We start from the raw sequence: 57,553 nt of genomic DNA on the forward strand, positions 1-57,553 counted from the left end.
AGCCTCTTTCACAAAGCGTTTGGTGATGATGGCGGAGGGGTTCCACACGTACCCATCCCGAACACGACCGTTAAGCCCTCCAGCGCCAATGGTACTTGGACCGCAGGGTCCTGGGAGAGTAGGACGTCGCCAAGCGCAACCCGCTACGGGTTACAATTTAAGAATAAGGGCCTTTAGCTCAGCTGGTTAGAGCGCACCCCTGATAAGGGTGAGGTCGGTGGTTCGAGTCCACTAAGGCCCACCATTCAAATTTAATATCCCTATATGGGGCCATAGCTCAGCTGGGAGAGCGCCTGCCTTGCAAGCAGGAGGTCAGCGGTTCGATCCCGCTTGGCTCCACCATAATTACATCTATTAGTTATGTTTGATCCTTGAAAACTAGATAACGAAACGAATTTGCGTAAATTAGAATTCCTTTAAGCCAATCTTGTGTAAGCAAGATTGAAATCAAAGGTAGCGCGAAGGGGTTTCGTTTTTGGGATCCTTTGCGATCTGTGCAACAGAACTCAAAAACGAAACCCCGGAGCATTTGGTTAAGCTACTAAGAGCACACGGAGGATGCCTAGGCGCTAGGAGCCGAAGAAGGACGTGGCGAACAACGAAACGGCCTCGGGGAGCTGTAAGCAAGCTTTGATCCGGGGATGTCCGAATGGGGAAACCCGACTGTGGTAATTCGCAGTCACTCGTAACTGAATACATAGGTTGCGAAGAGGCAGACCAGGGGAACTGAAACATCTAAGTACCCTGAGGAAGAGAAAACAAGAGTGATTCCGTCAGTAGCGGCGAGCGAACGCGGAACAGCCTAAACCAAGGGGCTTGCCCCTTGGGGTTGTGGGACGTCTCACATGGAGTTACAAAGGATTAGGGTAGGCGAAGAGGTCTGGAAAGGCCCGCTAGAAGAGGTAAAAGCCCTGTAACCGAAATTCTGATCCCTCCGAGACGGATCCCGAGTAGTGCGGGGCACGTGAAACCCCGTATGAATCCAGCAGGACCATCTGCTAAGGCTAAATACTCCCTAGCGACCGATAGTGAAGCAGTACCGTGAGGGAAAGGTGAAAAGCACCCCGGAAGGGGAGTGAAAGAGATCCTGAAACCGTGTGCTTACAAGAAGTCAGAGCCCTCTATATGGGTGATGGCGTGCCTTTTGTAGAATGAACCGGCGAGTTACGTTCCCGTGCAAGGTTAAGGTGAAGAGCCGTAGCCGCAGCGAAAGCGAGTCTGAATAGGGCGACTTATAGTACGTGGACGTAGACCCGAAACCGTGTGATCTACCCCTGTCCAGGGTGAAGGTGCGGTAACACGCACTGGAGGCCCGAACCCACGTATGTTGAAAAATGCGGGGATGAGGTGGGGGTAGCGGAGAAATTCCAATCGAACTCGGAGATAGCTGGTTCTCCCCGAAATAGCTTTAGGGCTAGCCTCGGAATAACGAGTTGTGGAGGTAGAGCACTGATTGGGTGCGGGGCCCGCCAAGGGTTACCAAGCTCAGTCAAACTCCGAATGCCATAAACTTAGATCCGGGAGTCAGACAGTGAGTGCTAAGATCCATTGTCAAAAGGGAAACAGCCCAGACCATCAGCTAAGGTCCCCAAGTGTGTGTTAAGTGGGAAAGGATGTGGAGTTGCACAGACAACCAGGATGTTGGCTTAGAAGCAGCCACCATTTAAAGAGTGCGTAATAGCTCACTGGTCGAGTGACTCTGCGCCGAAAATGTAACGGGGCTAAACACACCACCGAAGCTATGGCTTGGATCGACTTCACTGCTTCTTTGAGGCGGTGTTTAATAAGTGACATTTTTGCCGAAGGCAAACCTCCTAGAGGTTTCGGCCAAATGGTTCACAGGGGTTAAACACATGGCTTCGAAGCTGGAGTGAAGTCGATCCAGGGGTAGGGGAGCGTTGTGTATACATTGAAGGTGTACCGTAAGGAGCGCTGGAGCGTACACAAGTGAGAATGCCGGTATGAGTAACGAAAAGATCAGTGAGAATCTGATCCGCCGAAAGCCTAAGGGTTCCTGAGGAAGGTTCGTCCGCTCAGGGTAAGTCGGGACCTAAGGCGAGGCCGAAAGGCGTAGTCGAAGGACAACAGGCCCTAATTCCTGTACCACCGTAATCCGTTATGAGCGATGGGGTGACGCAGCAGGGTAGTGACGCAGACTGATGGATGTCTGTCCAAGCAGTGAGGCTGGTGTGTAGGCAAATCCGCACACCGTTAAGGCTGGGCTGTGATGGGGAGTGAAAATTACAGTAGCGAAGGTCATGATCTCACACTGCCAAGAAAAGCCTCTAGTCAGGAGAAGGTGCCCGTACCGCAAACCGACACAGGTAGGCGAGAAGAGAATTCTAAGGCGCGCGGAAGAACTCTCGTTAAGGAACTCGGCAAAATGACCCCGTAACTTCGGGAGAAGGGGTGCCCCGGTAGTGTGAATAGCACGAGGGGGCCGCAGTGAAAAGGCCCAAGCGACTGTTTAGCAAAAACACAGGTCTGTGCGAAGCCGCAAGGCGAAGTATACGGGCTGACGCCTGCCCGGTGCTGGAAGGTTAAGGGGAGTGGTTAGGGGTAACCCGAAGCTATGAACCGAAGCCCCAGTAAACGGCGGCCGTAACTATAACGGTCCTAAGGTAGCGAAATTCCTTGTCAGGTAAATTCTGACCCGCACGAATGGCGTAACGACTTGGGCGCTGTCTCAACGAGAGATCCGGTGAAATTTTAATACCTGTGAAGATGCAGGTTACCCGCGACAAGACGGAAAGACCCCATGGAGCTTTACTGCAGCTTGATATTGGACTTTGATACGATTTGTACAGGATAGGTGGGAGCCTAAGAAGCAGGAGCGCCAGCTTCTGTGGAGGCAACGTTGGGATACCACCCTGATCGTATCGGAGTTCTAACCTGGTACCGTAATCCGGTATGGGGACAGTGTCAGGTGGGCAGTTTGACTGGGGCGGTCGCCTCCTAAAGAGTAACGGAGGCGCCCCAAGGTTCCCTCAGAATGGTTGGAAATCATTCGAAGAGTGCAAAGGCATAAGGGAGCTTGACTGCGAGACTGACAAGTCGAGCAGGGACGAAAGTCGGGCTTAGTGATCCGGTGGTACCGCATGGAAGGGCCATCGCTCAACGGATAAAAGCTACCCTGGGGATAACAGGCTTATCTCCCCCAAGAGTCCACATCGACGGGGAGGTTTGGCACCTCGATGTCGGCTCATCGCATCCTGGGGCTGAAGTAGGTCCCAAGGGTTGGGCTGTTCGCCCATTAAAGCGGTACGCGAGCTGGGTTCAGAACGTCGTGAGACAGTTCGGTCCCTATCTGTCGTGGGCGTAGGAAATTTGAGAGGAGCTGTCCTTAGTACGAGAGGACCGGGATGGACGCACCGCTGGTGCACCAGTTGTTCCGCCAGGAGCACAGCTGGGTAGCTAAGTGCGGAAGGGATAAGCGCTGAAAGCATCTAAGCGTGAAGCCCCCCTCAAGATGAGATTTCCCAATTAGTAAGACCCCTTGAAGACGACGAGGTAGATAGGCTGGGGGTGGAAGTGCAGCAATGCATGGAGCTGACCAGTACTAATCGGTCGAGGGCTTATCCAACACAGCTCGGAAGGACGTAGTCCAAGAAGAGCAATCGCAAATTCGTTTCGTATCTAGTTTTCAAGGATTAACACCTTGATAATGCTTTTGGAGAGATACCCAAGTGGCTATAAGGGGACCCTCTGCTAAGGGGTTAGACTGCGTAAGTGGTGCGAGGGTTCGAATCCCTCTCTCTCCGCCATTCTCATTCTTTGGAACTGCATTTTCCAAAAGAGAACTGGACAAGCATTAAGGAACATTTATTATGGCGGCGTAGCTCAGCTGGCTAGAGCGTACGGTTCATACCCGTGAGGTCGGGGGTTCGATCCCCTCCGCCGCTATTATACTTACATATGGAGGCTTAGCTCAGCTGGGAGAGCATCTGCCTTACAAGCAGAGGGTCGGGGGTTCGATCCCCTCAGCCTCCACCATATGTGCCGGTGTAGCTCAACTGGTAGAGCAACTGACTTGTAATCAGTAGGTTGGGGGTTCAAGTCCTCTCGCCGGCACCATTTTTATGAATATTGCGGAACTGTGGTGTAGAGGCCTAACATGCCTGCCTGTCACGCAGGAGACCGCGGGTTCGAATCCCGTCAGTTCCGCCATTTATTTAAAATGGATATTTCCACAGTAAAGTGGGAAGGAATAATGACCACTTTATTTTTTATGAACAAATTGTATGGCTCGGTAGCTCAGTCGGTAGAGCAGAGGACTGAAAATCCTCGTGTCGGCGGTTCGATTCCGTCCCGAGCCACTTTACTTTTTTTAAAAGTTAATTTGGAGGCTTAGTGAAGTGGCTAAACACGGCAGACTGTAAATCTGCTCTCTACGAGTTCGGTGGTTCGAATCCATCAGCCTCCACCAGTTAAGAGCCATTAGCTCAGTTGGTAGAGCACCTGACTTTTAATCAGGGTGTCGAAGGTTCGAGTCCTTCATGGCTCATCATACAAAACCGTCAATCTTAGGATTGGCGGTTTTTTGTGTATACAAACTGGTATATGCGAATATATACGTAGTGGCATATGCGAGCTGGTTTACTTATAACGTTATTCTGTGACTGATTCTTGAGGAAATTTAGAAGAACCTATATTTAATGTAAGAAGTATCAGGAGGTAATGGCTAGACTTCGCACAGTGAGGATAGTTTCTTGAAGGCTTGAAATGAAGTAGGAGCAGTCCTGCGGGAGTGTAGATGAATCAGGTAGTTTGATTATGCTACAATGGAACTAATAATTAGAGTTTTTATTCTCATAATGACATAGCTTAGAAAGGCGCCTTAATCATGGATATACAAGTAGTGAGAGAGAAGCTGGAGAGAGTTGTCGGAGAACCTTTAAAGCAGAAGGAACTATCTTTAGATGAATGGAACACGATACAGAAGTCCAGTCAGGTGACTGCTCAGAGTGGGCCACATAGCCCTATATTGATGGGCAACGAATTGTTGTTTCCCTGGAATCAGACGGAATCTAAGGTCATTTGTCTTGTCGTGAATGCTGCTGATGTCTCTGAGTCAGAGGGGAGACTCATTGAGCTGGTCATTGAGGCCGCACAAGAGGCTGAGGACAATCATGCCCTGCCATCCAAAGGGGATGAGGAGGAGCTGAATGTCCAGCTTGGCATTTGGCTTCAATCCCAACTGGAGCAGGGAATCTTAAATGAAGAGCTCCCGGATCAAATTATACTGAAAACACGTTTGGCCGGGACTATGGTACCTTTTCTGCTCAGTTACGAGAATCGATCCCATGATGAAATATCCTACCTCCAGTTAAATAAGCTGCTTCGCAGTTATTTTGACGGAGATATTACTTTGATTCCTTTGCAGAATAAAGAGTGGTTGATCTTGGTCGGAGAATCTCTCTTAAGTGGATTCCGTGAGGAAAGTGATGAGGGGCAGAATGCAGAGCGCACTATGCTGTATGATCTGTGCCAGGGGATATACGAGCTAGTCTCTAATGAGTGGGGAGGAACCTTACATTTATCTGTATTGGAGCCCATAGTACCTGCTCAGGCATTGGCATTCTCGTTGTCTCTCTTAAGGGAGACTTTGCAGCTTGGGCGGTTGTTCCATTTTACAGAGCATATCCATCTTCCTTGGTCCTTATATCTGGAGCGTCTAGTCTACAGTATCCCGGATGAACAGAGACGGCAGTTTCTTGAACAGACTGTGCCGCATAGCAGTACAACTGTATTTGCAGATAATGAGACATTATCAACGTTGGAGACCTTTTTCCAGCTGGATTGCAATGTAAGTGAGACTGCCAAGCGGCTCTACATTCACCGTAATACCCTGCTCTATCGTATGGACAAGATCAAACAAGAGACGGGTCTTGATGTAAGGAGCTTCCGCGACGCCGTTCTGGTGAAGCTTACTCTATTATTGTGTAAAGTGACGAAAAGAAAATAGGTTTTTTGTGCAGTTTGTGTATAGCGGTCTATAGCCCTATAGTTTAATATAAGAATATAAATGTATCCGATTACATTACTACTAATTATAAATTTTGCTTAGGGGGCAATTACTCATGGCTGGTGTACGCTTAGAACATATTTATAAGAAATATCCTGGATCTGACAAGGCAACTGTTGTTGACGTTAATTTGGATATCAAGGACAAGGAATTCCTTGTACTGGTTGGTCCTTCCGGTTGCGGTAAATCCACAACACTACGTATGATTGCAGGCCTTGAAGAAATCTCTGAAGGTAAATTGTACATTGGCGACCGCGTTGTGAACGATGTAGCACCTAAAGACCGTGACATCGCGATGGTATTCCAATCCTACGCATTGTATCCACATATGAACGTGTATCAAAATATGGCGTTCGGTTTGAAACTTCGCAAAGTGAAGAAAGAAGAAATCGACCAACGTGTGCGTGAAGCAGCAAAAATTCTTGATATTACACACCTTCTTGAGCGCAAACCAAAAGCGTTGTCCGGTGGTCAGCGTCAACGTGTGGCCTTGGGTCGTGCGATTGTCCGTGATCCACAAGTCTTCCTTATGGATGAGCCTCTCTCCAACTTGGATGCTAAACTTCGTGGTCAAATGCGCGCGGAGATCACTAAGCTCGTTAAACGTCTTGAAACCACTTGTATCTACGTAACGCATGACCAGATCGAAGCGATGACGATGGGTGACCGTATCGTAGTTATGCAAGATGGTATCATTCAACAAGCTGCTTCTCCTGAAGAATTGTATAACCAACCGCGCAACATCTTTGTTGCAGGTTTCATTGGTTCACCAACCATGAACTTTGTTACAGGTACTCTTGCTGAATCCAACGGATCCGTTCGTTTCAAGGCTCCTGGTCTTGACGTTGAATTCCCGCAAGGCAAAGCAGCGATCCTTAAAGAAAAAGGATATTTCGGCAAAGAAGTTATCATGGGTATTCGTCCAGAAGACATTCATGAAGAGCCTGTATTCCTTGAAGCTTCACCAAACACAATCTTCAATGCAAGTGTGTTCCTGACTGAGAACATCGGTCACGAAATGCAATTGCACTTGAACGGTATTGGTAACGACTCCGTAATCGCACGTGTTGATGGACGTTCCAGAACACGCGAGGGAGACCAAGTTAAGCTGGCTATCGATATGAACAAAATTCATATCTTTGATAAAGAATCGGAATTGAACGTATTCTTCTCCTAAGAAGTATGATCAAGCCGAAACCGCCCTTCGGGGCGGTTTTTTTAGTATCTCGCTGAGTATTAGGTACATCGTTCAGAGTATTAAGTAAACTGGGCTGAGTATTAGGTATATCGTGCAGAGTATTAAGTAAACTGGGCTGAGTATGAGATATATTGAGCAGAGTATTAAGTAAATCAGGGCTGGGTAATAAGTATATCGAGCGGAGTATTAGGCACATCGGGTTTATAGGTAGGTGTATCAAGCTTTTGGAAGTACGAATATGAGTTTATAAGTTGGGGCATGTTGAATTTCTGGCAATAGCTCATTTTTATAGACAAGGAGAGTTATACCAGTACGGGCAGGCATTTATCTCTCGTTAGGATTAAGGAGATAAAGTGTGCTGTAAAGGACTTGCTCCGTATCTTCAGATAGGGAGTGCAGGAATTATTGGAGGATTAGGTACCGGGCGTTAAGTCTCCTGACAGAGTTTCCACAGATGTCTTGAGAATCAAGCTGAAGCCTTCTTCAAGGAAGGGGGCGGTGATTGATTTACCGGGCGATATCCATTACGATAAATACAATGTATAAGTATTTGTATGTGTAAGATTAAGAGGTATGAGCAAGAGTATGAGTGGGGAATTAAAGATCTGCAGTGAATGGCCGACAGGTAGAAAGGGAGAGCACGTATGGCTAAAAAAGTAAAAGTATCGGAGCTCGTGAACCAATTTGGGTTGGAAGTTCTTTCCGGGGAACAAGGCTTAAAACGCACGATCACTGTGGATGATTTATACCGTCCCGGCCTGGAGCTGGCTGGATACTTCGAATATCATCCTTCAGAGCGGGTACAGATTCTGGGTAAGACGGAGCTGGCCTTTTATAACATGCTTCCAGAAAAGGAACGCAGGGACCGGATGGAGAAGTTGTGCCTGAGTCCGATAACGCCTTGCATTATTATCACCCGGGGACTTGATGTGCCGGAGGAGATGGTGAAGATTGGCGAAGAAAAGGAGATTCCAGTTCTTCGCAGCAATATGGCAACAACAATCCTTTCCAGCCGGATCACAGGGTTTCTTGAGCGTAAGCTTGCCCCTACAGCGACGATTCATGGCGTATTGGTTGATGTATATGGGGTGGGAATGCTCATCACGGGTTCTAGCGGAATTGGTAAGAGTGAGACAGCGCTTGAGCTTGTTAAACGCGGACACCGCCTGATTGCTGATGATGCTGTTGAGATCCGTCAGACTTCAGATAACCAGCTTCATGGAACAGCTCCTGAGTTGATCCGTCATTTGCTTGAAATCCGCGGAGTCGGGATTATCAATGTGATGACCTTGTTCGGTGCGGGCGCAATCCGGAACAATAAGAGAATCACGCTCGTGGTGCGTTTGGAGGCTTGGCAGCAGGAGAAGCAGTATGACCGCCTTGGACTGGATGAAGAGACTACCCGGATTATTGATACGGATGTGCCTCTTGCGACGATTCCGGTTAGACCGGGCCGAAATTTGGCCGTTATTATTGAGGTTGCGGCCATGAACTTCAGATTGAAGCGGATGGGTTATAATGCAGCATTGCAGTTCACCACGAAGCTCACCGAGACCATCGCTGAAGATGTAGATGATTTGGACTAGGAGCGTGTAAGGATGGAGACGTTGTTATTAAATCCGGTCGCTTTTTCCATTTTGGGGCTTCCTATCCACTGGTACGGCCTGATACTGGGCACGGCGGCCCTAATTGGCATGCTGCTGGCGATTCGGGAAGGAAAGCGGTTTGGCATTTCGCCCGATTTCTTCATGGATCTCGTGTTGTTCGGGGTTCCTTCCGCAATTATCGGAGCACGGATTTATTTTGTGGCCTTCAAATGGGAAGATTACAAGAATAACCTGCTGGATGTGTTCAAAATCTGGGAAGGCGGTATAGCCATATATGGGGCCTTGATCGGTGCCATTATATGTGCTGTCATCTACGTCCGGCGTAAAGGGTACAATTTCTGGCGGATTGCGGATATCTGTGCGCCAGGTCTGATCGTAGGCCAGTTGATTGGCCGCTGGGGGAACTACGTGAACCAGGAAGCCTATGGCGGACCTACAACGGAGACGTTCCTGCGGGATCACCTGCACCTTCCTTCTTTTATCGTGGATCAAATGAATGTTCAAGGTGTCTACCATCATCCTACATTCTTATACGAGTCGCTATGGAATCTGGTGGGCCTTGTTCTATTGCTTGTGCTGCGTCGTCAGAAGTTCCTTCGTGCAGGTGAGCTGTTCATGTCCTATTTCATTTGGTATTCGATCGGCCGTTTCTTCATAGAACGGGTAAGGACGGACAGCTTGGCCTTCAAGGGTCCAGATTGGTTAGCTTCGTTCATGGATGCGCTATGGGCACCGATGAGGGCCATGGGATTCGAACCCGGCGCGCTTGATCCAGAGTATGGGAACATACGGATTTCGCAGCTGCTGGCTATTCTTATTATTGTGGCTGCCATCATTTTGATCATTTACCGTCGCAGAACTGGCTTAGCCGCAGCACACTATAGTGATCCTATTACTTCTACAAAGGCTACGGCTGAAGATCACCTTCCGGAGGCGCCGCCTGTGGCAGATTCTGGGGCGCGTAGTGAATCATTTACGCCGGATACGCCTGATAGAAGGGCAGACTCAAGTCTAGACAGAGATACAGAGGATAGAATCAAGACGGAGAAGGAGTAGCGAGCAAATGATTGAAACTGTACTGTTCGATTTGGATGGAACGATCGTGAATACGAATGAGTTGATCATCACTTCATTCCTTCACGTTATGGATAAGCATTACCCTGAACCTCCCTTCACCCGGGAGCAAATTATTCCCCATATGGGGCTGACGCTGGAGCAGCAGCTTCGGCAGTTCACGGGTAGAGAAGATGTGACTGAGCTTGTAACTGACTATAGAGCCTATAATATGCTTCACCATGATGCGCTGGTCAGAGAGTTCCCTAATGTGCACAAGGTCATCTCGAGGCTCCATGAGAAGGGGATTACACTCGGGGTAGTGACTACCAAGATGAGACCGTCAACGATTCTGGCCCTGGAGACTTTCGATCTAATGAGATTTATGAAAGAGATCGTAACTCTGAATGATGTGGAGAATCCGAAGCCGCATCCTGAACCCGTGCTAACGGCCATTCAGCGTCTTGGTGCTGATCCGAAGACGACTCTCATGGTCGGGGACAGCCCCGCTGACTTGCAATCTGCACGCGCTGCCGGAGTTCGGTCCGCGGCGGTTGCTTGGTCGCTCAAGGGTGCCGAAGTGCTGAAGAAGTATGATCCTGACTATATACTTAATGACATGACCGACTTATACGGTGTGCTCGGAATGGAGTCTGAAGGATAGTGAGAAAGGTAACCCGTTATCCGGTAGAGGGGCCGAATGCGCTTTGGCAGCTGTACCGTACGGTAAGTCCTTGGAAAGGCGTCTGGAATTTCATTGTGATTCAGCTGGCCCGCTATTGCCCGATCCTGCCGATGAAGAATTGGATGTATCGCCGGCTGCTGCGGATGCGGGTGGGTGAGCATACGGCCTTTGGGCTGATGGTCATGGTGGATGTTTTTTTTCCGGAGAAAATTACGATCGGCCGTAATTCAGTAATTGGTTATAATACAACCATTCTGGCCCACGAGTATTTAATAAAGGAGTACCGCCTGGGTGAGGTCATCATCGGGGATGAGGTACTGATTGGAGCCAACTCCACAATTCTGCCTGGTGTTACGATAGGCGATGGAGCGGTGGTGGCCGCCGGATCGGTCGTACATAAGGATGTTGCAGCAGGCACCTTCGTGGGCGGGAATCCGCTGCGGGTGCTGAAGCGTAACAATCCGGAGGGTGACTGAGGTTGAAGAGATGAGGGTACTGTCCTGAAGCGGACAGTACCCTCTTTTGGCATGTATGAACTCGTGTGGTGTAATGAAGATTATTGGATTGGAATCGTGATGGGCTGGCGAATCTCATTTCCCGGATAACTGGTGATAGGAATGGTGAGCGGCTGCGGATAGGATTTCGTATCGATAAAGTAATGATACACATCGAAAGCGTCATTACTGGAATGAGAGGCATAGGGACCGGTTAGCCGGCTCTCCGAACTTGTATTCATAAGATTATGGGTTTTGCCGCTGCCATCGGTAAACTTAGTATCTAGTCCAAGGCTGCTAAGAGAGTCGAGAGTCGAAGGATCGCGTCTAACTTGAAGCTGGATCTCTGTAGAACCCGAATTCATAATGACATCATGCAGCGTAACTCTGTTATCTGGGGCATCAATCACCTCTTTCTTACCTGTATCGACTACGATACTTAAATGATCACCGATAGATTCCTCAATGCCATCAGAACGGAACTGCAGATTTGTGAAATCTGTATAATACAAGCTGTTAAAGTACATATGCTCAGGCCCTATTCTATTCTCCTTAGAAATTGAGCCTTGGAAACCGTACTCGTGTACCCTGCCATTTACTTTCAGGCTTAACCTGGGCTTTAGAAACTGCTGGATCTTACGACGATTCTTAGTGTCATAGCTGAAACCAAGCTCGGTAGACAATGGATAAAGTGTGGCATAATCCACGGCTGCTTTCAGACCATGGATGGTCATATCCTGATGAACCGGAATGCTCTTCTCCAAGCTTATGAATTTGCTTCGGTTCAGCTCTACCGGGATCTCTATCTGTTGTCTCTTGGCATCTGACGCTTGCACAGGTCCCCAATTTCCAGAAAAGGTGAACTTTTCTGGTGTAGTATCATTGCCGTAGAAGTCAAGGACGAAATGATCTTGGATCATATTCATAATTCCGGTATGACTGAAAGATCCATACTCAATCGATGCGGACAGACTCTTTCCGTCCTTACCTAGAAACATAGGACTATTCACTGTTGGAGTGGAGCTTCCATTCATATTCTCCGCGGTATAGAAGAAAATCATGGTCCGCTTGTCGGCGAGCACCCCATCGACCGTAACTCTATAACCGCCTTGCTCTCGTGTCTGATTAATAGGCTGGTACAGTCCGTGATTGGCAGCCACCAGCCAGGCTGGATTGTCTTTGATCTGGTACTTGACATATTCAGGAGCGGTGAAGTCAACCTTGTCCGCAGCAGGCGAAGGGCCCTCATAGATATGGGGCCATAATAAGATAAACAGACCGATACACAAGGCAAGCGTTCCTGCCATAATTCCAGCGCGGTATCTGAACATGAAGCTGCGGCGTTTACGGCTGCCAAGTTGAATGCCTTGTACAACCGCCTTGTCCAGAAGAGTCTCTTCCACGGATTGCTCAGCTATGTGACTGGATTGGAAGTAGTCGATTAATCGTTGCTCTTCGCGTTTATTCATGGTCCCATCCCCCTCCTTGTTCGATCTGACCCCGTAGCTGCTTCAAGCCTTGGTGAATCCAAGTCTTGATGGTGCCTTCAGGCTTCTCCAGTATTCTTGCTATTTCCGGTACGGTCATGTCTTGGTAATATTTCAGCATCAAGACATGGCGATATTTTGGCTTCATCCGGTTCATTGCCCTCTCTATATCCAGCTTGTGTACATCGACCATTTCCATGGTGCCTTGCTGAGGTTCCTGGGAGATTACCTCTACCCTTCTTCGTCGTCTCAGCTCATCGATACAACAGTTCATGAGAATTCGATACAGCCAAGGGATGAAGGTATCTGGATCTTTTAACTTACTGCATTTCACCCAAGCACGGCATACCGTCTCTTGTATCATTTCAAGGGCATCTGCTTCATTACGCAGGTAGCTGTAGGCTATGCCGTATAACTTTCTTTTCTGACTGTCGATGAGTTCGTGAAATGCGATCTCGTCCCCCTTGCATGCATCAGCGGCCCACTGTCTCTCCTGCACTTTAAGGCCCCCTTCCCCGATATCTTCATATATAAAGACGTGCAAGCAGTCGAATTCGTTTTTATCGAAAAATAATAGCAAATAGCAACACGGCCAATTGCTAAGCAAAGCGCTTTGTCGGTATACTCAAAAGGGAACTTCTGGGACGGCTACTACGTTGACGCTCTATGTTAAAGTATGATAAACTATCCCATATTCTTTAATTTGGTAGCATGGTAGCACTGTACCATGATAAAGTATACATTAAGAAAGCTGATATGAGGTGAACGGGTTGTCCAAACCGAAGGGATTTGAAAAACCAGCCGGTGTTCGGGACTATCTGCCATACGCGGTAGAGCGTCTTCGTGCCATAGAACGCAGTGTACTGGACTGCATGACGGGCTGGGGATATCGTCAGATTATGACTCCTACTATGGAATATTACGATACGGTGGGTGTGGCCAGCTCCACATCGGATCAGAAGCTGTTCAAGCTGCTAAATAACCGGGGAACCACAATGGTGCTCCGGTCCGATATGACGGCGCCGATTGCGCGAGTGGTGTCCTCCTTATTAAAGGAAGAGCCGCTGCCGATTCGCCTGTCCTATCATGCGAATGTGTACCGGGCGATTGAAGAAGAAGCTGGACGGGAGTCGGAATTCTTCCAGACTGGTGTAGAGCTTGTGGGTGATGACTCGCCTGAGGCGGATGCTGAGGTAGTCGCTCTTGCGGTAGCTTCCTTGCAGGCAGCTGGCGTATCTACCTTCAAGATTGCCCTTGGGCATGTAGGCTTCCTAAATGGGCTGCTGGAAGAAGCGGTGCCTGGGGATGAAGAAGCCCGCGAGGGCCTGAAGCAGGGGCTTCTCCGGCGAGATTATGTCGGCTATCGTGAGGCTTTAACGAAGCTTGCGGTCTCTGATGCGCAGAAGGAAGAACTGAAAGGCATACTGCGTCTTCGCGGAGGCAAAGAGGTGTGCAGTGAGGCACGCGGGCTCAGCCAAAGTCAGCTGGCACAAGACTCGATCGACCATCTGTGCAAGGTATGGGAAGCACTGGAGGATTACGGTGTAGCCGAGCATGTTCTAATTGATCTTACGATGATCGGGGACTTTTCTTACTACACAGGATTAATCTTTGAAGGATATGCGGCTGAGCTTGGATTCCCGGTATGCAGCGGCGGACGTTATAACAATCTGCTTCAGCAGTTTGGGCGTCCTGTTCCGGCAACGGGCTTTGCGCTTAAGACGAACCGGATTCTCGATGGTGTGGACGGCATCAAGGCTGTACAGAAGCTGCCTGTTCTGGTGCAGTATACCGCGCAAGGACGGAAGTCGGCGCTTCAGGAAGCGGCACGGCTGCGCAGTGAAGGCAAGGTTGTGGTGACGCAGCATGTCGATACGGAAGGCGAATTGCGCATGGTAGAGGACACTGCCGGGAAGTACGCGGATGTCGTAAGTTTTGTGAAATAACAAAAGGTTAGGATTGTTGGAGAGAGGCGGGCTGATCTCAATTGGCTGAAATTATAAAAGTAGCGATGCCGAAAGGCCGTATTTATAAAAAAGCATCTGCATTATTCCGGGAAGCGGGCCTGAACATCCCGCTGGACGTGGATGACACGCGCAAGCTGGTTATCCCCCTGCCGGAGGTAGGTATGGAGTTCATCCTGGCCAAGCCAGTCGATGTACCGACTTATGTAGAGTATGGCGTAGCCGACATCGGAATCGTCGGCAAGGACGTGCTTATGGAAGAGAAGCGGGATGTGTATGAGCTGCTGGATCTCGGGATTGCCCGCTGCCGGATGTCGGTCATTGCCCTTCCGGATTGGAAGCCAGGCATTCAGCAGCGCGTAGCAACCAAGTATCCGAATGTGGCATCCCAATATTTCAGGGAGCAGGGTCAGCAGGTGGAAGTCATCAAGCTGAACGGTTCCATCGAGCTGGCGCCTTTGATCGGACTAGCGGATCGGATTGTGGATATGGTGGAGACCGGACAGACGCTGCGGGAGAACGGACTTGTGGAGATGGAGAGTATCTTCGAAATCACCAGCCGCCTTGTTGCGAACCGGGTTAGCTACCGGATGAAGAATGCTGAAATTCAGCAGGTGTGTGATGCCCTGCAAAAGGTTATTGGTGTGTAGGTTCCAAGGCGAGGAGTAACGAGGAGGAGTAGCTGATGAGAATATTACCGGCACAGGAATTTGATCTGCGGCGTGAAGTGGAGTACGGTTCACCTGAGCAGAATGAAGCCGTGAAGCAAATTGTATCTGATATCAAAAAAGAGGGCGATAACGCGCTCCTGCGTTATACCGAGCGGTTTGACGGCATGAAGCTTAACCCTGCGGATCTCAGAGTCACGCAGGACGAGCTGAAGGCGGCTTACGAGAAGGTAGAGCCTTCTTTCGTTGAGGCAATAGCCGCTGCTGCGGCCAACATCCGCGCCTTCCATCAGAAGGAGAAACGGAATTCCTGGATGGATCTGCAGCCGGACGGAAGCATCCTGGGTCAAATTATCCGCCCGCTGAAGCGTGTGGGTGTGTATGTCCCTGGCGGTAAGGCAGCATACCCTTCCTCGGTACTTATGAATGTCATCCCTGCCCAGGTTGCGGGCGTGCCGGAGATCGTGATGGTCACGCCACCGGCTACTGGCGGTAAGGCAGGTATTGACCCGTATATTCTCGTCGCCGCTGCGGAAGCCGGCGTAAGCGAGATCTACCGGGTCGGCGGAGCCCAGGCGATCGCAGCCTTGGCCTATGGCACCGATACGATCGAGCCGGTAGACAAGATCTGCGGCCCGGGCAACATCTTCGTCGCGCTGGCGAAGCGCGAGGTGTACGGCGCTGTCGATATCGACAGCATCGCCGGGCCGAGCGAGATCGCCGTGCTGGCGGATGACAGCGCGAATGCGGCCTATGTGGCTGCCGACCTGCTGTCCCAAGCCGAGCATGACGAGATGGCCTCGGCCATTCTCGTGACGACTTCGGCGGACTTCGCAGAGGCGTGCGCAGCTGAAGTGCAGCGCCAGCTTGCGGAGCTGCCGCGGCGGGAGATTGCAGCGGCTTCCATTGAGCGCTATGGCGTGATCCTGGTGGTGGATTCCATTCAGGAAGGAATCCAGGTCATTAACCGGCTCGCTCCAGAGCATTTGGAGCTGATGATCGAGGAGCCGATGGCTTACCTGGGACTAGTGGAGAATGCCGGGGCGATCTTCCTCGGTCCGTACAGCTCGGAGCCGGTAGGGGATTATTTTGCGGGACCAAATCATATTATTCCGACCAACGGCACAGCGAGATTCTCCTCGCCGGTGGATGTGGATGACTTCATTAAGAAATCCAGCATGATTTACTATAGCAAGCAGGCGCTCTTAGAGAATGGTGAGACCATTATGGAGCTTGCGAGACGGGAAGGGCTCGAAGGCCATGCCCGGGCAATTGAAATCCGGCTTCAGCAGGAAGCCAAGGCAGATAGAAAGGCAGGCGAATAGACGATGACAACAGCTAACGGGGCTAACGGTGCACGCCAGGCGAGCATCAGCCGGAAGACGAATGAGACCGATATTAAACTTAATTTTAATGTGGATGGAACCGGGGATTCCCGCTTGGAGACAGATGTGCCGTTCCTTAACCACATGCTTGATTTGTTCACGAAGCACGGACAATTCGATCTGGCGGTCGATGCGAAGGGCGATATCGAAATTGACGATCACCATACGGTGGAGGATATCGGGATCTGTCTGGGTCATACGATTCGTGAAGCCTTGGGCGACAAAAAAGGAATCAAGCGCTATGCCAGCGTGTTCGTTCCGATGGACGAAGCGCTCGCACAGGTTGTTATCGATATCAGCAACCGTCCGCATTTCGAGTACCGTGCGCAGTATCCTTCGGCACAGGTAGGAAGCTTCAGCGTGGAGCTGGTACAGGAATTCCTATGGAAGCTTGCGCTTGAGGCGCGGATTACGCTGCATGTCATTGTCCACTACGGACAGAACACACACCATATGATTGAAGCGGTGTTCAAGGCGCTCGGACGCGCCCTAGATGAAGCGACCAGTCTGGATCCACGTGTGACGGGCGTGCCGTCAACGAAAGGGGTGCTGTAACCTGTGACCATCGCTATTGTCGATTACGGAATGGGCAATCTGCACAGTGTGAGCAAAGCCTGTGAACGCCTAGGCTTTGATACGGTGGTTACCGGGGATCCTTCGGTCATCCTGAATGCCAGCGGCGTGCTATTGCCGGGCGTTGGCGCCTTCGGCGATGCGATGGACAATCTTCGCGAGAGCGGGCTGGATGCTGTGGTGCGCGAGGTGGCTGCCGGCGGCAAGCCGCTGCTCGGCATCTGCCTCGGCATGCAGCTCCTCTTCGACACGAGCGAGGAGCACGGCGATCACCAAGGCCTTGGCATTCTGCCGGGCCGGGTAGTCCGGTTCGAAGGCGGCACCTATAAAGTGCCGCATATGGGCTGGAACAAGCTCGAGTATGTGAATGCCTCGAGCCCAATTTTTGAGGGGCTGGAAGAGGGGCACGTCTATTTCGTGCACTCTTATCATGTTCTCCCGGCACGCAAGGAGGATCTGCTTGCGGTGACGGACTATGGGCAGCCGGTGACCGCGATCGTGGGTCGCGGGAATGTATACGGCATGCAGTTCCACCCGGAGAAGAGCGGGGAGATGGGCATGTCGCTGCTCCGCAATTTCATGGAGCTGGCCGAGGGAGCGAAGCGGGTCTAAACTGCAAATGGAGCTCTGTAGTCCAGCATGAAGCGGCGGTGAGCAACAAAGGGCCGCAGAGAGCAGCATGAAACAGCATGGTTTGGTATGAAGCAGCAAGACGCAATATGGAGCAGCATGAGGCGGCTTGGCCGATTTAGACCTGAGAGGAACCGACAGCTTAGGTGCTTCCAGGAATGGAAGTGAAGCAGGCTCAGCCGCCTGAGAGCGGCTTGCTGCTAAGGCCCAGAGATTACGGACTGACAGGCTGTAATCCATGTGGGCGTACAGCCTTCTAACAATCTGAGGTAGAGTCTGAGATCGAGTAGGAGCCCAAAGTCCTTTGGAGAACCTTGAGGGGCTTTAAGGGACTTGAAGTGCTCAAAGTGCTCAAAGTGCTCAAAGTGCTCAAAGTGCTCAAAGTGCTCAAAGTACCTCAAAGTACGGAAGGACTTCTGTAAGCGCACCGCAAGGTGCTTTTCTTTTACTGAATTAAGGCCGATGGTTAACTATATAGAGCAGGGGGAGAAAGGATGTCTTCTTTTATCATTTATCCGGCGATTGATATCCGGGATGGCAAGTGTGTACGTCTGGTGCAGGGGGATTATGCCCGCGAAACGATCTATAACGACAATCCGGTGGAGGTTGCTAAGTCTTGGGAGGCTCAAGGCGGCGAGTTCATCCATCTGGTGGACCTTGACGGGGCAAAGGCTGGACACCCGGTTAATGATGCGCTGATTGGCGAGATTGCGCGCAGTGTGCAGGTGCCCGTTCAGGTAGGCGGCGGTATTCGGACGGTCAATGATGTGGAGCGTCTGCTCGGTCTTGGCGTAAGCCGCCTGATTATTGGAACTGCGGCGATTGAAGACCGCGAGTTCACGGAAAGCGTCCTCGGACAATATGGCGATAAGGTTGCCATCGGCATTGACGCACGTAATGGCTTGGTCGCTACCCGCGGCTGGCTTGAGACCTCCGAAGTCCAGGCCGAAGTACTTGCGAAGGAACTGGCTGCGAAGGGCGCGGAGACGTTCATTTTCACAGATATCTCGCGTGATGGCATGATGCAGGGGCCGAATGTTGAAGCAATTCGTGCGCTTGCCGAGGCTTCCGGCAAGACGGTCATTGCATCGGGCGGAGTCACCGTTCAGGAAGACCTGATTAAGCTGGCTGCGCATGCTGGCCAGGGAGTGGGCGGAGCGATTGTAGGCAAGGCCTTGTACACGGGCAGCGTGGATCTGGCTAAGGCTATTCAGGCACTGAAGGCTTAATTATAAATATGATGATACCTAAGGAGCCTGCCCTATAAGGCTCCAGAGGAAAGGAAGAGAAGTAATGCTTACAAAGCGGATTATTCCTTGTCTGGATGTGAAGGACGGGCGGGTAGTGAAGGGCGTTAATTTTGTAAATCTCCGGGATGCTGGAGATCCGGTAGAACTCGCGGCGCTATATGACCGTGAGGGAGCCGATGAGCTTGTGTTTCTGGACATCTCCGCCTCTAATGAAGGCCGTGCCACGATGATTGAAGTCGTTCGGCAGACCGCTGGCGAGATTTCCATTCCTTTTACCGTAGGCGGAGGAATCTCCCACGTGGATGACATGAAGCGTCTCCTTCGTGCTGGCGCGGACAAGATTGGCATTAATACGGCAGCGATTGTGAATCCGGATCTGATATCGGAAGGAGCGCGCCGTTTCGGCTCCCAGTGTATTGTTGTGGCTGTAGATGCCAAATTCAACGAGGCCTGGGGAGAATGGGAAGTGTATACGCATGGCGGACGTAAGCCAACGGGTATCCGGGCTCTAGAATGGGTAAAGGATGCGGAATCGCGCGGAGCTGGTGAAATTCTGCTGACCAGTATGGATGCGGATGGGACAAAGGATGGATTCGACCTGCCGCTGACCAAGGCTGTAAGCAGCCTGGTTGGAATACCGGTGATTGCCTCAGGCGGAGCCGGAAACAAAGCGCATTTCTATGATGTATTTACAGAGGGCCAGGCGGATGCTGCGCTTGCGGCTACGATTTTTCACTATAAGGAAATTGCTGTTCCGGATTTGAAGAAGGATTTGAAAGCCAGAGGAGTGGAAATACGATGAGTCAATCTTTAGAACAACGGCTTCCTCTTGCGAAGCTTCAGGAAATTATTAAATGGGACGTCCAAGGCCTCGTACCTGCTGTAGTACAGGATGCAGACAGCAAGGACGTGCTGATGGTAGCGTATATGAACAGTGAATCATTACAGAAGTCGATTGTGACCGGAGATACCTGGTTCTGGAGCCGCTCCCGCGAGGAATTGTGGCACAAGGGCGCAACTTCGGGTAACACCCAGCGCATTACGGACCTTCGCTATGACTGTGACGGAGATACTCTGCTGGTTCTGGTGAAACGCAGCGGACCGGCTTGCCATACCGGGGAGGATAACTGCTTCTATCGTTCGGCGGCTGGTGTACAAAGCGCTGATTCCGTGACTGCCTCTTCCACTTCATCCGCCAGCCGCTTCGAAGTGCTTGGGGAACTGGAGCAGATTATCAAGGAACGTTATGAGGAACGCCCGGAAGGTGCCTATACTACGTATTTGTTCGAGAAGGGAATCGATAAGATTCTGAAAAAAGTCGGCGAAGAGACCGCCGAATCCATCATTGCCGCCAAGAACGGCGATAACGATGAGCTTCGTCTTGAAGTCAGCGATCTAATCTATCATCTGCTCGTGCTGCTGCGGGAGCGGAACCTTCCACTGGACGATATCATGAGCGAGCTGGATCGCCGTCATGAGCGTCCACGTCGCGACTAGGGGCGGAGGGAAATCGCCATGCTGATCGATTACCATACCCACCATGTCCGCTGCGGACATGCCGTGGGCGAGCTTGAGGAGTACGTACAGCGGGGCATAGAGATTGGCTTGTCCCATATTGGACTATCCGATCATATGCCGCTTCTTCATGTGAATCCTGCGGAATATTATCCTGAGATGGCCATGGCTATGGAGGAGCTTCCCCGTTATGTGGAGGAATGCTTCTCTCTGAAGGAGAAGTACCGGGGGCAAATTGAGGTGCGTGTCGGCCTGGAAGGCGACTATATCGAGGGCTGGGAAGCCGAGATTCAGCGGATTATAAGTGCTTATCCGTGGGATTATGTGATCGGCTCGGTTCATTTTCTCGGGGAATGGGATATTTCGGACTTCCGTCAGACACACAACTGGGAAGGTAAGGACATTCTGTCTGTGTACAGGCAGTATTATAATGCTGTGCAGAAGGCCGCACGAACCGGGTTCTACGACATCATGGGTCACCTGGATGTGATCAAGCGCTTCGACTACAAGCCGGCACCGGAGCTTGCGGGTGAAGTGATTCAGCTGGAGAATGCAGCACTTGAGGCTGTTCGTGAATCCGGCGTAGTCATGGAGCTTAATGCTTCCGGACTGGCTAAAGCCTGTGCCGAGATGTTCCCTAGCCGCCGAATGCTGGAACGCGCTTTTGAACTAGGCATTCCGCTGACTGTGGGCTCGGACGCCCATGATCCGAAGAAGCTGAGCGAGAATCTGGATCAGGCCCGTAGAACGCTGTATGAAGTTGGTTTCCGTGAGCTGGCGACCTTTGAGGGCCGCCGTAGGACGATGGTTCCGCTGGAAATAGAATAGTACAAGGTGAATGGTCATAACGCCGCACTGGAGAGAAGGAGACACCTGGAACAGGGAGTTTCGCGCCAGATGCGGTTTTTTTGCACTAGGAAGAATAGAATTTTCTAAACTCAATGAATTGGACTAACGCGCAGGTTGGTTCGGACTGTCCGGCTGATCTTGGAGAGATGTGTATTGGTGAAACCCTCAAGTGAGTCTAATATGATTTGAGCGTGATCAGGATGATTATAGCGAATTGAGGTCTTAAAACAATGTCAGATAGAACTATTAGGGAGATCAGGGTAACCGATTATCATGATATTTATGAGTTGAACCAAATCTTTAATCCCAATCTAGCTGCTTTTTCTGAAGAGAAAGTAAAAGAGAAAATTGAAAAAATTATAAAGAATACAAAAGATATAATCTTAGTGTGTGAAGAGAACAACGAAGTGATTGGATATATTCATGGCAGCCCATATGAATTGCTTTTTGCTGATCCATTGGTGAACGTCCTTGGATTTGTGGTTAGAGAGAAGGTTAGAAATCAAGGAATAGGCAGCATGCTGATGGAGCAACTTGAGCAGAGGGCGCGGAATAATGGATCTTCTGGAATCAAGCTGTTATCCCATCCCAGCCGAATTCAGGCTCATAGGTTCTACGAACGACATGGCTTTATTTTTACTAAGGACCAGAAAAATTTCATTAAATATTTCAACTAAAGAGTGCTACACCGAAGTCCCAATCCACACAAGCACAGATACGATGGATAAGCCAATCCATCCTGGATGCTTCCCTTTGGTGCCGATCAAGACCAAAGCCGCACATACGAGCATAGAGGCTGCAATGGTGTGCTCAAGAACTATGTATTTACCTTCAGGTAATGACTGCTGCGAAAGCCAGAATAGGAGAAAAGCTATGGCCCATCCAAAGACCGTCAGCGCATGCCAGCTGGCCCACAGGATGCGAACATTAGATTCGCGCAGCAGGTTTCCGCCATTTGTCGGTATAAAGCTTTCATGCCTCAATTTGCGGAAGATTAGAACCTCGCCTAATACTGTGTGAACAAGTCCGACGACAAAGGCTAGCAATGAAGCGCCAAGAAAGTATCCGTTCATAGTTAAGCCCCCCTTATCAACCCATGTTATGGTCCTTTATTCCAACATACATCATTTCACTTCTCATGAATATAGGAACTGGAACGTAAGCAGACCGCAATTTACTCCTTCCAATCTCTGCCTGTAATCATGTAAAATAGTCCCACAAGGGAGTGGATTCAAGGTGAAGATCAAGGTGTTGATTGCGGACGATAACTCGTTCATCCGAGAGGGCATGCGGATTATACTGACTACGTTCGGTGACTTTGAAGTCGTTGCCACAGTTGGGGACGGTCAGGAGGCCGTTGATTACTGCAAGGCCCATGATGTGGATATTGCGCTGCTGGATGTCCGAATGCCCAACATGAATGGGGTCGAGGCTACACGCAAGTTGACAGAGGAGACGAAGACCCGTCCGCTGATCTTAACTACATTTGATGATGATGAATACATACTGGATGCCATTCGCTATGGAGCGAAAGGATATCTGCTCAAGAATAATGACCCCGAGCGAATTCGGGATGCGATCAAGAGTGTGCATAGCGGTAATAATGTGCTGCAGGATGTGGTGCTCGACAAGTTGAAGTCGTCGATGGACCTGCTGCTGCGGCCAACTAAGCAGCCCGAAGGCAATCTCTCGCCTGGAAATGAGGCAGCCATGGGACGGGGGACCGCTTCCCCGGCAGTACAGCAAGCTTCTACAGCTGAACCGGAATCACAGTCGGGTGATGGGCTGCCGTTCGATCGCAGTCCTTTTACCGATAGAGAGCTTGATGTGATGTCCAAGGTAGCCCAGGGCCTATCAAACAAGGAGATATCCAAGGAGCTGTTCATCTCCGAGGGGACAACGGCGAATTATATCACTTCGATTCTCAACAAAACCGCCCTGGAGCATCGAACCCAAATTGCAATCTATTACTTAACGGGCAGGGTCCGCTAGGCCGGGAAGGTTGTGAATCATGATGGAGCAATGGACCGTCGGCAACAAGACGATCGTCCTGTTCTTTGTTATTTATGTATCGTATTTCGGAGCCCCGGCCCCCTCTCTCTGGCTCATTCTGTATTTCTCGCTGTACCTGTCTATGAATCTGCTGCTGCACACCGTCAGAAATATGAGGCTTAAGCAGGGAATTATTCTGGTGATTCTGGCTGGTATAATCTGGTGCTCTGTACACGCGGATATGCATTTCCTGTTGCTGCTTCCTTTCAGCATATATGAACTGGCCTCGTTCTACGTGCGGCGAAATATGTACGTGCTTCCCGTAGTCCTGCTTCCCGCCGTATTCCTGAGAGATTACGTCCTTATTGGTCTGTATTTGTTCGTCGCGGTGCTAAGCTGCTTCAACTTTATACGTATCCGTTATTATATGAATCTGGTGAATCAGCATGAGGATCAGGCAGAGCTGCAGCGGACGGACCGTCAGCGCCTGGCAAGGATGCTAAGTGAGAATCAGGAGTTCCTCCGTACGTCGGAGTACACGACCAAGCTGGAGGAGAGGAACCGGCTCTCGCAGACGATCCACGACGGGATTGGACATGCCATGACCGGGGCGCTCATTCAGATGGAAGCGGCCAAGCGGCTGATCCGCTGCGATCCGGACAAGGCGGAGGAGCTGATACAGAATGCGATCGGTATTTCGAAGGAAGGAATCGAGGAGATTCGGCTCACCCTCAAAAATATAAAGCCGCCCACCGAACAGCTGGGATTCAGCAGACTTAAGACAGTCGTCGAGAGCTTTAGCAGCCGTTCGGACCTTCATATCTCTCTGGTTCATGAGGGGAATATGGAAGTGATTACCCCGCTGCAGTGGCGGATTATACAAGGTAATGTCACGGAGGCGCTCACCAATACGGCCAAATACGCCCAAGCTACAGCAGTACATGTTGAGGTTCGGGTTCTGAATCAGCTGATTAAAGTGGTGGTCTCGGATAATGGACGGGGCAACCCGAAGATTGTAAAAGGGCTGGGACTTATCGGGATGGAGGAGCGGACAGCCGCCGTCCAGGGCACAATCATTGCCGACGGAACCAAAGGCTTCAGTGTAACCACGTTAATGCCTTTTGAACAGGCGGGTCCTGTTTCATGAGATGTTGGCGCATGAGGAACCAACACGGCACATGAGAAATCTCATGTTTAAGCTCGTTCAATCCAACTTCTATAAACATGAAATTTCTCATATCTAAAGGATGAACTTATGCACTGACATAAGGGCATCCTTTTTCTTTATGATAGAGCCAGGAAGAACAAGAAGAGACACCTTCAAATTCTAAGGAGTGAACGGAAATGAACGTATTGGATATTCGTGGGCTTACCAAGAAATTTGGCAATTTCATCGCGGTGGATAATATCTCCCTGAGTATTAGGGAGGGGGAGATTTTTGGCTTCCTGGGTGCCAATGGAGCAGGGAAAAGCACCACGATTAATATGATCGCTTCGCTGCTGCGTCCCTCAAGCGGGGAAATCCTCATACTGGATCGGGATATCGCGAAGCAGAGTCGATTCGCCAAGATGAACTTGGGCATTGTCCCGCAGGATTTGGCGATCTACGAGGATATGACCTCTTATGAGAATGTAAGCTTTTTTGCCGGGCTGTATGGACTAAGAGGGACGGAGCTGAAGGACAGAACAGAAGAAGCGCTGCAGTTCGTGGGCCTTGCCGATAAGGCCAAGAGTTACCCGAAGGATTTCTCGGGCGGTATGAAGCGGCGCCTGAATATTGCTTGCGCTCTGGCGCATAAGCCCAAGCTGATCATTATGGATGAACCTACGGTGGGTATCGATCCCCAGTCCCGTAACTATATTCTGAACTCCGTCCGTAAGCTCAATGAGGATGGATGCACAATCATATATACGAGTCACTACATGGAAGAAGTAGAGGAGATCTGCTCACGCATAGCCATTGTGGACCATGGAAAGATCATTGCCGAGGGGACCAAAGAACAGCTTACCGCGACCATTACGGACGTGAAGGATATCCGGATTGAAGTGAAGTCACTGAGCGATGTACCGGCGGATCAGCTCCGGTCGATCCCAGGTGTCCGTACCGTCCATCTTGATGAGCATGAGCCCGTAATTAGAATTCATAGCGACGCGGCTGTAGATAACTTGAACCGGATTCTGAAGGAACTGATTGAAAGCGGAGCGGAGATCCGTTCGGTTGAAGAGCAGGAGCCGAATCTGGAGACCGTGTTCCTGACATTGACCGGACGCAATCTGCGGGACTAATAGGCGCGAAAAGGAGGCTGTGATCATCTAATGAATAATATAGTGGCCATTGCGATAAAGGAAATCAAGCACGATTTCCGGGATAGACGTACACTGCTGTTTATGCTGGCTTTTCCCATTGTGCTGATGCTGATTCTGGGGCTGGCGCTGACGAATGCTTTCGTAAGTACCGTGAGTCTTGGTGAGATGAAGGTGCTTGTTAAGGACAGCAGTCACGGCGGGCCCTTGGCTGAGGCGTTCAGTACCTTCACGAAGGAGCTGAAGAAGTCAGACATTCATTTCGAGACCCTTAAAAAGGGTGTGAACGGGATGGAAGAGATCAAGCAGAACCAGTATGACGGGTACATGGAGCTTACCGACTCAGGAATTTCGCTTTACAGCAATAATCAAAGTGCTATAGAAGGCAATGTGATTGAGGGCATGCTGAAGGCCTTCACCGATAAGTATAATGCGGTCTCTGCAGTTGCCAAGGTCGATCCAGCCAAGATCAATCAGCTGTACGTACCTGGCGCTTCCGCGAGTGGAAGCTACATCAAAGAGACCTCCGTAGCTGCGGATCGGCAGCCGGGTTCCATGGACTATTATGCTGTAGCGATGTCGGTCATGGTTGGCCTATGGGGAGCGATGTCGGCTGGCCGTCTGATCCGAAGTGAGATTGTGCAGGGCACGGCTCCGCGTCTTGTCGCCTCTCCTGTACGGCGAGGTCAGCTGTTCGCAGGCAAGGTACTGGGGAGCATTGTACAGAACTTTTTATGCGTGCTTGTTGTGGTACTGTTCAGTAAATTCGCTTTTGGAGCCTATTGGGGAGAGCATCTGGGCATTGCATTGCTCATCCTATTATCCGAAGTGATCATGTCAGTCAGTCTGGGGCTCGGAGTGAGTTACTTGTTCAAGGGCAAGGCCTCAAGCGGGATCTTGATGCTGTTCGTGCAGCTGGCTGCCTTTTTCGGTGGTGCTTACTTCCCGGTCAGCGCCTCCGGTACGGATGTGGCAAGTTATTTTGTTAACCTATCTCCAATCCGTTGGTCTAATCATGCTTTGACAGAATTGATATACGGTCAGGGCTCGGTCTTCTCGGCTGTAGGGCCAGCTATTAGTCTTAATATCGGCCTGGCAGTTCTGCTGCTGGCGGTATCAGCAGTACTTATGCGGCGTAAGGAGGGATTGTAAGATGTGGGGAGATATTGTCTGGCTAATGTTAAGCACCCTGAAGAGAACTTTCCGCAAACGCTCGAATTGGCTGTTGTTCTTCGGGCTTCCGGTGGCGGGGATTCTGATCTCGACTGTGCTCTACGGGGGATCGGGTCAGAATGTGCTCCGGGTTGGTATTGTTAATGAAGACAGCGGGCAGCGTATTGCAGCGGATACGATCCAAATGGTACAGGGGCTGAAAAATATCAAGGTGGTGCAGGTGAGCGAGAGCCAGCTTAGAAGCGAGCTTGCAGCCAGCAATCTGGATACAGGAATTATACTGGGCGCCGGCTATTCGCAAAGTATACGTGGCGGCAATCCGGATCATATCACGATCCAGTCGGTTAAAGGAGCCACAGTGACGACTTATATCAAAGCTATGCTGAATCAATATATCGATAATATATCTTCGATCAGCAGAATAGCGGGCAATGATTCCGGGAAATTCGACCAGCTGTATGCCGCATTTCAGTCCAAGGAATTTAAGCTTACGGTCAGCACGGTTCAGGATACTTCAAGTACAAAGCGAATGTCCTATCAATCGATTGGATTTCTCATTATGTTCATGATGACCTCAGCGGTCAATTTATCGGAACTCATTCTGATCAATCGCGAGAATCGCACCTATTTCCGTATACTGTCTTCTCCGATCAGTTCAAGAACCTATGTGATTTCAAATATTCTGGTAAATCTATGCGTCATGCTGGCCCAGATCGTTGTAGCTTTGTTCTTCCTTACGTATGTATTTAAGCTGAGTACCGGCATGAGTATGGGGCCGCTGCTGCTCATTCTGGGGTTGTTCTCCCTGACCTCAGTAGGAATCTCACTGGTGGTTGTGGCATTCTCCAAGAACAGCGCCTCGGCTGGCGCGCTTCAGAATTTCATTGTGACCCCGAGCTGTCTGCTCTCCGGCTGCTTCATCCCGCTAGAGATTATGCCGAATGCAGTTCGCCGGATCGCGGACTTCCTGCCTCAGAACTGGGTGCTTGAATCGTTCGAGAAGCTTCAAACCGGTGCGGCCATAAGCAGCATTTGGTTCAATATGGTCCTCCTCCTGGCTTTCGCGGTGCTGTTCTTCTTGATTGCCAGCTACAAGTTTGGGCGGAATAATGACACCCGGAACTTTGTATAGGAATTGAACGGGAATCTACTTAGATAAAAAGTATTCTATGCTATAACCTCAGGCTCATCGCGGCTTGAGGTTATTTCCATTTACCTGGGGCCGTGAAATTCCTTCTGTGGTAGTGAAGGGAGCGGCACTATAAATTACGCGGAAAGTGACTTTGGTACGTGGCAATTTTATTGTATAATTGCTTAAAGAAAGCGAATACACGTAACTGGCATCTTAGACAGCTGCAAAGTTAAAGAGGAGGTTCTTATGCAAACCAGGCTGCAAATTTTTAGCGGATCATCCAATCCGAAGCTGGCGGCACAGATTTGTGAGCGGCTTGGCGTACAATTAGGCAAAATCAAGCTCTCCCGGTTCAAAAGTGGTGAGGTCTATGTTCACTATGAGGAGAGCATCCGTAATTCGGATGTCTTCATTGTACAATCGCTGTCCCATCCGATTAACGAGCTGTTCGTAGAGCTGCTGGTCATGATAGATGCAGCCAAACGGGCGTCTGCCCGGACGGTCAACATTATTATGCCTTACTACGGATATGCCCGTCAGGAGCGGAAGTCAGCGCCCAGAGAACCCATCTCGGCCAAAATGGTAGCGGATGTGCTGACGACCGCGGGTGCCACCCGTGTTGTGACGATTGACCTGCATGCCCCTGCCATTCAAGGATTCTTCAATATTCCGGTGGATCACCTGACTACCCTGGATATTATGACCTCCTATCTGAAGTCCAAATCGATCACGAATCCTGTCGTGGTCTCGCCTGATGCTGGACGGGCTTCCATGGCAGAGAAGCTGGCAAGCGGGCTGGATGCTCCTTTTGCCATGATGATCAAGAAGAGACCCGCCCATAATCAGTCGGTTATCACCCATGTCATCGGGGACGTCAAAGGCTTCACACCGATCATTATCGAGGATCTGATCGATACGGGATCGACAATTGTGAATGTGGTGGAAGGTCTGAAGGAGCGCGGGGCCGAGGATGCGTTCATCTGTGCCAGCCATGGGCTGTTCTCCGATAACGGGATGAAGCGTCTTGAGCATCCGAATATTCGGGAAGTGGTCATCACGGATTCTATTGCTCTGCCGGAGGTACATCCTGAGGTATTCAAAGTGCTGTCCGTAGCACCTATGCTGTCACAAGCCATTCAAATTATAGTTGATGGTGGTTCCATTGCCACTTTATTCAAGGATCGCGGGATATAATATATCCCGCTTTTTCTTTTACCGTGGGACGAAAGGCCTCTCTATGGTATAATACCTGAGAGACTTTTAGGGATATAAGAAGGAGGTGCCTTGCTTGAAAGAGAAAAAACAGCATAATGGCGGTGTACCCCGTAAAGTGGTGCCCATCCGCATGGATGCGGGCTTTTTCTTTGAGAGAGCCGTCTCTTCACTGGACCGCTATCATTACGACAAGGCATTGAAATATTTTCGCAAGGCTGTCGAATATGAGCCGGAGAATCCGGTGAATCATTGCAATATGGCGGGTATATTATCCGAAATGGGGGATTATGAAGGCTCCAATGCCGTTCTTTCTTCGATTCTGGAGAAGGTAGATCCCACCATGACAGAATGTTATTTCTATCTGGCGAACAATTACGCCAATATGGAGCAGTTCGAAGCGGCTGAAGAAGCGCTTGTCACATATTTAGAGCAGGACGTCAGCGGTCAGTTCCTGACTGAGGCAGAAGAAATGATGGAGCTGCTGCATTATGAACTGGAACGGCCGATGAAGCTGAGTTCCATAAAGTCACGAGAAGGCATGGTTGAGCACGAAAGTGCGCGTGCCCTGCTTGAAGAAGGGAAGTTCTCCCAGGCTGTGAAGCTGCTGGAGGATATTCTGAGCAAGAATCCTGATTTCCTGGCTGCGCGCAATAATCTGGCTCTGGCGTACTATTACCTTGGATTATTTAATAAGGCGCAGGGCACAATCGGTGATGTTTTAGAACGTGAGCCGGGCAATCTGCATGGTCTGTGCAATCTGGCCATCTTCTATCAGCATCAGGGGGATGAGAAGGTTCTGGCTGAGCTGACCAGCCAGCTGCGCAACATTGTGCCTTTTCATCAGGAGCATGTATTCAAGCTTGCAACTACGATGGGTATTCTGGGGGAGCATGAATCGGCTTACGGTCATTTCAAGCGGCTGATCAAGGACGACGAACTGAACTTCGATCCTTGCCTGTTCCATTATGCCGCGGTAGCTTCATATAATACGGGGCGCTATGCCGAGGCGAGGAAGTATTGGCAGCAGGTACAGAAGCTGGACCCGGCAACCGAGATTCCCCGCTTCTATCTGAACCGCCTTGATGCTCTCCGTGAGAATGGGGAGCACTTCCAGGCCAGCTATCATTATCATCTTCCTTTCGAAGAGCAGTTCAAGCTGTGGGAGAAACAGGATGCGGGGATACCTTCAGGGATGAAAGAAGATCCGCTGATCCGGTCGTCATTCTTCTGGGCACTCCGGCACGGGGATGCCAGAACCAAGCTGCAGGTCATCCAGGCCTTTGGCAGTATTGGAGACGTGGAAGTTATTGAAGCCCTGCGAGCTTTTCTAATGGAGCCTGAGGAAGAGAAGTACTTGAAGAACATTGCGCTATTCGTACTACGAAGTCTGGGTGTGAAAGAGAGCATTCCTGTTCGCGATCAGGATGGAACAAGAATGGCTGATCCGCAGGTGATCTCCTCCGAGCTCCCGGTCTGGGAGGATCGGTGGCAGGCTGTTATCGATACAGCGGCGCAGAACATGGATAAGCGCTACAACCTGCTCCAGCGGTATGATCTTGAGATTCTATGGGTTGATTTCCTGACTCGCCAATATCCGAAGACACCAGTTATCACTACGGCAGCTGGCTGGGCTGCGGCGCTTGAATATCTGACTGCCAAGATGCACCGCCGGCCGATCACTTATGAAGAGGTCGCGCGCCGCTATGGAGTGTCGGTGTCTACAGCGAGTAAGTATGCGCGCCGCGTTGATGAAGTATGCGGCATCAAAGAGAAGATGGATGTTATTTTTCCTTCGGTCTAATCCGTTTAAATATACTTTTTATAGAACAAAGTTAGAAAATTGAATTCGTGAAAGAAGTAATGGAGGGAAAGCTTGGAACTGTAGGGGCGTCAGCGACCGCCTACAAGCTTTCTGAAAGAAAGCTACATCGGAAGCATATGCTTGTCTCCGGATTTCCACCGCCTAGGGCGGTAGAAGTCAAGAAATCTGGAGGTGGGCAGGGGACGAAAGTCCAAGCATTCGCCGTAATTACGACCGTACTGTGGATGTGCATATTTTAACGGTGTTATTATAATTACACTTTGAATAACGGCACGTGGAATAAGGTCTTATGTTTATGCTATATATGCAAAAGGGTATAAGATTATCTGAAGCAGGAGAAACCAATTCCAAGGAGGTTATCCATAATGTATAAATCTATCGTGATCGGAACCGGGCCCTCCGGCTTAACGGCAGCCATCTATTTGGCCCGTGCCAACTTGAGCCCGCTGGTCATTGAAGGCCTTGAGCCAGGCGGTCAGCTCACAACGACCACCGAAGTAGAGAACTTTCCAGGATTTCCGCAAGGAATTCTGGGACCTGAGCTTATGGACAACATGCGTAAGCAGGCGGAACGCTTCGGCGCTGAATTCAGGAACGGCTGGGTAGAGGAAGTGGATTTCTCCAAGCGGCCATTCACGATTAAGATCGCGGGCCAGACTGGCACGCTTGAAGCGGAGACGGTGATTATCTCAACAGGGGCATCCGCGAGATACCTCGGGATTCCGGGGGAACAGGAGAATGTTGGACGCGGAGTAAGCACCTGTGCAACCTGCGATGGCTTCTTCTTCCGCGGGAAGAAGATTATCGTGGTCGGCGGCGGTGATTCCGCTATGGAGGAAGCGAGCTTCCTGACCCGTTTTGCCTCGGAAGTTACACTGGTGCACCGCCGCGATGAGCTTCGTGCATCGAAGATCATGCAGGACCGGGCCCGGGATAATGAGAAGGTGAAATGGGCGCTGAACCGCACCCCGCTTGAAGTGGTTACGGACGAGAAGGGCGTTAAAGGGCTGAAGGTTCGCAACAATGAGGCCGGCCAGGAAGAAATCGTGGAAGCGGATGGCGTGTTCGTTGCGATCGGACACACCCCGAATACGAAGTTCCTAGGTGGTCAGATTGAGACTGACGAGCATGGCTACATTGTGGTTAAGCCGGGCACAACCGAGACTAACATTCCGGGCGTGTTCGCCTGTGGGGATGTTCAGGATACGAAGTACCGCCAGGCGATTACAGCCGCGGGCTCGGGCTGTATGGCTGCGATGGATTGCGAGAAGTTCCTTGAGGGCGCAATGGTGCACGACTGGAGCGAGACACTCGATCTATAAGCATTTCAATGTGAAGGACCCTATACCTTTTGGTATAGGGTCTTTTTGCTATTAGGCCCGATGACGCCCTTGGCTTCCGTTAGGCAGGCCAGGCTTATATGTGAGGCACGGATGCCAGTATGCATCGGGTAGCGGAGGCTGCTGAGTTAGTCCGTGTGAGCGGACAGCGCTGCCTTCAACCTACTCGATCTTGGCTGTATCCACTGAATCAGAGTCAGTCTGGGCATGAACAGACATGGACGTCAGGCTCACTGTAATAATCAGTAGGGCATAAGCAGCCGTAGCAGCTGCCTATAGACCATTGTGAATATGGATCTCATTCCGAGTGCACCCCTTAAATTTCTTGCCTGTTGAAATAGACAAGTCCTGCAGCCAGGAACACAATGAAACTTCCAACAACCGTGATCATCAGGCTTTCAAAGGGGAGGTTCATTCCCAGCGGGCCGGAAGCTGCCGTATTTGGAGGCATCATAGCCTGGATAGGCTGTGCCCAAGGGTAGTAGGGACGGATTCTGTCCGAATTCACAACCAGAATGTTAGGCACGGTAAAAATCACATTGACCACCAGCGGTGCCGCAAAGCTGACCCAGCGCAGCGATACGCCGAGCTGAAGCGCGGCCAGCGGCAGGCAGGCAACCCAGCCCCCAACGATGCTGCGGGTGATCATCGCCCAAGGGAAGGGCTCAGTTACACCGTGGTAAAGGGCCGTGCCCACGAAGCTGCCCAGGAATAGCAGCTGGGTGAAAGCCAGCATCGCTGCCACGATCAGGAACTTGGCGATGAACACAGAGGTGCGTGATACCGGCAGGGCAAGCAGAGCTTTCCAGCCGCCGCCCATATGCTCGTAGCGGCATATAAACGAAGCGAATACTCCAGTTAGAATCGGCAAGAACAGCAGGGAGTGGAACAGGCACATCGTTGACAGGAGCAGGGGATATGCCGGCATGTCCGGCTCAATCGTTGTCATAATTCCAACGAGCAGGGCCAGTGCAGGACTGGCCAGAGCCAGCAGCCATAGATGAGATTTAGACATCTTGAGCCGTTCGGACGAGAGGACTCTAAGGAATGTATTCAATTTAGTTCACGTCCTTCCGGTTAAAGTGCAGTAATGCAAAGATAAGAATCAGCAGCCCAAGAGCAAACCCTGCGCCAAGAAATGGGAGCTGGTTGTCCGCTCTGTAAGCCAGCGCTGGCCAGTTCAGCGGGAACAACTCAGATAGACTGCCTGTAAATAAGGAGCAGATCGCAAGGGCTAACCCGAGGGTAACAGGTAGTGCCTGATTCTTGTAAGTTAATGACAGATAGAGCTGCAGGGCTAGCAAAGGCAGTGAGCCTATGAATGGATAGAAACTGATCTTCGCCAGATCTGACCATGGTAGAGCGGAGCCGAATCCAAGGCATAGGCCGAGTACAGCGGTTCCGATCGATAGCAGCAGGCAGGCAACCGCCATAAGAATGAGACTCAGCAGGAACTTGGAAGTGAATACGGCCGTGCGCGATATGGGCAGGGCGAGCAGCTGCTTCCAGGAGCTAAGCTGATGCTCGACTCCGGCCAGCATGGAGCTGACGAGAGTGCTTCCCATGAACAACGCCAAGGGCACAAAGGCCATCATATTAGTGATAAGCCCTTCCCACAAATGTCCGTGGTATTGCTTGACCAAGTAGTCATAACGCAGCCCGAAGTTTAGCGCCTGCATTACGACAAGTCCGATAGGAGCGATGAAGATCAGGAACCAGATTCCCTTGCCGCGGATCTTGAGGAAGTCTGATGATAATGCGCGGCCAATCATAAGGACTTCACCTCCCCGATCACTTCCATGAAGATGTCCTCCAGTGATTTGTTCTTCTCCTCCACCCGGTAGATCAGGTGTCCATTCTCCACAAGATGCTTGACGAGTCCGGCTACCTGTTTATCGTTAATTCCGTTAAAATAAAGCCTTCCATCCTGCATCGTCCCGGCAAGTCCGTTGTCCTTGGCCAGCCAGAGTGCTGACTCAGGCTCGGACAGGGAGATGTTGATGCCCCCGGCCGCCTTCTGCCTCAGGTTAGAAATGGTGTCCTGGAACACCATACGGCCTTCGCGGATGATGCCAACGGTTCCCGCCATCTGCTCCACCTCGCCAAGCAAGTGGCTGGAGACGAGGACGGTGATGCCGTGCTCCTGGGGCATGCGCTTGATCAGTTCCCGGATTTCATGGATACCTGACGGGTCAAGTCCGTTCGTAGGCTCATCAAGAATAAGCAGCTCAGGTGAACCGAGCAGAGCGGAGGCAATCCCGAGACGCTGCTTCATACCAAGGGAATAACCCTTCACCGCACGCTTCGCTTCTTTGGTCAGGGATACGATGTCGAGGACCTCGTCAATACGGGACTTCGGCACATTCAGAATGCGGCGGATCGCCTCCAGATTCTCTACAGCTGTCAGATGACCGTAGTAAGATGGATACTCAACGAGAGATCCGACCCGGCGCAAAATATTAATTTTGTCCCGTCTTAGATCTTTTCCGAGAATTTCGACCGTTCCCTTCGTAGGGCGGATAAGCCCAAGCAGCATACGGATCGTTGTAGTCTTACCGGCGCCATTGGGGCCGAGAAACCCATAAATTTCGCCTTTTTTAATTTCAAGATTCAGACCGTCAACGGCGGCGCGTCCACGGTAGCTTTTCGTTAATCCGCTAGTTTTGATCACATAATTGTTCATTTCTCTCACCTCGATAACCAGCATAGTCCTGCCAGTTTAAATGCCGGTCCATCCGAAGTTTAAAATTAGGTTAAAAAATAACAAAACCAGAACGTGCGGCTACACGTCCTGGTTCAAATGAATATATATTATTGGGTTAAAGGCGCTATTCGCATAAGCGTTCCGCTGCCATTGCTCTCGATCTCTAGCCCCAGGTCCATTTCCTTAAGCAGCAGCTGAACGATGGACAGCCCAAGTCCGGCCCCTTTGCCACTGCTGTCAGAGAGCATGCCGGGACCGCGGTCCGTAATGATCAGAGTGGGGCGGCCGTGATGGATCTCGGTATCCAGGCCGATATAACCGCCTGATCTGGCATGGCGGACGATATTCTGGAAGAGGTTATCGAGTACTCGCCGGAAGGCCTGTTCATCCACATTCCAGATCAGCGGGTCTCCCTCCAGGTTGATATCGGGGGAGAGCCCTTCCTTCTCCCATAAGGGATACCAGGCCGCCGCGCTCTCCCGAACGATACGCAGCACATCCTGGGGCTTTCGGTGAATGGCATATTTGCCGCTGGTTAAGAGGTTATAAGAGAGCAGATGATCGATCAGGTGATCCAGGTCGCTCATCTTATCCTGCATTAAGGAAAGGGACTGCTTCCCTTGATCGGTAAGCTGCTCCTTCTTCAGCGAATACAGATGGCTGCCAATAACGGTGAGCGGGGTCCTCAGATCATGGGACAAGTTGCTGATCAGACGCTTGCGCAGCAGCTCCTCTTCTTGCTCCCGCCTGCGGCTGTCGCCAAGCTGGTCGATCATGGAATTGAACGATTGCTCAAGCAACCCAATCTCATCAGCCCGGCCGGTATGGATCTTCATAGGAAGCCCATCTTCTCCGGGGGAATGCATAGCCGATTCGAGCGTAAGCAGCCGTGTTCGGATCCCCCGGAAGAATAAATACGAGATTCCGGCGAAGAAGGCGAACAGAAGGAGCAGCGTGATGGCGAATAAGCTTGGATCAGAAGCAACACCATTTTGCTGAAAATAGCTCTGGGGAATTTCGATGACCATAAAGCCCTGCTTCTTCGTGGGCGTATCCCCTATAAAAGCCAGAACGGCGAAGAGCTCACTGTTCCCGGTGCTTGCCTTCATGTACTGGATGGCATCCTCATTTGACCATTTGACCGGACGTGACCCGGGGGGCAGCTGGAGGCGCGTTATTCCGCTATGATCGACCCAGAAAATGGAGGCGAAGGGATATTTCTGTTTGAATAGCTTCAGCCTCTGATCAATCTGATCGGGAGTAGCATCCGCAAGCTGCTTGGCGGCAGTATGCCAGTTATCGGTCAGATACTCCCTCCGTATGAAATGCTTATTCTCCTTCGGCTCATTCTCGCTTATAACGGCACTCTTAACGAGCCAGGACGCAAAGAAGCTTAACGGAATCACCACCGGAACGAACATGAGTGCCGCGAGGACAATTAGCAAATACCGTGACAATAATGAACTTCGGAATTTGGGGAATCTCTGGAACCTCATGCCTTCACCCTGTACCCAATCCCGCGGATCGTTTCGAGGATTTGTGGTGCGGCAGGATCAAGCTCAATCTTTTCTCTCAGATAACGGATATGCACCATCAGCGTCTTGTCCCCATCGAGATAGGGATCTCCCCATACCGCTTCATAGATTTGTTCCTTGGTCATCACTTGGCCCAGATGCCGGATGAGGTACATGAAGATCTGGAACTGCTTGCCGGTCAGGATAATCTCGCTGCCTGTCTCCTTGTTCTCCAGCCGGTTCTCCCGCTCGAATACCCGTAAATGTCCAATCTCTAAAGGCTTACCACTCAAGGAGCCGCTGCGGCGCACCAACACTTCAATTCGCGCCGCAAGTTCATCCGGGTGGAACGGCTTCGTCAGATAGTCATCGGCGAATTGCAGCCCCTGCAGCTTGTCATCGATGGAGGAACGTGCCGAGAGCATAAGGATGGGCAGCTCCGGGTGGTTCCTCTTCAGACGCTGTCCAACGGTGAAGCCGTCAAGACCAGGCAGCATCACATCCAGAATGACCAGATGACAGTCGGCTGCCGCTTCCACGGCGCCTTCGCCGCTCTTAAGCCATACCACCTCGTATCCCCTTTCCTTCAAGTCCTTGCTCACCCAACTTCCGATCTCCGTATCATCTTCTATGTAAAGTATATGGATTGCCACGTTTAGTTTCCTTTCCGGCCGTGCCCTAATTTTGAGTGCATTATACCACGAACTGCCAAGCTGCAAGAAATAGAACCAAGGCCCGTCACGAGAGTTGGGGCATCCGATATGAGATGCGTTAAAGTTGTTAATAGAAAGGTACTATAGTAACTCCTTGGGGAGTTGCACGGCCTTTCGGCCGCTCGTGTATCAATTTTATCTTTACTTGTGACTTTAATCACAATGCGCCTCTGTAGGGCGTGTTACTTTTAAGTTGAGAAAAGTTCTCATCCAGGGACACACCAAGAGGCGGTGACGATCGCCCCCGGTTTCCCAGCATGGAGGTTATTCCTATGAGCAGAAAATCCGTTAACTTTCAATCGAATTTATATGATCTGTGCACAGCAGATCCAGAGATTATAGACATCATGATCAGCCTTGGCTTCGGGCATATTGCCAAGCCCGGTATGCTGCAAAGTGCGGGAAGATTCATGACCATCCCCAAAGGCGCGGCAATGCGGAAGATCCCTATTGAGGAGATCGTGCAGGCCTTTAAGGATAGGGGATACGAAGTTATAGCCTAGGTAAAACGAACTTAAAAAGATGACATGTGAGGGAGGAGTAACGGAGGGGAAGCTTGGAACTGTAGGAGCGAAAGCGCTCGCCTACAAGCTTTCTGAAAGAAAGCTGCATCGGAAGCATATTCTTTGTCTCCGGATTTCAACCGTACAATACGGTATTAATCAGGAAATCTGGAGGCGGGCAGCGGCCGAAAGTCCAAGCATTCTCCGTAGTTACGGCTGCCCCCAATGTGAACATTTTACTGCGTCTTAGCTAGATATGAACGAGGAGGAGAATCATCATGAGCGAGCTTATCAACAATCGGGAGACACAAATTGCAGGGCAGTCCATGCGTCAGAATATGCTTAAGGAGATTATCAAGGAGCTGCACCAGGGGAAGAGCGTAGATGAGGTTAAGGCCCGGTTCGCTGAGGCCGTAGGGGACGTAACCGTTGAGGAAATTTCCGCGATGGAGCATTCCCTGATGGAAGAGGAAGGTATTCCTGTCACTGAGGTTCAGCGGTTGTGTTCAGTGCATACTGCTATTTTCAAGGGTTCTATAGAAGAAATTCACCGCTCCTCGAAGCCCGAAGAACAACCAGGGCATCCCGTGCACACGTTCAAGCTGGAGAACCGGGAGATTGAACGGCTGGTGAATTTCAAGCTTCAGCTGCATACGGATCGGTACCGCAAAGAGGCGAGTTCAGAAATCACGCTTAAGCTGCTCGAAGACCTCAGCCTGCTGCTGGACCTCGATAAGCATTACAGCCGGAAGGAGAATCTGCTCTTCCCTTACCTCGAGAAATACGGGATTTTTGGGCCGACCAAAGTGATGTGGGGTGTAGATGACGGCATCCGCCTTATGATCAAAGAGACAAAGGCGATGCTGAGTGCGAACAGAGAGAAACCTGTGAATGCCCAGATCGTGGAGAGTCTGGAACGGATTATTTCTGAGGTAAATGAAATGATTTTTAAGGAAGAGAATATTCTGATGCCGATGGCGCTGGAGAAGCTGACCGAGGACGAGTGGGTGAAGATCGCCCGTGAGAGTGAGCAGATTGGCTTCTGCTTAACAACTCCCGATCAGGAGTGGAAGCCAGAGCGTGCAGCCGATCCTGGTGAGGTAGAAGGAGAAGCCGCCGGTACCCGGGACGGATTCGTCCGCTTTGAGACAGGCATCCTGTCTGTGCAACAGCTTGAAGCTGTCATGAACCACCTTCCGGTTGATCTTACGTTTATCGACGAGAACGATGTGGTCCGGTATTTCTCTCACGGCAAGGAGCGGATCTTCGCCCGGACCAAGGCCGTCATCGGCCGTACCGTTCAGAACTGCCATCCACCGCAAAGTGTACATGTCGTTAATGAGCTGCTGGCCGACTTTAAGGCCGGACGCAAGGATGCGGAGGACTTCTGGATTCCGGTCAAAGACAAGTTTGTCTACATCCGCTATTTTGCCGTAAGAAGTGAGACCGGGCAGTATCTTGGCACACTGGAATTTACGCAGAATATTGCACCGATCCGCGCACTCGAAGGACAGAAACGGATTCTGTCATAAATTTGTTAGATATGGTCCATGGATAGGACTCTTTAGTTCATATCAACTACTTGTATAAATGCGAAAGAGCGCTCTGTGTATCCCTAGGGAGAAGGAGCGTTTTTTGCAGTTCCTTTTCCAGGTAAAAGGGGGTCCCCGCACAGCCATCATTTACCGTAAAAGCCTTGCTGACAAGGGGTTTGAGAAACCCTACCTTCTCTTGACCGATGGGGAGGGTTCGCTTATAGTTGGTACGTAGGAGCAAACTATTTTAAAGAGAAAAAGGTGGCTTGTAAAATGTCTGAACAAATCTACATTGGTGTCGATCTGGGCGGAACAGCAATTAAAGTCGGCATCTGTAATGAGGAAGGCCAGCTTCTTCATACGTATGAAGGGCCGACAGAAGTTGAGAAGGGAGCGGATGCCGTAGTTAATAATATCGAACGGTATGTACGTCTTATTCTCGAACAGTCGCCGTATGAATGGGATCAGCTGGCGGGTGTTGGCGCAGGGGTTGCCGGCTTTACGAATGTCCGTGACGGGATCATTATTCTTGCACCAAATATAGGTTTGAAGGATGTTCATATCCGCAGCATTCTGGAGCAGCGGCTTGGCAAGCCTGTCCGCATAGATAACGATGCTAACGTGGCTGCGCTCGGGGAAGCCTGGGCCGGCGCTGGCAAAGGAGTAGGGAACTGTGTCTGCTACACCCTCGGTACGGGCGTTGGCGGCGGTATTATTATTAATGGGGCTATATATCAAGGCTTCTCAGGCATGGCCGGCGAGCTGGGCCATATGTCTGTAGTTCCTGATTTGGAAGCGATTCAGTGCGGCTGCGGCAAGATCGGCTGCCTGGAGACCGTATCCTCAGCTACCGGTGTCATTCGTATGGCGAAGGATGCTGTAGAGCGCGGGGATCGTACATCCTTGTCCCAAGTGGAGAATATTATGGCTAAGGACGTCTTCGATGCAGCCAAAGCCGGGGATGAGGCGGCCATTCGTATCGTCAACCGCGCAGCTTTTTACCTGGGCAAATCCCTTGCTCAAGTGAGCGCGGTGCTTAATCCGCAGCGCTTTATTATTGGTGGAGGCGTGTCCAAGGCAGGCGATATTCTGTTCAATGAAGTACGCAGCGTATACGCCAAGTTAACACCGGAGCCTCTTCAAGAGGGTGTTGATATCGTACCGGCTATTCTCGGCAATGATGCGGGAATGATCGGGGCTGCAGGTCTGTTCTTGCACTAAGTCGATGGGTTAAAGACTTAATATATAGAGAAGATTGTGAGGGAGGGAAATCAGATGACGGACAAGGAACAAACATCAGTTGCGAATTTGATCATTATTACAGGCATGTCGGGTGCGGGGAAGTCGCTCGCTGTACGGAGCCTGGAGGACCTCGGTTTTTTCTGTGTAGATAACTTACCTCCGGTGCTTATTCCCAAATTTGCCGAGCTTATTGAACAGTCTAACGGGAAAATCGCCAAGGTCGCGCTCGTCATTGATTTACGGGGACGGGAGTTCTTCACGGCATTATCTGAGTCTCTCAATTATATCAAAGATCATTTTACAATTAAGTGTGAAATCCTGTTCCTTGACGCCACCGATTCCGTACTGGTACAGCGTTACAAGGAAAGCCGCCGAAGGCACCCACTTGCTCCCGAAGGCATGCCGCTGGATGGCATCAGGCTGGAGCGCAAGATGCTGGAAGAGCTGAAGACATCAGCCACTCAGGTGATTGATACGAGCAACATGAGACCTTCTGTGCTGAAAGACAAGATTATTGCCGGGTTCTCCCACCTTGAGAGCAGTAACTTATCTGTAAATATTACTTCATTTGGATTTAAATACGGAATTCCAATCGATGCCGATTTGGTATTCGATGTGCGCTTTCTTCCGAATCCGCATTATATTGAACAGCTCCGCCCACACACCGGGCAGGATAGCGACGTATATGAATATGTAATGAAGTGGCCTGAGACGCAAGTATTTCTGACCAAGCTGCTGGATATGCTTCATTTCCTGCTTCCACAGTATCATAAGGAAGGGAAGAGCCAGGTGATTATCGGTATCGGCTGTACGGGCGGCAAACACCGCTCAGTAGCCATTTCCGAATATTTGGGCCGTATGCTCGGTACGAGTGAAACGGAGACGGTCCGCGTCAGCCACCGGGATTCCGATCGAGATCGGCATTAAGAGGTGAATAGAAGTGAAAGATCGGTCTACAAGTGAAAGAGTGCCGCGAATCGTCGTAATGGGCGGGGGGACCGGCCTGTCGGTCATGCTGCGCGGCCTGAAAGAGAAGCCTCTAGATATAACAGCGATTGTGACCGTAGCCGACGACGGAGGCAGCTCAGGTATACTGAGAAGTGAGCTTCAGATGCCGCCTCCGGGAGACATCCGGAACGTGCTGACTGCGCTTGCTGACGTAGAGCCGCTGTTATACGATATGCTCAATTATCGTTTTACCGCAGGCTCGGGACTTGCCGGACACAGCCTCGGGAATCTAATTCTTGCGGCGATGACCGATATTTCAGGCGATTTCGTAACCGCCGTGCGTGAACTCAGTCGTGTATTTGCGGTCAGGGGCAGGGTACTGCCTGCGGCTCAGCATGCGGTCATCCTGCATGCTGAGATGGAGGATGGCGCTATCATCACCGGGGAATCGAAGATTCCTGAGGCTGGCGGGAAGATCAAGCGGATCTTCCTTGAGCCGGAGGAGGTTGAGCCGCTTCCTGAAGCGGTGGAAGCCATTCTTGAAGCCGATGCGATTCTAATCGGGCCCGGCAGCCTGTACACCAGTATCATTCCGAACCTGCTTGTGCCCAAGTTAGCCGAAGCTATTCTGGCTAATCATGAGGCCATCAAGATCTTTGTCTGCAACGTAATGACCCAGCCCGGGGAGACGGACGGTTATGCCGTCAGTGATCACCTTAAGGCTGTATATGAGCATGTAGGGCATCATTTATTCGATTATGTCATTGTGAACGATGGCGAGATTCCGGCACAAGTGCAGGATTTCTACGCTGAGAAAGGGTCCAAACCCGTTAAGGTCGACTGGGATGTCGTAACGGGCCGAGGCTACAAAATGATCGCGGACACCTTGGTGCTGTTCCGCAGATATTTGCGCCATGATGCTGATAAGCTCAGTCATCATATTTACCAGCTGGTGCAAAACTGGAGTATAAGAAAGAGGTGAGTCCCTTGTCCTTTGCGGCACAAACCAAAAAAGAACTGACCATGATCGAAGCCGAGCCTTGCTGCGAGCAGGCCGAATTATCCGCGTTAATCCGGATGAACGGTTCCGTCTCGGTGTCGAACAAAAAAGTCATTTTGGATATTTCCACCGAAAACGCCGCGATAGCAAGACGGATTTATTCTTTGATCAAAAAGTATTTCGACGTCCATACGGAGCTGCTCGTACGCAAGAAGATGCGTCTGAAGAAGAATAACGTATATATCGTGCGGATTCCCACACATGTACAGGAGATTCTGAATAAGCTTAAGATCGTATCGGAAGGGTTCATTTTCACGCCGGGGATTAATCCGGAGCTGACCCGGAAAAACTGTTGTAAGCGGGCTTATTTGAGAGGAGCCTTTATGGCTGGAGGTTCGGTGAACAACCCCGAAGGTTCCTCCTACCACTTGGAGATTGCCTCCATGTATGAGGAACACTGTCAGGCCTTGGTGGATCTGGCCAACCAGTTTCACTTGAACGCACGCTGTATTGAGCGCAAGAAGGGCTTCATTTTCTATATCAAAGAAGGCGAGAAGATTATCGAACTCCTGAGCATTATCGGCGCTCACCAGGCCTTGTTCAAGTTCGAGGATGTGCGCATCATGCGCGACATGCGGAATTCCGTTAATCGGATCGTCAATTGTGAAACGGCGAATCTCAATAAAACCATAGGCGCGGCCATCCGCCAGATCGATAATATCAAGCTGCTTCAGAAGGAAATTGGCCTGGAGTCGCTGCCGGATAAGCTGAGAGAAGTGGCCGAGATCCGGCTTGCTCATCCGGATATGAACCTGAAGGAAGTCGGCGAGATGCTTAAAGGCACGGTCAGCAAGTCGGGTGTGAACCATCGTCTGCGCAAAATAGACGAGCTTGCCGAAAAAATTCGGGGAGTCTGAAGCGGTACACCTAGTGTGAGACCTAGCGCCTATGGTATACTGATTAAAATATATTTCCAAAATGGAATGAACCTGAGAGCTGAGGTTCGAAATCTAGTTCAATCCAAATCAAAAATGTGCAGAATTTTGCATGTTGATTATGTATAGGGGGTTAGGATTCATGGTCAAACATCCGGTAACCGTCCGTTTGAAAACGGGTCTTCACGCCAGACCTGCAGCGCTTTTTGTACAAGAAGCGAATAAATACTCGTCTGAATTGTTCGTGGAGAAGGATGACAAGAAGGTTAACGCGAAGAGCATCATGGGAATCATGAGCCTTGCCATCAGCACTGGAACGGAAATTTACATCAGCGCCGAGGGTGCGGACGCCGAGCAGGCTGCAAACGCTTTAGTCAGTCTGGTTAGCAAGGAAGAGCTTGAGAACCAATAATTTGTTGTAGGACAAGCATGAAGAGAGGGTGTCTGCCTGGTTAAGGCGGAGTGCCTTCTCTTTTTTGTATAGGAGAAAATATATTTCAAATTGTCCCACCGCTTCTGCAACCTTGGAAGCCTTGGCTTCGTTTAGTAGTTAAATTTACCAATTTGTATGCGATGAACTAGAGACCTTACTTCTTTAGTTCATTCCATACGGGAAACTATAAAAATTATTGGAGGCGGGTTAAACATGAAAATTTGGGTCAAATCGTTAGGTTCGGTACTTATCGCAGGGACATTGCTTGCTGGAGGGACTGCGGCAGGAGGGCTGTTAACCGAAGCGCCACATGCCTATGCGGACGACGCCGTGCAGCGCAATGTGATTAATGTGGTTGGAAATGGAGAGATCTCGATCAAGCCGGATATTGCTTATCTAACGATTGGCGTGGAAGCCCAGGCGGCGACAGCTCAGGAGGCCCAGAAGGCTACAGCGGCCCAAATTACAAAGTTGACTAACCTGCTGAAGAACACCTGGAAGATTGATGCGGCAGACATCCAGACTGCCAGCTTCTATGTTCAGCCTAATTATACTTACAATGACAAAGAAGGGCAGAAGCTCAAGGGCTATAACGCATCCCATGCCCTTCAGATTAAATACCGCCAGCTTGATAAGGTTGGTCAATTGCTCGATGATGCTTCCAAGAACGGGGCTAATCGCATTGACAATGTACGGTTCACCGTAGAGAATCCGGATCAGTATCAGGAGCAGGTGATCAACAAAGCGCTTGCGAATGCGGAGCTTAAGGCTGGAATTATCGCCAAAGGTGTGAAGCGTGGACTCGGCATTGTTCTTAGTGTCAGCCAAGGAGGCGTGAACACCGCACCTGTATATGAGCAGAACTACCTGACTATGGAAAAATCAGCGAGTGATTCAGCGGCTGGAAGCTCGGTAGAACCTGGAGAGATTAAAGTGACTACATCGCTAAGCGTACAATACGAGCTTAAGTAGAAATATAGCAAGACAAGCGCTTTTCTCCTGACTTTGGAGAACAGCGCTTTTTTTTGACACAGATCATGACTATTCCGGCCTTTAGCCCCACAAAGTTGTTGTACTAGGGGGTAAAACAAGGTATATTGAATATGCAAAAATTGATTGAGTTATAAGAGCCGTCCCTTGGGATATGGCTTTTTTTTCAGATTGTAGATGCCCTGACGGATGAATATACATAAATACTGATGATGATCTAGGAGTTGATGCACATGATTGAGCTAGTAGAAGTTCAGAAGAATTTCGCCGGACAGGTTGTAGTGCATCCGCTGAACCTGACGATTAAGGAAGGTGAATTCCTGACCTTGCTCGGGCCAAGCGGCTGTGGGAAGACAACAATTCTGCGCATGATTGCAGGCTTTGAACATCCTACTGAGGGACGAATTGTTCTGGACGGTGCAGATTTGACCGCACTTCCGCCGAACCGCCGTGACCTCAATCTCGTATTCCAGCACTATGCGTTGTTCCCTCATATGACTGTAGAGGACAACATTGCCTTTGGTCTGAAAATGAAAAAGCTGCCGCAGGCCGAGATCAAGCAGCGGATTGAAGAAGCTGTGGCGATGACTCAGCTTACCCCGCTGGTTAAGCGTTATCCCCACCAGCTATCAGGGGGGCAGCAGCAGCGGGTTGCCATAGCGCGGGCGATCGCGAACAAGCCCAAGGTGTTGCTGCTTGATGAGCCGCTGGGGGCTCTTGATCTTCAGCTGCGCAAAAATCTTCAATCCGAGCTGAAGCAGCTTCAGCGCAGTCTTGGTATTACCTTCGTATACGTCACACACGATCAGGAAGAAGCCATGATGCTCTCCGACCGGATCGTTATTATGAATAACGGGCAAGTAGAACAGATCGGAACTCCAAGGGAGATTTACGCCACTCCTGCTACCTTGTTTGCCGCAACCTTCGTGGGAGAGAACAATATATTCTCTCAAGATGGGCGGCTGTTCGCCGTTCGTCCGGAGAAGTTAAGGGCAACCCGGGATGCTAATGCAGCGAAGCGGACAGGGGTTGTTCAGGATGTACTGTATCTGGGCAGCATTCATAAGATCGTGGTTCAATTGGATAATGATCCGATGACAGTAACCATTGCGCTGGACTTCACGGATGAGCGTCCTTGGGAGATCGGTGAAAGACTTGGGGTGGATTGGGGTCCTCAAGACGAGGTGAACATCGGAGCATGAAGAAATCAGGGTTCGCTTTAATTCCTGTAGTATTATGGTTAGGTCTCTTTCTGGTTATTCCTATGCTCATTGTAGTCGGCATTTCCTTTATGCAGCGGGATACGGATGGAAATCTAATCTATACCTTCTCCCTAGACGCTTACAAAATATTTTTCGATTCACTGTACCTGGGAATCTATTGGGACACGATTGTGTTATCTGTGGCCACCACTGCGATTTGCCTCCTGCTCAGTTATCCGCTGGCTTATTATATTGCCAGATCGGGGCCGAGAAGGCAGACTTGGGGACTTGCGCTTATTACAATCCCTTTTTGGATTAATTTCTTGATTCGTACTTATGCCTGGGTACTCTTGCTTCGGACGCAGGGTGTCGTTAACAGTTTATTCATGAATCTCGGGTGGATTTCGGAGCCTATGCAGATGCTGTATACCAAAGGAGCCGTTCTGCTGGGTATGGTATATACCTTTATTCCTTTCATGGTACTGCCTATTTATGTGGCTATTGAACAAATGGACCGGAGATTGCTGGAGGCGGCGAGTGACCTGGGTGCATCACCTTGGCGGTCCTTCTGGCATATTACTCTGCCCCAGACCAAATCAGGCATCACTACAGGTGCGGTGCTTGTCTATGTCTCCACAACAGGGATGTTTGTTGTGACAGATATTCTGGGCGGTGCCAAGTCATCCATGATCAGTAACATTATTCAGACCCAGTTCCTGGGGGCCCGTAACTGGCCGTTTGGTGCTGCGTTATCCGTTATTTTTGTTATAACGTCATTAATTTTAATTGCTCTCTTTAATAAGGCTATGACCTCCAGATATGAGACAGTGAAGGAGGGACGGGTATGAGAACCAAGCGGAGCCCGTGGCTCGGACTGCACTCCTTGCTGATGATCATCTTTATCTATGTGCCTATCCTGTTTATCATTCTTTTCTCCTTCAATGATTCGCGCTTGTCCGCAGAGTGGCGAGGGTTCACACTGGATTGGTACGTATCGCTATTCGATAACGACCATGTCATGGATGCTCTGCAGAACAGCTTGATTGTGGCCGTCATATCTACCATTGCGGCTACGCTGCTTGGGACAATGGCAGCCATTGCTGTCCGTAGAGTAACCCGGAGGCTAAAGCTTGGCATGAGCGGGCTGTTGTATTTGCCGATCGTGATTCCGGATATCATTATGGGTCTGTCCCTGCTTGTGCTGTTCAGGCTGCTTGGCGTCGATACAGGCAAGACAACGATTATCATTGCCCATATTACTTTCAGTATGTCCTATGTATATGTTGTGGTATCCTCGCGGCTCGCGGGAATGGGCAAGCAGCTGGAAGAGGCGGCGCAGGATCTTGGAGCAAGCTCCTGGCAGACTTTCCGGCACGTGACCTTGCCGCAGATCACTCCCGGCATTATCTCCGGCGCATTGATTGCTTTTACGATGTCGCTGGATGATTTCATGGTCAGCTTCTTCGTATCAGGCCCAAGCTCGACAACGCTACCTATTTATATTTATGGACAGGTGAAGAGAGGTATTTCCCCGGAAATTAACGCGTTATGTACGATATTAATTTTGGTAAGTGTAACACTGATCTTCTTGGCCCAGTATATGCTGAACAGAGGCAAAGGACAGAAGAAGCAGAAGATGCTGCCATTCTAAATGAATGGTGAAGTGAACAGAGAGGAGAATTATGAATTGAATAAAAAGTTGAAGCTGGTAACGCTGCTCCTGACCGCGATGCTTGTCGCTTTATCGCTGTCTGGATGCGGATCCAAGAAAGAGACACTGAACATCTACAGCTGGGCCGATAACTTCGACCCGCAGGTGCTCAAAGACTTCGAAGACAAATATAATGTGAAGATTAACTATGATAACTTTGCCAATAACGAGGATCTGCTGGCTAAGATTAAAGCGGGCGGGGGCGGATATGACCTGATTCAGCCGTCGGACTACATGGTTGCGACCATGATTAAGGAGAACCTTCTTGCACCGCTGAATATGGCGAATATCCCGAACTTCGCGAATCTTACCGAGACGCTGAAGAACCCTCCCTTTGATCCGGGTAACAAGTATTCAATCGCTTATATGTCCGGGGTGACCGGTATTGCTTACAACAAGAAGTATGTGAAGGAGTCTATTACCAGCTGGGCGGATCTGTGGAACCCGAAATATAAAGGCAAGGTTCTTCTGCTGGATGACAACCGTGAAGTGATCGGAATGTCACTTAAGAAGAACGGATGGTCCAATAGCTCCACTGACGAGACTCAGATTAAGACCGCGGTAGATGACCTGAAGAAGCTGCTGCCAAGCGTGCTTGCCTTCGATACCGACACCATCAAGCAGAAGATGATCCAGGAAGAAGGCTGGATCGGAACCATGTGGTCCGGCGACGCTTCCTTTGTAGCGAAGGAGAATCCGGATATTGCTTATGTGGTTCCTAAGGAAGGCGGCACCATCTTCGCCGATAACTATGCGATTCCCAAAGACTCCAAGAATCAGGAGCTGGCGGAGAAGTTCATCAACTATATGATGGACCCGAAAGTCAGTGCGAAGAACTACGAGTCCATTGGCTATAGTGACCCGAACGCGAAGGCTATGGAATTCCACAGCCAGGAATACCGGAATGACAAAATGATCAACCTGTCCGAGGATGAAATGAAGCGGACGGAATGGCTGAAGGATGTGGGAGACACCCTTCAGGTGTATGATCGTTATTGGACAGAGCTTAAGAGCGGCCGTGAATAGAAGATAAGCAAGATTTCTCTAAACAGCATAAATGGCGTCATGGATATTATATCCGTGGCGCCATTTCTCGTCTTTGGCCCACTGCAGCATTCTTCAGAGGCTTATCTCTTGGCTTCTCGTCCTATTTGGCTTTGAGTTGCTTGAGCGATTAACGATTCATTGATGATACGGGCGGGTGACTTCCGAGGGATGTCGTTCTGCAAGTTATACTGGCAAGGATAGTTAGTCCATTCTTACTTTCTGGCACATAAAGAGCTTCGCTTTATTTTTAAGGAGGTTGGTACTGCTATCCTTTTAACAAGGCGGGGCTTCTTTTGATTTTTATTTTGAAGGTTAAACCGTAACGGAGCAGGTCGAATGATTCTGGAGAAGCGTCAGCGGCCGCCTTTGTTCGGGGATTCCCACCTTGGCAGGTTCTATTCAAGGAATCCACGAACAACAGCGGGCGGAAGAACATTCGAATGCGCAGTGCACAGGTTGCCTAGATTAAAATGAGGTGTTACCCTATCGTGGCTTTAATGACTTATGTGACAGCCCCTTTTTGTAATCTCCGCAAATGTTACTAGAGGACATCTCTCCGTTGCCCGCCATAGCCTTGATACATAAGATAAAGCATATCTATGGGAGGGGATTCGGATGAGCTATATATACACGGCGATAGGGGATTCCTTGACGACGGGATTTGGGGCTTTTCCGGGACACGGCTTTGTTCCTGTCTATCGGAGAATGGCGGAAGATCGGCTAAGGGCACCAATTCAACTGAAGAATCTGGGTGTAAATGGACTCGATTCCGAAGGACTTGAACAGCGTGTTCGATACAACTCGATATACCGGCAGTCGCTTAGGGAAGCGGATATCATTACGGTGTCGGTTGGGGGGAATGACTTAATCCACGCGGCCAAAGAGATTTTGAGGAATCCAGCTCAGGAATCGCAGATTCTGAACCATTCATTGGCTGAATGTAAGAGCAATTTTGGAAGTATTGTGCGTACGATTTATGACATTAAGGAAAGCAGCCGAAGTCCTTATATTCTAAGGGTAGTCGGTCTCTATAACCCTTTTCCCCAGATAAGTGAGGGCAACTCTTGGGTAAGTTCATTTAACCGATATGCGGCTCAATATTCGAACCGGGTGTATGGATTCGCGGATATCTTTCCGGTTTTTGCCGTTCGTGGTCGTGAACTGCTCTCCATCGATCAAGTCCATCCGAATAGCAGGGGTTACAGGATTATGGCGGAGCAGTTGAACGGATTGGGATATGGCGTCCTGTGAGTGGAGACGAAGACGAAGATGTAAATGTAAATGTAAATGTAAATGAACAAGTCGTAAGGCATCCAATACCTATATACGGTGGAAGATGCCTTGCTCCTCTGCGTCCAGGAACCTGCTTGAAAAATTACATAGAGTTTAAGGAAATGTTACAGGGTATGACGGAAAGAAAAGAAAGTGTAATAGGCGTTGTTACCCTTTGCTCTACGGGTGTATCTATAATTAGAAAAGTATGGTTTGCCTGAATTTTCTTAGTTTGGAAAGGAGCATTTATATGAATCGTAGTATGAAATGGAGTGCCGGCCTCTTGGCTGGAGCCCTGTTGTTTGGAGGAGCTGCGCTTCCGGCTGGAACTGGATATGCTGCTGGAACCGGCCCGGTAGCCAAGAAGGCAGAGGCGGCGCAGGTACAGGTAGGTGTGAAATGGAAGGGAGCATTATCGGCACAGCAGGGAATCCTCAGCGGCGGACGGGTGTATGTTCCGGTAACATTCCTCCGTGACGTAGTCGGACTTGGGCTTTCTTATGATTCGGCTTCGCACATCTACAGCCTTGGAGACGGTTACCGGAAATTGAATCTGGCGGTCTCCGAGTACGGGGTTGATCCGAGTGTTAACGGGTACTATTTGAGTGAAGGATATCGCGGTAAATTAATAAAGGGCCATATTTATGTCCCTTATAAATTACTTAATGATTATCTTGGATACCAGTCGGCCTGGGACGCCAAAGCCAAGCGGCTGTCCATAGATCCGCGTACAGAGAATTCGATCACCATCAAGAATGTTAGCCTGGACAAGACCCTTAAGGGTGCCTCAACCAAGCTAATCTACCCTCAGGTCAGCGGCCTGGCTGACGAAGCTGCACAGAAGTCGATCAACGCCGCGCTTCAATCATCGATGGACCGTTTCGTTGCCCAAGCGGAAAAGGATCTGAAGGAGCGTTCCGCCCAGGACCGTGAGTATGAGTATGACAGCACCTATGTGGTTACTTTTAACGAGAAGGGCGTTCTAAGCCTGGTTCTGGCTCAAAGTTCTTACACGGGCGGAGCACATGGCTTTACTTTAACAGAAGGCCACACCTTCTCGCTGAAGAACGGCAAGGAGCTTGGATTCAGTGATCTGCTCAAAAGCAACCCCGGCTATAAGAAACAGCTTAATGCCGATCTGGCCAAGAAGCTGAAGGCGCATCCGGGTTATCTCGGCGGGTTCAAAGGTCTAACCTCGGACCGGAATTTCTATGTAAAGCCGAATACCTTGACGATCTACTTCCAGCCTTATGAATATACCGCTTATGCCGCCGGCACGATTGAATATGATTACGGATTTGATCAACTGCTGCCTAAGGGCGCGAATCCATTTAAATAATCAAGTTGATGAGAAGTCCCGCTATTATAACCAGTGGGGCTTCTTTCGCTTGTCCATACTTTGTTGAAGAACGCAAAAATGGCGCCACAGGAGTAGAATCCTGTGACGCCATGATTCAAATCTTATACGCCTTGTGGACCGGTCTTCTCGATAACCTTATCGACAATACCGTAATCCTTGGCTTCAGAAGCGCTCATAAAGTAGTCGCGGTCCGTATCCTTCTCGATACGCTCGAGTGGCTGTCCTGTGCGTTCAGCCAGAATTTTGTTCAAGGAATCACGCATCTTCAGAATACGGCGGGCACGGATCTCGATATCCGTTGCTTGGCCTTCAGCTCCACCGAGCGGTTGGTGGATCATAATTTCACTGTTAGGCAGTGCAAAGCGCTTGCCTTTCTCTCCCGCATTCAGCAGGAACGCACCCATCGAAGCGGCCATACCTACACAGATGGTAGATACATCGGATTTGATGAATTGCATGGTATCATAAATGGCCATACCGGCAGTAATCGATCCGCCTGGGCTGTTGATGTATAAATGAATATCTTTACCCGGGTCTTCGGCATCAAGGAACAGCATCTGCGCAATAATGGAGTTGGCAACCACATCATTTACCTGCGTACCGAGGAAAATAATACGGTCTTTAAGAAGTCTCGAGTAGATGTCATAAGCACGCTCACCGCGATTGCTTTGTTCGACAACCATAGGGATATAACTCATTAGAAAACCCTCCTTAAATGTTTGTTGTGACACAATAATCAGAAACATGATTTCCGTCCCTTGCATCATGGACCGCCATCTCAATCTCTTGGTCAAATCAGGGGAAGACAAGTCGTCTTGACCTATGTAAGAAAGGTGTCCGGGAAACGTTTCTATTATGAATGAACTAATGAGATCGTCCTAACTAGAAAACAGAATACTTCTGTTAGTTCTATCCATAATAACCACATCATAAACAATTTCAAACATAAAGTCAAAGAAAGTCAAACTAATTATAAAAAAAAGGCCCACTTTAAAGCGGCTTTGGTTAAAGCTAATAATAGGTGCTTGTAAGAATGGCGCGCCCGCGAGGAATTGAACCTCGATCTCAGGCTTCGGAGGCCTACGTCATATCCATTGGACCACGGGCGCAAAATCAGAGTAGCAAAAATGATTATATGTTATCCCATGTTAAATTGCAAGCTTAACTTAGGATAACAAATACTTACTATAATAGGCCATACCGGGTGAAATGATAATTATTGAGGGCTATCGATAAAGAATAGACAGATTTTTGTATAAAGAGGACAAGCACAGTAAATTATACGTTCGTCAGACTTGCAACATGCGGTAGAATTAGGTAGAATGTTAGTGGGACTTAAAAAGTTAACCCGGGACGTTTTAAGGCCAACAACGTTTGATGAAGATGAGATAGATGAATGCCAAGCAGGAGTGAAAGCATGCGAAACATATTGGAAATCCAAAAGCAGCTTCTGCCTGATCTCATGGATATTCTCAAGAAAAGATACACCATTCTTCATCAGATCAAGCTTGCTGGAGTGATTGGCCGCAGAACATTAGCCGCATCTCTGGATATGACAGAACGTGTGCTGCGCGCCGAGACAGACCTTTTGAAAGCACAAGGGCTGATTGAAATCGAGAATATGGGGATGACAATCAGTGAAGCAGGTGCTCACCTGCTTGAGCGTTTGGAGCCGCTTGTCAAAGAGCTGCTTGGTCTGGCCGCTTTGGAGGAGAAGATCCGCAAGGGTTATGGACTCCGCAAAGTGATTGTTGTGCCGGGGGATTGGGACGTATCTTCGGATACCAAGCAGGAGCTTGGGCGTGCCGGGGCTAAAGCGCTCCTCAGCGTAATGGAAGAGAGAGATGTAGTTGCTGTCACAGGCGGAACAACACTCGCTTCAATTGCGGAGAAGCTAACAATGCCGATGAATGCCCAGCTTAAGGACAGCTGGTTCGTGCCAGCACGGGGAGGACTCGGCGAAAGCCTGGAGATCCAGGCCAACACGATCGCTTCCGGAATGGCTAAGCGCGTGGGTGCGGGTTATCGGCTGCTGCATGTACCTGATCTGCTTGGTGAAGAGGCTTATCACTCACTTGTAAATGACCCGAATACTCAAGAAATTGTAACCTTGATTCGTAAAGCAAGGATTGTCATTCATGGCATCGGAGATGCTATGGAAATGGCACGTCGGCGCAAGCTGGACCCTGAGATGCTCCAAGAGCTTCGAAGTGAAGGTGCCCTGGCGGAATCATTTGGCTACTATTTTGATCAAGATGGCAGGGTTGTTCACAAAATGCTGACGCTCGGACTGCGACTTGAGGACATCATCTCAACTGAAGTGGTAATTGGAGTCGCGGGCGGCAAGAGCAAAGCCAAGGCCATCCATGCTGTGCTGCGGTTCGGGCATGAGGATATTCTGGTGACAGACGAGGCAGCGGCGAATGAGATTGTTGCTTTACTGGAGCAGGAGAAGGCCGAATTAAGCTAATTCAAGAACTAACATGTGTTACTCACGGCGGTTACTCACCGTCTTGAATAAATAAAAAAACGAATTTTGGGAGGAACTATTCAATGAGTGTAAAAGTTGGTATTAATGGATTTGGTCGTATCGGACGTCTTGCTTTCCGTCGTATTCAAAACGTGGAAGGTATTGAAGTAGTTGCTATCAACGACCTTACAGATGCTAAAATGTTGGCTCATTTGTTGAAATATGATACAACTCAAGGCAGATTCGATGGCGATGTTGAAGTTCATGACGGTTTCTTCAAAGTTAACGGCAAAGAAGTCAAAGTTCTTGCTAACCGTAACCCTGAAGAATTGCCATGGGGCGAGCTTGGCGTTGATATCGTTCTTGAATGTACTGGTTTCTTCACTTCTAAAGAGAAAGCAGAACTTCACCTTAAAGGCGGCGCTAAGAAAGTAGTTATCTCCGCTCCAGCTACAGGCGACATGAAGACTATCGTATACAACGTTAACCACGAAACTCTTGATGGTTCCGAAACTGTAATCTCCGGTGCATCTTGCACAACGAACTGCTTGGCTCCTATGGCTAAGACTTTGAACGACAAGTTCGGTATCGTTGAAGGCTTGATGACTACGATCCATGCTTACACTGGCGACCAAAACACTTTGGATGCTCCACATGCGAAAGGTGACTTCAGACGCGCTCGTGCAGCTGCTGAGAACATCATTCCTAACACAACTGGTGCTGCTAAAGCAATCGGCTTGGTAATTCCAGAGCTTAACGGTAAATTGGATGGTGCGGCACAACGTGTTCCAGTTGCAACTGGTTCCCTGACTGAGCTTGTAACTGTTCTTGACAAAAAAGTAACTGTAGACGAAGTTAACGCAGCTATGAAAGCAGCTTCCGATCCAGAAACTTACGGATACACTGAAGATGAGATCGTATCTTCCGATATCCAAGGTATCACTTTCGGTTCCCTCTTCGATGCTACTCAAACTAAAGTATTGACAGTTGGCGACAAGCAATTGGTTAAAACTGTAGCTTGGTATGACAACGAAATGTCCTACACTGCACAATTGGTTCGTACTTTGGAGTTCTTTGCTAAGAAATCTCAATAATATCCACACAATTCAAATGTAATTCCAAAGAGGAGCAACCTGAACCTAAGGACTCCTCTTTGGTTCATGCTAATTTATTCCATACTTAATACTGGCTTTAGATATATAGAGAAGACCTTTGCTTAAGAGACACATAACCCTTTGAACGGGTAGATATACAGCAACGATCATTTAGGAGGAACGTGGAGATGACCAAGAAAAGTGTACGTGACATAGAAGTAACTGGAAAACGCGTGTTTGTGCGTGTGGATTTCAACGTGCCGCTCGAAAACGGCAAAATCACTGATGATACCCGTATCCGGGAGACTCTTCCAACGATCAAGTATTTGATCGAGAACGGAGCTAAAGTAATTCTGGCGAGCCACCTTGGACGTCCAAAGGGTGAATTCGTTGATTCCCTTCGCCTTACTCCTGCAGCAGAGCGTTTGTCCGAACTGCTTGGGAAGCCTGTAGCCAAAGCTGATGAAGCTGTAGGTGAAGCCGTTAAAGCCAAAGTGGATGCTTTGAACAATGGCGACGTGCTTGTACTGGAGAACGTTCGTTTTTACCCTGGTGAAGAAAAGAACGATCCTGAACTTGCCAAACAGTTCGCTGAGCTGGCAGACCTGTTCGTGAACGACGCATTTGGCGCGGCTCACCGTGCGCATGCTTCTACTGAAGGTATCGCTCATCTAATCCCGGCCGTATCCGGTCTTTTGATGGAGAAAGAATTGGCTGTATTGGGCAAAGCACTTTCTAACCCAGAGCGTCCTTTCACGGCTATCATCGGCGGATCCAAAGTTAAGGACAAGATCGATGTTATCGATAACCTTCTTAACATTGCGGACAATGTATTGATCGGTGGCGGGTTGACCTACACCTTCTTCAAGGCGCAAGGTTATGAAATTGGACAATCGCTTCTGGATAAAGATAAACTTGAGGTAGCTCTTGGTTTCATCGAGAAAGCAAAGAAGCTTGGCAAGAACTTCATGCTTCCAGTGGATATTGTTGTCTCTGATGACTTCAGTGCAGATGCTAATACCAAAATTGTCAACATTGACGAGATTCCTGCAGATTGGGAAGGTATTGACATCGGACCGAAGACTCGCGAGCTTTATGCTGACGTGATCAAGAAGTCCAAGCTGGTAGTATGGAACGGACCTATGGGCGTGTTCGAAATCGAGCCATTCTCCCATGGTACACGTCAAGTGGCTGAAGCTTGTGCAGCTACAGAAGGCTACACCATTATCGGTGGTGGCGACTCTGCAGCAGCTGCTGAGAAATTCCACCTGGCTGACAAAATGGATCATATCTCTACAGGCGGCGGCGCTTCCCTTGAGTTCATGGAAGGTAAAAAGCTTCCAGGCGTCGAAGCATTGAACGATAAGTAATACGTAATACCACATGGAATGAACTAAAGAACTGAATGTAAGAATCAGGCCTAACAATTGCTCAGCAAAGGTATGGATCACATAGTCTTTAGTTCAATCCGTACAACAAAGGAGTGAGCCTTTTGAGAACACCGATTATTGCAGGGAACTGGAAAATGTTCAAAACCGTTTCCGAAGCAAAAACTTTCTTCGAAGATATCAAAGGTAAAGCGGAAGTAGAAGGTGTGGAAAGCGTGATCTGCGCACCTTTCACCAACCTTCCGGCATTGGTGGAAGCAGCGAAGGGCACTTCAATCAAGATTGGCGCTCAGAACCTTCATTTCGAAGATGAAGGAGCCTTCACAGGAGAAATCAGTGGGGGAATGCTGAAAGAGCTTGGCGTGGATTATGTAATTATCGGCCATTCCGAGCGCCGTGCTTACTTCGGTGAGACCGATGAGATCGTGAACAAGAAAGTCCATGCCGCATTCAAACACGGCATTACCCCGATCCCTTGCGTAGGCGAGAAGCTTGAAGAACGTGAAGCGGGACAGACTAAAGACGTTGTGAAGGTTCAGACCGAAGCAGCTCTTAAAGATCTTAGCGCAGAGCAAGCAGCGCAAGTAGTGATTGCATACGAGCCAATCTGGGCCATCGGAACAGGTAAATCCTCTACATCTCAAGACGCGAATGAAGTGACTTCTTACATTCGCTCTATTGTTGCGGATCTGTATGATGAGTCTGTGGCTTCCAAAGTGCGTATTCAATACGGCGGCAGCGTGAAGCCTGAGAACGTTAAGGAATATCTTGGACAAAGTGATATCGACGGAGCGCTCGTGGGCGGTGCAAGCTTGCAGCCTGCTTCTTATATCGCACTTGTCGAGGGGGCAAAGTAAGATGTCAGCACCCAGACCTGTAGCACTGATCATCATGGACGGATTCGGTCTTCGCGGCACAGATGAAGGCAACGCGGTTGCACAGGCGAACAAACCGAATTATGACAGATACCTTAAGATGTACCCTAACACCACGCTGACCGCTTGCGGTGAGGCTGTGGGTCTTCCTGAAGGACAAATGGGGAACTCTGAAGTAGGTCACCTCAATATCGGTGCAGGCCGGATCGTATACCAGGATCTGACCCGTATCGACAAGTCGATCCGTGAAGGTGAT

The 57,553-nt window shown here is 49.8% G+C and carries 53 protein-coding genes, 11 tRNA genes and 2 rRNA genes (1 of these 66 cut by a window edge); 56 read left to right on the top strand and 10 right to left on the bottom strand.

Annotation, left to right across the window (positions count from 1 at the left end; translation table 11 throughout):
- Positions 1–18 precede the first annotated feature (18 nt).
- The 18 genes from rrf to ACRRNK_RS00995 all read left to right on the top strand — a co-directional run bounded on the left by rrf (position 19) and on the right by ACRRNK_RS00995 (position 11,044).
- Positions 19–135: ribosomal RNA gene (rrf, locus tag ACRRNK_RS00910) — 5S ribosomal RNA — on the top strand.
- Positions 136–167: 32 nt separating this feature from the next.
- Positions 168–244 (top strand) — tRNA-Ile (locus ACRRNK_RS00915).
- A 22-nt stretch (positions 245–266) separates the two neighbouring features.
- A tRNA-Ala gene (locus ACRRNK_RS00920) sits at positions 267–342 on the top strand.
- 189 nt (positions 343–531) lie between these two features.
- Positions 532–3,583 (top strand): 23S ribosomal RNA (locus ACRRNK_RS00925).
- Between the two features lie 89 nt (positions 3,584–3,672).
- Positions 3,673–3,764: transfer RNA gene (locus tag ACRRNK_RS00930), tRNA-Ser, on the top strand.
- Positions 3,765–3,829: 65 nt separating this feature from the next.
- Positions 3,830–3,903: transfer RNA gene (locus tag ACRRNK_RS00935), tRNA-Met, on the top strand.
- Positions 3,904–3,917: 14 nt separating this feature from the next.
- Positions 3,918–3,993: transfer RNA gene (locus tag ACRRNK_RS00940), tRNA-Val, on the top strand.
- A gap of 5 nt (positions 3,994–3,998) precedes the next feature.
- Positions 3,999–4,074, top strand: a tRNA-Thr gene (locus ACRRNK_RS00945).
- A 16-nt stretch (positions 4,075–4,090) separates the two neighbouring features.
- Positions 4,091–4,167 (top strand) — tRNA-Asp (locus tag ACRRNK_RS00950).
- Positions 4,168–4,243: 76 nt separating this feature from the next.
- Positions 4,244–4,316, top strand: a tRNA-Phe gene (locus ACRRNK_RS00955).
- 25 nt (positions 4,317–4,341) lie between these two features.
- A tRNA-Tyr gene (locus ACRRNK_RS00960) sits at positions 4,342–4,426 on the top strand.
- A 5-nt stretch (positions 4,427–4,431) separates the two neighbouring features.
- Positions 4,432–4,504 (top strand) — tRNA-Lys (locus tag ACRRNK_RS00965).
- A 339-nt stretch (positions 4,505–4,843) separates the two neighbouring features.
- On the top strand, positions 4,844–5,965 hold the full coding sequence (locus ACRRNK_RS00970) for a PucR family transcriptional regulator (RefSeq protein WP_433944977.1): 1,122 nt from the start codon (positions 4,844–4,846) through the stop codon (positions 5,963–5,965).
- Between the two features lie 115 nt (positions 5,966–6,080).
- Positions 6,081–7,202, top strand: a complete 1,122-nt coding sequence (locus tag ACRRNK_RS00975; protein WP_433944978.1) for an ABC transporter ATP-binding protein — start codon at positions 6,081–6,083, stop codon at positions 7,200–7,202.
- A 665-nt stretch (positions 7,203–7,867) separates the two neighbouring features.
- Entirely contained in the window at positions 7,868–8,809 is a 942-nt protein-coding gene (hprK, locus tag ACRRNK_RS00980; protein ID WP_433944979.1) for an HPr(Ser) kinase/phosphatase, read from the top strand.
- 12 nt (positions 8,810–8,821) lie between these two features.
- A complete protein-coding gene (gene lgt / locus ACRRNK_RS00985; protein ID WP_433944980.1) occupies positions 8,822–9,886 on the top strand; it encodes a prolipoprotein diacylglyceryl transferase in 1,065 nt (354 codons plus the stop codon).
- 7 nt (positions 9,887–9,893) lie between these two features.
- On the top strand, positions 9,894–10,547 hold the full coding sequence (gene ppaX / locus ACRRNK_RS00990; RefSeq protein ID WP_433944981.1) for a pyrophosphatase PpaX: 654 nt from the start codon (positions 9,894–9,896) through the stop codon (positions 10,545–10,547).
- Positions 10,547–11,044, top strand: a complete 498-nt coding sequence (locus ACRRNK_RS00995) for an acyltransferase (RefSeq protein WP_433944982.1) — start codon at positions 10,547–10,549, stop codon at positions 11,042–11,044. Before ppaX ends, ACRRNK_RS00995 begins: the two co-directional genes overlap by 1 nt.
- Positions 11,045–11,124: 80 nt before the next feature.
- Here ACRRNK_RS00995 and ACRRNK_RS01000 read toward each other — a convergent pair whose 3' ends face one another.
- Both ACRRNK_RS01000 and ACRRNK_RS01005 read right to left on the bottom strand, forming a co-directional pair.
- Complete coding sequence (locus tag ACRRNK_RS01000; protein ID WP_433944983.1) at positions 11,125–12,531, bottom strand: DUF4179 domain-containing protein; 1,407 nt, start codon at positions 12,529–12,531, stop codon at positions 11,125–11,127.
- Positions 12,524–13,048: a sigma-70 family RNA polymerase sigma factor gene (locus ACRRNK_RS01005; RefSeq protein ID WP_433944984.1), complete on the bottom strand. Its 525-nt coding sequence runs from the start codon at positions 13,046–13,048 to the stop codon at positions 12,524–12,526. Before ACRRNK_RS01005 ends, ACRRNK_RS01000 begins: the two co-directional genes overlap by 8 nt.
- 271 nt (positions 13,049–13,319) lie before the next feature.
- Here ACRRNK_RS01005 and ACRRNK_RS01010 point away from each other — a divergent pair, with 271 nt between their 5' ends.
- The 10 genes from ACRRNK_RS01010 (at position 13,320) to ACRRNK_RS01055 (ending at position 22,060) form a co-directional block, all read left to right on the top strand.
- Positions 13,320–14,495: an ATP phosphoribosyltransferase regulatory subunit gene (locus ACRRNK_RS01010; protein WP_433944985.1), complete on the top strand. Its 1,176-nt coding sequence runs from the start codon at positions 13,320–13,322 to the stop codon at positions 14,493–14,495.
- Positions 14,496–14,536: 41 nt separating this feature from the next.
- Positions 14,537–15,163, top strand: coding sequence for an ATP phosphoribosyltransferase (gene hisG / locus ACRRNK_RS01015; protein ID WP_127199337.1), 627 nt, complete (start codon positions 14,537–14,539; stop codon positions 15,161–15,163).
- A 35-nt stretch (positions 15,164–15,198) separates the two neighbouring features.
- The gene (hisD, locus tag ACRRNK_RS01020; RefSeq protein WP_433944986.1) at positions 15,199–16,506 is read left to right on the top strand and encodes a histidinol dehydrogenase; all 1,308 of its coding nucleotides are present in this window, start codon (positions 15,199–15,201) and stop codon (positions 16,504–16,506) included.
- A 3-nt stretch (positions 16,507–16,509) separates the two neighbouring features.
- Positions 16,510–17,121, top strand: coding sequence for an imidazoleglycerol-phosphate dehydratase HisB (gene hisB / locus ACRRNK_RS01025; RefSeq protein ID WP_433944987.1), 612 nt, complete (start codon positions 16,510–16,512; stop codon positions 17,119–17,121).
- 3 nt (positions 17,122–17,124) lie between these two features.
- The gene (gene hisH / locus ACRRNK_RS01030) at positions 17,125–17,751 is read left to right on the top strand and encodes an imidazole glycerol phosphate synthase subunit HisH (protein ID WP_433944988.1); all 627 of its coding nucleotides are present in this window, start codon (positions 17,125–17,127) and stop codon (positions 17,749–17,751) included.
- Positions 17,752–18,263: 512 nt separating this feature from the next.
- Positions 18,264–18,998 carry a 1-(5-phosphoribosyl)-5-[(5-phosphoribosylamino)methylideneamino]imidazole-4-carboxamide isomerase gene (gene hisA / locus ACRRNK_RS01035; protein WP_433944989.1) on the top strand — a complete coding sequence of 245 codons (735 nt, stop codon included), beginning with the start codon at positions 18,264–18,266 and terminating at the stop codon, positions 18,996–18,998.
- Between the two features lie 64 nt (positions 18,999–19,062).
- On the top strand, positions 19,063–19,821 hold the full coding sequence (gene hisF / locus ACRRNK_RS01040; RefSeq protein ID WP_433944990.1) for an imidazole glycerol phosphate synthase subunit HisF: 759 nt from the start codon (positions 19,063–19,065) through the stop codon (positions 19,819–19,821).
- Positions 19,818–20,516, top strand: a complete 699-nt coding sequence (gene hisIE, locus ACRRNK_RS01045; protein ID WP_433944991.1) for a bifunctional phosphoribosyl-AMP cyclohydrolase/phosphoribosyl-ATP diphosphatase HisIE — start codon at positions 19,818–19,820, stop codon at positions 20,514–20,516. The genes hisF and hisIE overlap by 4 nt, the downstream gene beginning before the upstream one ends.
- 18 nt (positions 20,517–20,534) lie before the next feature.
- Positions 20,535–21,362: a histidinol-phosphatase HisJ gene (gene hisJ, locus ACRRNK_RS01050; protein ID WP_433944992.1), complete on the top strand. Its 828-nt coding sequence runs from the start codon at positions 20,535–20,537 to the stop codon at positions 21,360–21,362.
- A gap of 251 nt (positions 21,363–21,613) precedes the next feature.
- Complete coding sequence (locus tag ACRRNK_RS01055) at positions 21,614–22,060, top strand: GNAT family N-acetyltransferase (protein ID WP_433944993.1); 447 nt, start codon at positions 21,614–21,616, stop codon at positions 22,058–22,060.
- Between the two features lie 6 nt (positions 22,061–22,066).
- Here the strand turns inward: ACRRNK_RS01055 and ACRRNK_RS01060 are convergent, their stop codons facing one another.
- Complete coding sequence (locus ACRRNK_RS01060) at positions 22,067–22,456, bottom strand: hypothetical protein (protein WP_433944994.1); 390 nt, start codon at positions 22,454–22,456, stop codon at positions 22,067–22,069.
- A gap of 163 nt (positions 22,457–22,619) precedes the next feature.
- Here ACRRNK_RS01060 and ACRRNK_RS01065 point away from each other — a divergent pair, with 163 nt between their 5' ends.
- The 8 genes from ACRRNK_RS01065 to trxB all read left to right on the top strand — a co-directional run bounded on the left by ACRRNK_RS01065 (position 22,620) and on the right by trxB (position 32,343).
- Positions 22,620–23,375, top strand: a complete 756-nt coding sequence (locus ACRRNK_RS01065) for a response regulator (protein ID WP_433944995.1) — start codon at positions 22,620–22,622, stop codon at positions 23,373–23,375.
- Between the two features lie 19 nt (positions 23,376–23,394).
- Positions 23,395–24,522, top strand: coding sequence for a sensor histidine kinase (locus ACRRNK_RS01070; RefSeq protein WP_433944996.1), 1,128 nt, complete (start codon positions 23,395–23,397; stop codon positions 24,520–24,522).
- Positions 24,523–24,719: 197 nt separating this feature from the next.
- Positions 24,720–25,661 (top strand): ABC transporter ATP-binding protein, encoded by a 942-nt coding sequence (locus ACRRNK_RS01075; RefSeq protein WP_433944997.1) that lies wholly within the window; start codon positions 24,720–24,722, stop codon positions 25,659–25,661.
- A 30-nt stretch (positions 25,662–25,691) separates the two neighbouring features.
- On the top strand, positions 25,692–26,831 hold the full coding sequence (locus tag ACRRNK_RS01080; protein WP_433944998.1) for an ABC transporter permease: 1,140 nt from the start codon (positions 25,692–25,694) through the stop codon (positions 26,829–26,831).
- A 1-nt stretch (position 26,832) separates the two neighbouring features.
- Positions 26,833–27,984: an ABC transporter permease gene (locus tag ACRRNK_RS01085; RefSeq protein WP_433944999.1), complete on the top strand. Its 1,152-nt coding sequence runs from the start codon at positions 26,833–26,835 to the stop codon at positions 27,982–27,984.
- A gap of 246 nt (positions 27,985–28,230) precedes the next feature.
- Positions 28,231–29,178: a ribose-phosphate diphosphokinase gene (locus ACRRNK_RS01090; protein ID WP_433945000.1), complete on the top strand. Its 948-nt coding sequence runs from the start codon at positions 28,231–28,233 to the stop codon at positions 29,176–29,178.
- 94 nt (positions 29,179–29,272) lie between these two features.
- Positions 29,273–31,000, top strand: coding sequence for a tetratricopeptide repeat protein (locus ACRRNK_RS01095; RefSeq protein ID WP_433945001.1), 1,728 nt, complete (start codon positions 29,273–29,275; stop codon positions 30,998–31,000).
- A gap of 386 nt (positions 31,001–31,386) precedes the next feature.
- Positions 31,387–32,343 carry a thioredoxin-disulfide reductase gene (trxB, locus tag ACRRNK_RS01100; protein WP_433945002.1) on the top strand — a complete coding sequence of 319 codons (957 nt, stop codon included), beginning with the start codon at positions 31,387–31,389 and terminating at the stop codon, positions 32,341–32,343.
- A 334-nt stretch (positions 32,344–32,677) separates the two neighbouring features.
- On the opposite strand, the gene ACRRNK_RS01105 is transcribed toward trxB, so the two are convergent.
- From ACRRNK_RS01105 to ACRRNK_RS01125, 5 genes are all read right to left on the bottom strand, one after another.
- Positions 32,678–33,418, bottom strand: coding sequence for an ABC transporter permease (locus ACRRNK_RS01105; protein ID WP_433945003.1), 741 nt, complete (start codon positions 33,416–33,418; stop codon positions 32,678–32,680).
- Between the two features lies 1 nt (position 33,419).
- Positions 33,420–34,133 carry an ABC transporter permease gene (locus ACRRNK_RS01110; protein ID WP_433945004.1) on the bottom strand — a complete coding sequence of 238 codons (714 nt, stop codon included), beginning with the start codon at positions 34,131–34,133 and terminating at the stop codon, positions 33,420–33,422.
- On the bottom strand, positions 34,130–35,044 hold the full coding sequence (locus tag ACRRNK_RS01115) for an ABC transporter ATP-binding protein (RefSeq protein ID WP_433945005.1): 915 nt from the start codon (positions 35,042–35,044) through the stop codon (positions 34,130–34,132). Before ACRRNK_RS01115 ends, ACRRNK_RS01110 begins: the two co-directional genes overlap by 4 nt.
- 128 nt (positions 35,045–35,172) lie before the next feature.
- Positions 35,173–36,522: a histidine kinase dimerization/phospho-acceptor domain-containing protein gene (locus tag ACRRNK_RS01120; RefSeq protein ID WP_433945006.1), complete on the bottom strand. Its 1,350-nt coding sequence runs from the start codon at positions 36,520–36,522 to the stop codon at positions 35,173–35,175.
- A 35-nt stretch (positions 36,523–36,557) separates the two neighbouring features.
- A complete protein-coding gene (locus ACRRNK_RS01125; RefSeq protein ID WP_433945007.1) occupies positions 36,558–37,232 on the bottom strand; it encodes a response regulator transcription factor in 675 nt (224 codons plus the stop codon).
- Positions 37,233–37,564: 332 nt separating this feature from the next.
- On the opposite strand from ACRRNK_RS01125, the gene ACRRNK_RS01130 reads away from it, so the two are divergent.
- The 15 genes from ACRRNK_RS01130 to ACRRNK_RS01200 all read left to right on the top strand — a co-directional run bounded on the left by ACRRNK_RS01130 (position 37,565) and on the right by ACRRNK_RS01200 (position 51,449).
- Positions 37,565–37,795, top strand: a complete 231-nt coding sequence (locus tag ACRRNK_RS01130; RefSeq protein WP_433945008.1) for a DUF1858 domain-containing protein — start codon at positions 37,565–37,567, stop codon at positions 37,793–37,795.
- A gap of 278 nt (positions 37,796–38,073) precedes the next feature.
- Entirely contained in the window at positions 38,074–39,327 is a 1,254-nt protein-coding gene (locus ACRRNK_RS01135) for a DUF438 domain-containing protein (protein ID WP_433945009.1), read from the top strand.
- A gap of 276 nt (positions 39,328–39,603) precedes the next feature.
- Positions 39,604–40,551 carry an ROK family glucokinase gene (locus tag ACRRNK_RS01140; protein WP_433945010.1) on the top strand — a complete coding sequence of 316 codons (948 nt, stop codon included), beginning with the start codon at positions 39,604–39,606 and terminating at the stop codon, positions 40,549–40,551.
- A 54-nt stretch (positions 40,552–40,605) separates the two neighbouring features.
- Entirely contained in the window at positions 40,606–41,499 is an 894-nt protein-coding gene (rapZ, locus tag ACRRNK_RS01145; protein ID WP_433945011.1) for an RNase adapter RapZ, read from the top strand.
- A gap of 58 nt (positions 41,500–41,557) precedes the next feature.
- Entirely contained in the window at positions 41,558–42,502 is a 945-nt protein-coding gene (locus tag ACRRNK_RS01150) for a gluconeogenesis factor YvcK family protein (protein WP_433946758.1), read from the top strand.
- Between the two features lie 5 nt (positions 42,503–42,507).
- On the top strand, positions 42,508–43,437 hold the full coding sequence (whiA, locus tag ACRRNK_RS01155) for a DNA-binding protein WhiA (RefSeq protein WP_433945012.1): 930 nt from the start codon (positions 42,508–42,510) through the stop codon (positions 43,435–43,437).
- A 160-nt stretch (positions 43,438–43,597) separates the two neighbouring features.
- Positions 43,598–43,867, top strand: a complete 270-nt coding sequence (locus tag ACRRNK_RS01160) for an HPr family phosphocarrier protein (protein ID WP_068612994.1) — start codon at positions 43,598–43,600, stop codon at positions 43,865–43,867.
- 234 nt (positions 43,868–44,101) lie between these two features.
- Complete coding sequence (locus tag ACRRNK_RS01165; protein WP_433945013.1) at positions 44,102–44,860, top strand: SIMPL domain-containing protein; 759 nt, start codon at positions 44,102–44,104, stop codon at positions 44,858–44,860.
- 245 nt (positions 44,861–45,105) lie between these two features.
- Positions 45,106–46,080 (top strand): ABC transporter ATP-binding protein, encoded by a 975-nt coding sequence (locus ACRRNK_RS01170; RefSeq protein ID WP_433945014.1) that lies wholly within the window; start codon positions 45,106–45,108, stop codon positions 46,078–46,080.
- The gene (locus tag ACRRNK_RS01175; protein WP_433945015.1) at positions 46,077–46,928 is read left to right on the top strand and encodes an ABC transporter permease; all 852 of its coding nucleotides are present in this window, start codon (positions 46,077–46,079) and stop codon (positions 46,926–46,928) included. The genes ACRRNK_RS01170 and ACRRNK_RS01175 overlap by 4 nt, the downstream gene beginning before the upstream one ends.
- Positions 46,925–47,731, top strand: a complete 807-nt coding sequence (locus ACRRNK_RS01180) for an ABC transporter permease (RefSeq protein ID WP_433945016.1) — start codon at positions 46,925–46,927, stop codon at positions 47,729–47,731. The genes ACRRNK_RS01175 and ACRRNK_RS01180 overlap by 4 nt, the downstream gene beginning before the upstream one ends.
- Before the next feature lie 78 nt (positions 47,732–47,809).
- Positions 47,810–48,817, top strand: a complete 1,008-nt coding sequence (locus ACRRNK_RS01185) for a polyamine ABC transporter substrate-binding protein (protein ID WP_433946759.1) — start codon at positions 47,810–47,812, stop codon at positions 48,815–48,817.
- Positions 48,818–49,453: 636 nt separating this feature from the next.
- Complete coding sequence (locus ACRRNK_RS01190; protein ID WP_433945017.1) at positions 49,454–50,089, top strand: GDSL-type esterase/lipase family protein; 636 nt, start codon at positions 49,454–49,456, stop codon at positions 50,087–50,089.
- Entirely contained in the window at positions 50,086–50,331 is a 246-nt protein-coding gene (locus ACRRNK_RS01195) for a hypothetical protein (RefSeq protein ID WP_433945018.1), read from the top strand. Before ACRRNK_RS01190 ends, ACRRNK_RS01195 begins: the two co-directional genes overlap by 4 nt.
- 29 nt (positions 50,332–50,360) lie before the next feature.
- Positions 50,361–51,449 carry a PdaC/SigV domain-containing protein gene (locus ACRRNK_RS01200; protein WP_433945019.1) on the top strand — a complete coding sequence of 363 codons (1,089 nt, stop codon included), beginning with the start codon at positions 50,361–50,363 and terminating at the stop codon, positions 51,447–51,449.
- A gap of 122 nt (positions 51,450–51,571) precedes the next feature.
- Here the strand turns inward: ACRRNK_RS01200 and clpP are convergent, their stop codons facing one another.
- Together clpP and ACRRNK_RS01210 are read right to left on the bottom strand one after the other, a co-directional pair.
- A complete protein-coding gene (gene clpP / locus ACRRNK_RS01205) occupies positions 51,572–52,168 on the bottom strand; it encodes an ATP-dependent Clp endopeptidase proteolytic subunit ClpP (RefSeq protein ID WP_433945020.1) in 597 nt (198 codons plus the stop codon).
- A gap of 336 nt (positions 52,169–52,504) precedes the next feature.
- Positions 52,505–52,579, bottom strand: a tRNA-Arg gene (locus ACRRNK_RS01210).
- 308 nt (positions 52,580–52,887) lie between these two features.
- Here ACRRNK_RS01210 and ACRRNK_RS01215 point away from each other — a divergent pair.
- The 5 genes from ACRRNK_RS01215 to gpmI form a co-directional block, all read left to right on the top strand.
- On the top strand, positions 52,888–53,940 hold the full coding sequence (locus ACRRNK_RS01215; RefSeq protein WP_433945021.1) for a sugar-binding transcriptional regulator: 1,053 nt from the start codon (positions 52,888–52,890) through the stop codon (positions 53,938–53,940).
- 83 nt (positions 53,941–54,023) lie between these two features.
- Positions 54,024–55,034, top strand: a complete 1,011-nt coding sequence (gene gap / locus ACRRNK_RS01220) for a type I glyceraldehyde-3-phosphate dehydrogenase (RefSeq protein WP_433945022.1) — start codon at positions 54,024–54,026, stop codon at positions 55,032–55,034.
- Positions 55,035–55,222: 188 nt separating this feature from the next.
- Positions 55,223–56,404, top strand: a complete 1,182-nt coding sequence (locus ACRRNK_RS01225) for a phosphoglycerate kinase (protein WP_433945023.1) — start codon at positions 55,223–55,225, stop codon at positions 56,402–56,404.
- Positions 56,405–56,526: 122 nt separating this feature from the next.
- Positions 56,527–57,279, top strand: a complete 753-nt coding sequence (gene tpiA, locus ACRRNK_RS01230) for a triose-phosphate isomerase (RefSeq protein WP_433945024.1) — start codon at positions 56,527–56,529, stop codon at positions 57,277–57,279.
- A 1-nt stretch (position 57,280) separates the two neighbouring features.
- Positions 57,281–57,553 carry the start of a 2,3-bisphosphoglycerate-independent phosphoglycerate mutase gene (gene gpmI / locus ACRRNK_RS01235; protein ID WP_433945025.1) on the top strand. The gene runs 1,278 nt beyond the window's last position, so the window shows 273 of its 1,551 coding nt (coding positions 1–273); the start codon lies at positions 57,281–57,283; the stop codon falls past the right edge of the window.

The sequence above is a fragment of the Paenibacillus sp. SN-8-1 genome (genome assembly GCF_050995535.1).
Taxonomy (GTDB): Bacteria; Bacillota; Bacilli; order Paenibacillales; family Paenibacillaceae; genus Fontibacillus.

Coding starts and splice junctions, on each gene's coding strand:
- hisJ (WP_433944992.1), top strand. CDS start 20,535: ATGCTGATCGATTACCATACCCACCATGTCCGCTGCGGACATGCCGTG.
- ACRRNK_RS01135 (WP_433945009.1), top strand. CDS start 38,074: ATGAGCGAGCTTATCAACAATCGGGAGACACAAATTGCAGGGCAGTCC.
- ACRRNK_RS01175 (WP_433945015.1), top strand. CDS start 46,077: ATGAAGAAATCAGGGTTCGCTTTAATTCCTGTAGTATTATGGTTAGGT.
- ACRRNK_RS01160 (WP_068612994.1), top strand. CDS start 43,598: ATGGTCAAACATCCGGTAACCGTCCGTTTGAAAACGGGTCTTCACGCC.
- ACRRNK_RS01055 (WP_433944993.1), top strand. CDS start 21,614: ATGTCAGATAGAACTATTAGGGAGATCAGGGTAACCGATTATCATGAT.
- ACRRNK_RS01110 (WP_433945004.1), bottom strand. CDS start 34,133: ATGATTGGCCGCGCATTATCATCAGACTTCCTCAAGATCCGCGGCAAG.
- ACRRNK_RS01060 (WP_433944994.1), bottom strand. CDS start 22,456: ATGAACGGATACTTTCTTGGCGCTTCATTGCTAGCCTTTGTCGTCGGA.
- ACRRNK_RS01170 (WP_433945014.1), top strand. CDS start 45,106: ATGCACATGATTGAGCTAGTAGAAGTTCAGAAGAATTTCGCCGGACAG.
- ACRRNK_RS01215 (WP_433945021.1), top strand. CDS start 52,888: ATGCGAAACATATTGGAAATCCAAAAGCAGCTTCTGCCTGATCTCATG.
- gap (WP_433945022.1), top strand. CDS start 54,024: ATGAGTGTAAAAGTTGGTATTAATGGATTTGGTCGTATCGGACGTCTT.
- hprK (WP_433944979.1), top strand. CDS start 7,868: ATGGCTAAAAAAGTAAAAGTATCGGAGCTCGTGAACCAATTTGGGTTG.
- ACRRNK_RS01140 (WP_433945010.1), top strand. CDS start 39,604: ATGTCTGAACAAATCTACATTGGTGTCGATCTGGGCGGAACAGCAATT.
- ACRRNK_RS01130 (WP_433945008.1), top strand. CDS start 37,565: ATGAGCAGAAAATCCGTTAACTTTCAATCGAATTTATATGATCTGTGC.
- lgt (WP_433944980.1), top strand. CDS start 8,822: ATGGAGACGTTGTTATTAAATCCGGTCGCTTTTTCCATTTTGGGGCTT.
- ACRRNK_RS01075 (WP_433944997.1), top strand. CDS start 24,720: ATGAACGTATTGGATATTCGTGGGCTTACCAAGAAATTTGGCAATTTC.
- ACRRNK_RS01115 (WP_433945005.1), bottom strand. CDS start 35,044: ATGAACAATTATGTGATCAAAACTAGCGGATTAACGAAAAGCTACCGT.
- ACRRNK_RS01080 (WP_433944998.1), top strand. CDS start 25,692: ATGAATAATATAGTGGCCATTGCGATAAAGGAAATCAAGCACGATTTC.
- ACRRNK_RS01150 (WP_433946758.1), top strand. CDS start 41,558: ATGGGCGGGGGGACCGGCCTGTCGGTCATGCTGCGCGGCCTGAAAGAG.
- ACRRNK_RS01180 (WP_433945016.1), top strand. CDS start 46,925: ATGAGAACCAAGCGGAGCCCGTGGCTCGGACTGCACTCCTTGCTGATG.
- ACRRNK_RS01190 (WP_433945017.1), top strand. CDS start 49,454: ATGAGCTATATATACACGGCGATAGGGGATTCCTTGACGACGGGATTT.
- hisA (WP_433944989.1), top strand. CDS start 18,264: ATGTCTTCTTTTATCATTTATCCGGCGATTGATATCCGGGATGGCAAG.
- trxB (WP_433945002.1), top strand. CDS start 31,387: ATGTATAAATCTATCGTGATCGGAACCGGGCCCTCCGGCTTAACGGCA.
- ppaX (WP_433944981.1), top strand. CDS start 9,894: ATGATTGAAACTGTACTGTTCGATTTGGATGGAACGATCGTGAATACG.
- ACRRNK_RS01200 (WP_433945019.1), top strand. CDS start 50,361: ATGAATCGTAGTATGAAATGGAGTGCCGGCCTCTTGGCTGGAGCCCTG.
- hisIE (WP_433944991.1), top strand. CDS start 19,818: ATGAGTCAATCTTTAGAACAACGGCTTCCTCTTGCGAAGCTTCAGGAA.
- ACRRNK_RS01090 (WP_433945000.1), top strand. CDS start 28,231: ATGCAAACCAGGCTGCAAATTTTTAGCGGATCATCCAATCCGAAGCTG.
- hisF (WP_433944990.1), top strand. CDS start 19,063: ATGCTTACAAAGCGGATTATTCCTTGTCTGGATGTGAAGGACGGGCGG.
- ACRRNK_RS01070 (WP_433944996.1), top strand. CDS start 23,395: ATGATGGAGCAATGGACCGTCGGCAACAAGACGATCGTCCTGTTCTTT.
- ACRRNK_RS01000 (WP_433944983.1), bottom strand. CDS start 12,531: ATGAATAAACGCGAAGAGCAACGATTAATCGACTACTTCCAATCCAGT.
- hisB (WP_433944987.1), top strand. CDS start 16,510: ATGACAACAGCTAACGGGGCTAACGGTGCACGCCAGGCGAGCATCAGC.
- ACRRNK_RS01225 (WP_433945023.1), top strand. CDS start 55,223: ATGACCAAGAAAAGTGTACGTGACATAGAAGTAACTGGAAAACGCGTG.
- hisD (WP_433944986.1), top strand. CDS start 15,199: ATGAGAATATTACCGGCACAGGAATTTGATCTGCGGCGTGAAGTGGAG.
- ACRRNK_RS00975 (WP_433944978.1), top strand. CDS start 6,081: ATGGCTGGTGTACGCTTAGAACATATTTATAAGAAATATCCTGGATCT.
- rapZ (WP_433945011.1), top strand. CDS start 40,606: ATGACGGACAAGGAACAAACATCAGTTGCGAATTTGATCATTATTACA.
- ACRRNK_RS01085 (WP_433944999.1), top strand. CDS start 26,833: ATGTGGGGAGATATTGTCTGGCTAATGTTAAGCACCCTGAAGAGAACT.
- ACRRNK_RS01165 (WP_433945013.1), top strand. CDS start 44,102: ATGAAAATTTGGGTCAAATCGTTAGGTTCGGTACTTATCGCAGGGACA.
- ACRRNK_RS01185 (WP_433946759.1), top strand. CDS start 47,810: ATGCTTGTCGCTTTATCGCTGTCTGGATGCGGATCCAAGAAAGAGACA.
- clpP (WP_433945020.1), bottom strand. CDS start 52,168: ATGAGTTATATCCCTATGGTTGTCGAACAAAGCAATCGCGGTGAGCGT.
- ACRRNK_RS00970 (WP_433944977.1), top strand. CDS start 4,844: ATGGATATACAAGTAGTGAGAGAGAAGCTGGAGAGAGTTGTCGGAGAA.